The organism is Corynebacterium appendicis CIP 107643, assembly GCF_030408415.1.
Lineage (GTDB): Bacteria > Actinomycetota > Actinomycetes > Mycobacteriales > Mycobacteriaceae > Corynebacterium > Corynebacterium appendicis.
On the sequence record NZ_CP046976.1, the window covers coordinates 2,157,421 to 2,215,091 of the forward strand.

Annotated in this window: 49 protein-coding genes, 3 rRNA genes and 3 pseudogenes (2 of these 55 only partly in view); 22 read left to right on the forward strand and 33 right to left on the reverse strand. The window is 62.3% G+C overall.

From position 1 onward, the window contains the following. The 4 genes in view from CAPP_RS10530 to CAPP_RS10545 are tightly spaced (at most 25 nt apart) and all read left to right on the forward strand, a layout consistent with a single transcriptional unit that may run on beyond the window. Positions 1–1,530 carry the 3' portion of a class I SAM-dependent DNA methyltransferase gene (locus tag CAPP_RS10530; RefSeq protein ID WP_084560604.1) on the forward strand. Its footprint begins 57 nt before the window's first position, so the window shows 1,530 of its 1,587 coding nt (coding positions 58–1,587); its start codon lies off the left edge, out of view; it ends in the stop codon at positions 1,528–1,530. After that, positions 1,530–2,666, forward strand: a complete 1,137-nt coding sequence (locus CAPP_RS10535; RefSeq protein ID WP_076599479.1) for a restriction endonuclease subunit S — start codon at positions 1,530–1,532, stop codon at positions 2,664–2,666. Before CAPP_RS10530 ends, CAPP_RS10535 begins: the two co-directional genes overlap by 1 nt. Positions 2,667–2,670: 4 nt before the next feature. After that, on the forward strand, positions 2,671–5,847 hold the full coding sequence (locus CAPP_RS10540; RefSeq protein ID WP_076599478.1) for a type I restriction endonuclease subunit R: 3,177 nt from the start codon (positions 2,671–2,673) through the stop codon (positions 5,845–5,847). 25 nt (positions 5,848–5,872) lie between these two features. Next, positions 5,873–6,721 carry a hypothetical protein gene (locus CAPP_RS10545; protein WP_143313893.1) on the forward strand — a complete coding sequence of 283 codons (849 nt, stop codon included), beginning with the start codon at positions 5,873–5,875 and terminating at the stop codon, positions 6,719–6,721. Between the two features lie 498 nt (positions 6,722–7,219). On the opposite strand, the gene glf is transcribed toward CAPP_RS10545, so the two are convergent. Next, on the reverse strand, positions 7,220–8,407 hold the full coding sequence (glf, locus tag CAPP_RS10550; RefSeq protein WP_076599477.1) for a UDP-galactopyranose mutase: 1,188 nt from the start codon (positions 8,405–8,407) through the stop codon (positions 7,220–7,222). A 141-nt stretch (positions 8,408–8,548) separates the two neighbouring features. Here glf and CAPP_RS10555 point away from each other — a divergent pair, with 141 nt between their 5' ends. Next, positions 8,549–10,684, forward strand: coding sequence for an N-acetylmuramoyl-L-alanine amidase (locus tag CAPP_RS10555; RefSeq protein WP_234958893.1), 2,136 nt, complete (start codon positions 8,549–8,551; stop codon positions 10,682–10,684). On the opposite strand, the gene glpK is transcribed toward CAPP_RS10555, so the two are convergent. From glpK to serS, 5 genes are read right to left on the reverse strand one after another with little or no spacing between them, the layout of a single operon-like run. Next, on the reverse strand, positions 10,685–12,205 hold the full coding sequence (gene glpK, locus CAPP_RS10560) for a glycerol kinase GlpK (protein ID WP_076599475.1): 1,521 nt from the start codon (positions 12,203–12,205) through the stop codon (positions 10,685–10,687). It lies immediately after the preceding gene. 21 nt (positions 12,206–12,226) lie between these two features. Then, positions 12,227–13,048: an HAD family hydrolase gene (locus CAPP_RS10565; protein ID WP_076599474.1), complete on the reverse strand. Its 822-nt coding sequence runs from the start codon at positions 13,046–13,048 to the stop codon at positions 12,227–12,229. Between the two features lie 6 nt (positions 13,049–13,054). After that, positions 13,055–13,789: a lysophospholipid acyltransferase family protein gene (locus tag CAPP_RS10570; RefSeq protein WP_076599473.1), complete on the reverse strand. Its 735-nt coding sequence runs from the start codon at positions 13,787–13,789 to the stop codon at positions 13,055–13,057. After that, a complete protein-coding gene (locus CAPP_RS10575; protein ID WP_076599472.1) occupies positions 13,789–14,649 on the reverse strand; it encodes a lysophospholipid acyltransferase family protein in 861 nt (286 codons plus the stop codon). Before CAPP_RS10575 ends, CAPP_RS10570 begins: the two co-directional genes overlap by 1 nt. Before the next feature lie 7 nt (positions 14,650–14,656). Then, positions 14,657–15,919: a serine--tRNA ligase gene (gene serS, locus CAPP_RS10580; protein WP_076599471.1), complete on the reverse strand. Its 1,263-nt coding sequence runs from the start codon at positions 15,917–15,919 to the stop codon at positions 14,657–14,659. Between the two features lie 60 nt (positions 15,920–15,979). Here serS and CAPP_RS10585 point away from each other — a divergent pair, with 60 nt between their 5' ends. After that, a complete protein-coding gene (locus CAPP_RS10585) occupies positions 15,980–17,056 on the forward strand; it encodes a septum formation family protein (protein WP_076599470.1) in 1,077 nt (358 codons plus the stop codon). After that, positions 17,056–17,403, forward strand: a complete 348-nt coding sequence (locus tag CAPP_RS10590) for a metallopeptidase family protein (protein ID WP_076599518.1) — start codon at positions 17,056–17,058, stop codon at positions 17,401–17,403. Before CAPP_RS10585 ends, CAPP_RS10590 begins: the two co-directional genes overlap by 1 nt. Here the strand turns inward: CAPP_RS10590 and CAPP_RS10595 are convergent. Together CAPP_RS10595 and pheA are read right to left on the reverse strand one after the other, a co-directional pair. Further along, positions 17,400–18,038: a histidine phosphatase family protein gene (locus CAPP_RS10595; RefSeq protein ID WP_076599469.1), complete on the reverse strand. Its 639-nt coding sequence runs from the start codon at positions 18,036–18,038 to the stop codon at positions 17,400–17,402. The two genes, CAPP_RS10590 and CAPP_RS10595, sit on opposite strands and share 4 nt — an antisense overlap. Further along, positions 18,032–18,958, reverse strand: coding sequence for a prephenate dehydratase (gene pheA / locus CAPP_RS10600; RefSeq protein ID WP_076599468.1), 927 nt, complete (start codon positions 18,956–18,958; stop codon positions 18,032–18,034). The genes CAPP_RS10595 and pheA overlap by 7 nt, the downstream gene beginning before the upstream one ends. A gap of 24 nt (positions 18,959–18,982) precedes the next feature. Here pheA and CAPP_RS10605 point away from each other — a divergent pair, with 24 nt between their 5' ends. Both CAPP_RS10605 and CAPP_RS10610 read left to right on the forward strand, forming a co-directional pair. Then, the gene (locus CAPP_RS10605; RefSeq protein ID WP_076599467.1) at positions 18,983–19,693 is read left to right on the forward strand and encodes a CPBP family intramembrane glutamic endopeptidase; all 711 of its coding nucleotides are present in this window, start codon (positions 18,983–18,985) and stop codon (positions 19,691–19,693) included. Positions 19,694–20,196: 503 nt separating this feature from the next. Then, entirely contained in the window at positions 20,197–21,558 is a 1,362-nt protein-coding gene (locus CAPP_RS10610; protein ID WP_076599466.1) for an LCP family protein, read from the forward strand. 12 nt (positions 21,559–21,570) lie between these two features. Here CAPP_RS10610 and CAPP_RS10615 read toward each other — a convergent pair whose 3' ends face one another. The 3 genes from CAPP_RS10615 to CAPP_RS10625 are packed head-to-tail and all read right to left on the reverse strand — an operon-like array spanning position 21,571 to position 24,716. Then, positions 21,571–22,968, reverse strand: a complete 1,398-nt coding sequence (locus CAPP_RS10615; protein WP_076599465.1) for an amino acid permease — start codon at positions 22,966–22,968, stop codon at positions 21,571–21,573. Positions 22,969–22,985: 17 nt separating this feature from the next. Further along, positions 22,986–23,900, reverse strand: coding sequence for a DUF5926 family protein (locus tag CAPP_RS10620; RefSeq protein ID WP_076599464.1), 915 nt, complete (start codon positions 23,898–23,900; stop codon positions 22,986–22,988). Positions 23,901–23,924: 24 nt separating this feature from the next. Continuing rightward, positions 23,925–24,716: a glycerophosphodiester phosphodiesterase family protein gene (locus CAPP_RS10625; protein WP_076599463.1), complete on the reverse strand. Its 792-nt coding sequence runs from the start codon at positions 24,714–24,716 to the stop codon at positions 23,925–23,927. 185 nt (positions 24,717–24,901) lie between these two features. Here CAPP_RS10625 and CAPP_RS10630 point away from each other — a divergent pair, with 185 nt between their 5' ends. Continuing rightward, positions 24,902–26,836, forward strand: coding sequence for an alpha/beta-hydrolase family protein (locus tag CAPP_RS10630; protein ID WP_234958889.1), 1,935 nt, complete (start codon positions 24,902–24,904; stop codon positions 26,834–26,836). On the opposite strand, the gene msrA is transcribed toward CAPP_RS10630, so the two are convergent. After that, complete coding sequence (gene msrA / locus CAPP_RS10635; RefSeq protein ID WP_200803288.1) at positions 26,833–27,474, reverse strand: peptide-methionine (S)-S-oxide reductase MsrA; 642 nt, start codon at positions 27,472–27,474, stop codon at positions 26,833–26,835. The genes CAPP_RS10630 and msrA overlap by 4 nt on opposite strands. A gap of 129 nt (positions 27,475–27,603) precedes the next feature. Between msrA and CAPP_RS10640 the strand changes: the two genes are divergently transcribed. Continuing rightward, a complete protein-coding gene (locus CAPP_RS10640) occupies positions 27,604–28,206 on the forward strand; it encodes a superoxide dismutase (RefSeq protein WP_076599460.1) in 603 nt (200 codons plus the stop codon). A 229-nt stretch (positions 28,207–28,435) separates the two neighbouring features. Beyond that, the gene (locus CAPP_RS10645) at positions 28,436–29,659 is read left to right on the forward strand and encodes an MFS transporter (RefSeq protein WP_076599459.1); all 1,224 of its coding nucleotides are present in this window, start codon (positions 28,436–28,438) and stop codon (positions 29,657–29,659) included. On the opposite strand, the gene CAPP_RS10650 is transcribed toward CAPP_RS10645, so the two are convergent. Continuing rightward, entirely contained in the window at positions 29,616–31,133 is a 1,518-nt protein-coding gene (locus CAPP_RS10650) for a TM0106 family RecB-like putative nuclease (RefSeq protein WP_076599458.1), read from the reverse strand. The genes CAPP_RS10645 and CAPP_RS10650 overlap by 44 nt on opposite strands. 92 nt (positions 31,134–31,225) lie before the next feature. Here CAPP_RS10650 and CAPP_RS10655 point away from each other — a divergent pair, with 92 nt between their 5' ends. Both CAPP_RS10655 and CAPP_RS10660 read left to right on the forward strand, forming a co-directional pair. Further along, a complete protein-coding gene (locus CAPP_RS10655; RefSeq protein ID WP_076599457.1) occupies positions 31,226–31,864 on the forward strand; it encodes a DUF6474 family protein in 639 nt (212 codons plus the stop codon). A 192-nt stretch (positions 31,865–32,056) separates the two neighbouring features. Next, the gene (locus CAPP_RS10660; RefSeq protein ID WP_076599456.1) at positions 32,057–32,371 is read left to right on the forward strand and encodes a histone-like nucleoid-structuring protein Lsr2; all 315 of its coding nucleotides are present in this window, start codon (positions 32,057–32,059) and stop codon (positions 32,369–32,371) included. Positions 32,372–32,383: 12 nt separating this feature from the next. Here CAPP_RS10660 and CAPP_RS10665 read toward each other — a convergent pair whose 3' ends face one another. Together CAPP_RS10665 and CAPP_RS10670 are read right to left on the reverse strand one after the other, a co-directional pair. Then, the gene (locus CAPP_RS10665; protein WP_076599455.1) at positions 32,384–33,022 is read right to left on the reverse strand and encodes a LuxR C-terminal-related transcriptional regulator; all 639 of its coding nucleotides are present in this window, start codon (positions 33,020–33,022) and stop codon (positions 32,384–32,386) included. Then, on the reverse strand, positions 33,019–34,305 hold the full coding sequence (locus CAPP_RS10670) for a sensor histidine kinase (RefSeq protein WP_076599454.1): 1,287 nt from the start codon (positions 34,303–34,305) through the stop codon (positions 33,019–33,021). Before CAPP_RS10670 ends, CAPP_RS10665 begins: the two co-directional genes overlap by 4 nt. Here CAPP_RS10670 and CAPP_RS10675 point away from each other — a divergent pair. Beyond that, positions 34,304–34,900 carry a DUF2020 domain-containing protein gene (locus CAPP_RS10675; protein ID WP_076599517.1) on the forward strand — a complete coding sequence of 199 codons (597 nt, stop codon included), beginning with the start codon at positions 34,304–34,306 and terminating at the stop codon, positions 34,898–34,900. The genes CAPP_RS10670 and CAPP_RS10675 overlap by 2 nt on opposite strands. A 10-nt stretch (positions 34,901–34,910) precedes the next feature. Continuing rightward, the gene (locus CAPP_RS10680) at positions 34,911–36,062 is read left to right on the forward strand and encodes an SGNH/GDSL hydrolase family protein (protein WP_076599453.1); all 1,152 of its coding nucleotides are present in this window, start codon (positions 34,911–34,913) and stop codon (positions 36,060–36,062) included. Between the two features lie 2 nt (positions 36,063–36,064). On the opposite strand, the gene CAPP_RS10685 is transcribed toward CAPP_RS10680, so the two are convergent. Next, positions 36,065–36,217, reverse strand: coding sequence for a hypothetical protein (locus CAPP_RS10685; protein ID WP_200803286.1), 153 nt, complete (start codon positions 36,215–36,217; stop codon positions 36,065–36,067). A 3-nt stretch (positions 36,218–36,220) separates the two neighbouring features. Continuing rightward, entirely contained in the window at positions 36,221–36,820 is a 600-nt protein-coding gene (locus CAPP_RS10690; protein ID WP_076599452.1) for a class E sortase, read from the reverse strand. Positions 36,821–36,956: 136 nt separating this feature from the next. Between CAPP_RS10690 and yidC the strand changes: the two genes are divergently transcribed. Further along, positions 36,957–38,165 carry a membrane protein insertase YidC gene (gene yidC / locus CAPP_RS10695; RefSeq protein WP_076599451.1) on the forward strand — a complete coding sequence of 403 codons (1,209 nt, stop codon included), beginning with the start codon at positions 36,957–36,959 and terminating at the stop codon, positions 38,163–38,165. On the opposite strand, the gene CAPP_RS10700 is transcribed toward yidC, so the two are convergent. The 4 genes from CAPP_RS10700 to CAPP_RS10715 all read right to left on the reverse strand — a co-directional run bounded on the left by CAPP_RS10700 (position 38,153) and on the right by CAPP_RS10715 (position 40,561). After that, complete coding sequence (locus CAPP_RS10700; protein WP_076599516.1) at positions 38,153–38,791, reverse strand: TetR/AcrR family transcriptional regulator; 639 nt, start codon at positions 38,789–38,791, stop codon at positions 38,153–38,155. The two genes, yidC and CAPP_RS10700, sit on opposite strands and share 13 nt — an antisense overlap. A 171-nt stretch (positions 38,792–38,962) precedes the next feature. Next, on the reverse strand, positions 38,963–39,232 hold the full coding sequence (locus CAPP_RS10705; RefSeq protein ID WP_076599450.1) for a GlsB/YeaQ/YmgE family stress response membrane protein: 270 nt from the start codon (positions 39,230–39,232) through the stop codon (positions 38,963–38,965). 179 nt (positions 39,233–39,411) lie between these two features. Further along, a complete protein-coding gene (locus CAPP_RS10710) occupies positions 39,412–40,314 on the reverse strand; it encodes a universal stress protein (protein WP_076599449.1) in 903 nt (300 codons plus the stop codon). A 100-nt stretch (positions 40,315–40,414) separates the two neighbouring features. Beyond that, positions 40,415–40,561, reverse strand: coding sequence for a hypothetical protein (locus CAPP_RS10715; RefSeq protein ID WP_200803285.1), 147 nt, complete (start codon positions 40,559–40,561; stop codon positions 40,415–40,417). Here CAPP_RS10715 and CAPP_RS10720 point away from each other — a divergent pair. Continuing rightward, positions 40,497–41,540 carry a pseudouridine synthase gene (locus CAPP_RS10720; protein WP_234958909.1) on the forward strand — a complete coding sequence of 348 codons (1,044 nt, stop codon included), beginning with the start codon at positions 40,497–40,499 and terminating at the stop codon, positions 41,538–41,540. The genes CAPP_RS10715 and CAPP_RS10720 overlap by 65 nt on opposite strands. 95 nt (positions 41,541–41,635) lie before the next feature. Here CAPP_RS10720 and rrf read toward each other — a convergent pair. The 7 genes from rrf to CAPP_RS10755 form a co-directional block, all read right to left on the reverse strand. After that, positions 41,636–41,753, reverse strand: a 5S ribosomal RNA gene (gene rrf / locus CAPP_RS10725). A 171-nt stretch (positions 41,754–41,924) separates the two neighbouring features. After that, a 23S ribosomal RNA gene (locus tag CAPP_RS10730) occupies positions 41,925–45,001 on the reverse strand. A 404-nt stretch (positions 45,002–45,405) separates the two neighbouring features. After that, a 16S ribosomal RNA gene (locus tag CAPP_RS10735) occupies positions 45,406–46,922 on the reverse strand. Together the 16S, 23S and 5S rRNA genes form the textbook arrangement of a ribosomal RNA operon. A 590-nt stretch (positions 46,923–47,512) precedes the next feature. Continuing rightward, entirely contained in the window at positions 47,513–48,274 is a 762-nt protein-coding gene (locus tag CAPP_RS10740; protein WP_143313810.1) for a hypothetical protein, read from the reverse strand. Further along, a complete protein-coding gene (locus tag CAPP_RS10745) occupies positions 48,229–48,522 on the reverse strand; it encodes a hypothetical protein (protein ID WP_076598323.1) in 294 nt (97 codons plus the stop codon). The genes CAPP_RS10740 and CAPP_RS10745 overlap by 46 nt, the downstream gene beginning before the upstream one ends. Further along, positions 48,523–49,281 (reverse strand): ATP-binding cassette domain-containing protein, encoded by a 759-nt coding sequence (locus tag CAPP_RS10750; RefSeq protein WP_076598322.1) that lies wholly within the window; start codon positions 49,279–49,281, stop codon positions 48,523–48,525. After that, positions 49,278–49,652, reverse strand: coding sequence for a GntR family transcriptional regulator (locus CAPP_RS10755; RefSeq protein WP_076598321.1), 375 nt, complete (start codon positions 49,650–49,652; stop codon positions 49,278–49,280). The genes CAPP_RS10750 and CAPP_RS10755 overlap by 4 nt, the downstream gene beginning before the upstream one ends. Positions 49,653–49,865: 213 nt before the next feature. Between CAPP_RS10755 and CAPP_RS10760 the strand changes: the two genes are divergently transcribed. Then, positions 49,866–51,188 carry an NYN domain-containing protein gene (locus CAPP_RS10760; RefSeq protein ID WP_076598320.1) on the forward strand — a complete coding sequence of 441 codons (1,323 nt, stop codon included), beginning with the start codon at positions 49,866–49,868 and terminating at the stop codon, positions 51,186–51,188. A gap of 3 nt (positions 51,189–51,191) precedes the next feature. On the opposite strand, the gene CAPP_RS10765 is transcribed toward CAPP_RS10760, so the two are convergent. Together CAPP_RS10765 and trxA are read right to left on the reverse strand one after the other, a co-directional pair. Then, positions 51,192–52,091, reverse strand: a complete 900-nt coding sequence (locus CAPP_RS10765; RefSeq protein WP_076598319.1) for a PspA/IM30 family protein — start codon at positions 52,089–52,091, stop codon at positions 51,192–51,194. A gap of 161 nt (positions 52,092–52,252) precedes the next feature. Next, on the reverse strand, positions 52,253–52,618 hold the full coding sequence (trxA, locus tag CAPP_RS10770; RefSeq protein ID WP_076598318.1) for a thioredoxin: 366 nt from the start codon (positions 52,616–52,618) through the stop codon (positions 52,253–52,255). 134 nt (positions 52,619–52,752) lie between these two features. Here trxA and CAPP_RS10775 point away from each other — a divergent pair, with 134 nt between their 5' ends. Both CAPP_RS10775 and CAPP_RS10780 read left to right on the forward strand, forming a co-directional pair. Next, a complete protein-coding gene (locus CAPP_RS10775; RefSeq protein ID WP_076598317.1) occupies positions 52,753–52,956 on the forward strand; it encodes a hypothetical protein in 204 nt (67 codons plus the stop codon). 105 nt (positions 52,957–53,061) lie between these two features. Beyond that, positions 53,062–53,318: pseudogene (locus tag CAPP_RS10780) on the forward strand (IS6 family transposase); the annotation flags it as partial. A 40-nt stretch (positions 53,319–53,358) separates the two neighbouring features. On the opposite strand, the pseudogene CAPP_RS10785 reads toward CAPP_RS10780, so the two are convergent. From CAPP_RS10785 to CAPP_RS10795, 3 genes and pseudogenes are all read right to left on the reverse strand, one after another. Further along, positions 53,359–54,076, reverse strand: a pseudogene (locus tag CAPP_RS10785) (IS6 family transposase). A gap of 8 nt (positions 54,077–54,084) precedes the next feature. Next, positions 54,085–54,312, reverse strand: a complete 228-nt coding sequence (locus tag CAPP_RS10790; protein WP_159437721.1) for a TetR/AcrR family transcriptional regulator — start codon at positions 54,310–54,312, stop codon at positions 54,085–54,087. A gap of 327 nt (positions 54,313–54,639) precedes the next feature. Continuing rightward, a complete protein-coding gene (locus CAPP_RS10795) occupies positions 54,640–56,343 on the reverse strand; it encodes an acetolactate synthase large subunit (protein ID WP_353959215.1) in 1,704 nt (567 codons plus the stop codon). On the opposite strand from CAPP_RS10795, the pseudogene CAPP_RS10800 reads away from it, so the two are divergent. Further along, positions 56,234–57,671: pseudogene (locus tag CAPP_RS10800) on the forward strand (heavy metal translocating P-type ATPase); its annotated part runs 233 nt beyond the window's last position; the annotation flags it as partial. The gene CAPP_RS10795 and the pseudogene CAPP_RS10800 sit on opposite strands and share 110 nt — an antisense overlap.

Consider the following 57,671-nt stretch of genomic DNA (forward strand, 5'->3'; position numbering starts at 1 on the left):
CTGCGAGGCTCCATGGACGCATCCCAGTACAAGGACATCGTCCTTGGTCTGGTGTTCCTCAAGTACGTCACCGACGCCTTCGATGCGCGTCGCCAGGAGCTTCGAGCCGAACTCGAAGAGGAAGGCGCTACCGAGGAGGAGACCCTCGAGGAGCTGGAGGACCGTGACGCCTATTTGGAAAAGAACGTGTTCTGGGTCGCACCAAAAGCCCGCTGGGATTATCTGCAGCGCCACTCCAAAGGCAAGACCAGCGATGCTGGCGGCGAGTTCAAGGCGATCGGCAAGCTTATCGACGAAGCCGCAGAAACCCTCATGGCCGACAACCCCTCCCTTGAGGGCACGCTGCCGCACAACTACAACAGCGAAAGTGTGGACCAGCGTCGCCTCGGCGAGCTCGTCGACCTCTTCAGTACCACCCGCTTCACCACCGAAGGCCCGGAGCGTGCTCGCGACCTGCTCGGCGAAGTGTACGAGTACTTCCTTGCCCGTTTTGCCTCCGCTGAAGGCAAGCGCGGTGGAGAGTTCTACACCCCGCGCCCGGTGGTTCGCACGCTCGTGGAGATCCTCGAGCCGACGGAGGGCCGCGTCTACGACCCCTGTTGTGGTTCCGGAGGCATGTTCGTTCAGGCGGAGAAGTTCCTGGACGCGCATGACAAAGATCCGTCCGCAATTGCGATCTACGGCCAGGAGCTCAACGAGCGCACGTGGCGCATGGCCCGCATGAACCTCGCCATCCACGCTCTAAGCGCCAAAGGTCTCGGCGAGCGTTGGGGCGACACCTTCGCCCGCGACATCCACCCCGGCGTGGAGATGGATTACGTGCTGGCCAACCCGCCGTTCAACATCAAGGACTGGGTCCGCAACACCGACGACAAACGTTGGATCTACGGGGTACCGCCGGAAAAGAATGCGAACTTCGGTTGGATGCAGCACATCATCTCCAAACTCAGCCCCCAGGGCGAAGCGGGCGTAGTGATGGCCAACGGCACAATGACCACGAGTACAAAGGAAGAGTTCGAGATTCGCAAGAACATGCTCGAGGACGACGTTGTCTCCTGCGTGATCACCCTGCCCGCTCAGCTTTTCCGGGCTACAGGCATTCCGGTATGCGTCTGGTTCTTTGCCAAGGACAAGAGCGCAGGGGTGAAGGGCTCCACCGATCGTCGCAGCCAGTTCTTGCTTATCGACGCCCGCTCGCTCGGCCACATGGTCGACCGCAAAGAGCGAACGTTCTCCGACGAGGACATCCAGAAAATCGCGAACACGTTCCGCACCTGGAGGGGACGTTCGTCAGCCGAAGGCGAATACGAAGACTTCCCCGGGTTCTGCAAGTCGGTTTCGCTTGAAGAGATCCGCGAGGCGAACTATGCCCTCACCCCGGGCCGTTACGTCGGCTTCGCCGAGACCGAGGAGGACGACGAACCGATCGACGAGAAGATCGCGAGACTCACTGCTGATCTCAATGCGGCGCTGGACGAATCGGCCCGCCTCGACGCCGTGCTCCGCGAGCAGCTGGGGAGGTTGGGGTAGTGAATTGGGTCACAAAGAACCTTGGCGACATCGTGGCACTTCAGCGTGGTTTTGATCTGGCAAAGTCAAAACGAACTCCGGGCCCCTATCCAATCCTGTCGGCAGGTAGGCAGGAAGGAACCCATGTGAACGCAAAGATAGAGGGCCCCGGTTTTGTCATCGGACGAGCTACCAATCTGGGGAAGCCCCAATGGTCTGAGAGTGACTACTGGCCGCTCAATACCACTCTTTTCGCGAAGGATTTTAAAGGCAACAACCCCCGTTGGCTTTTCCACCTGTTCGAAGTTCTTGATCTGACTGGTTACGATTCCGGCTCCGTCCAGCCGATGCTCAATCGAAACTACATCGAGAAAGTCCCAGTTCGAGTGCCACCGCGAGATGTACAGGACTCGATCGTTGAGGTGCTCGGTTCCCTCGACGACAAGATCGCGGCGAATCAAACGACAATTCGCAATGGCGACGCTCTGTTGCTTGCGCATTACAAAGCAACCCCGAAATGCTCTACGAAACCTTTTGAGCAGATTTGCGACGTGTACGGAGGATCCACTCCGTACACGAAACGAAAAGAGTTTTGGGGGGGTGGAATTCAGTGGGCGACTCCCACAGATCTGACAGCGCTAAGAGGCCCCTGGCTCACAGGAACAGAACGCACCATTACGGACGCGGGTCTCCAATCAATGTCCTCCGCCCTTCACCCCGAAGGGTCTATCTTGATGACGTCCCGCGCGACCATTGGAAGTGTGGCCCTCGCGGCTGAACCAGTTGCGACCAACCAGGGATTCATCGTTGTTCGTGCGAGTGAGGAACTGACACCATGGATCTTCTGCCAATTACAAGACAGGGTTCGTGAGTTCGAAGCTTGGTCGAACGGCGCTACGTTTCTAGAGCTTTCACGAGGCAATTTCAAGAAGCTGCCGTTTCACTGCACCGGCCCCAAAGCACTTGAGTCTTTCAACCAGAAAGCTTGGCCAATTCTACAAATGTGTAAGGCTAAGCAGACCGAGAACGTCTCGCTAGCAAAAACTCGCGATGAGCTGCTTCCGCTACTCATGAGTGGAAAGATCACTGTGAGAGAAGCGGAGCAGGAAGCCACCGCTGCTGGCGCGGACATTGCGAGTGAGGAGAACGAGGCGTAGCACCATGGTCTACAGCGAGGCAGCATTCGAAGTCGACGCGCTGGATTTGCTTGGCGAGCTCGAGTGGAAACCAGTCAACGGCAAACAACTCGCTCCCGGGAGCGGCGAGCGGGACAATTGGCACGACATCGTGCTTCGTGGTCGTCTCCTTAACGCCCTGTGCAATCTCAACCCCGACGTACCGGACGAGTATTTGCAGCAGGCGGTGGCTGAGGTGCTTACTGCACAATCGCAAAGCGCGATCACGGAAAACCGCCGCCTGCACGAGATTTTGGTCGAAGGCTACCGCGGCATCGAGTACTACGACGCCAACGGGAAGCGCCAGAACCCCACTATCACCTTCTTCTCACGCGACCCGTCCAAGAACGACTACATCGCAGCGAACCAGATCACCATCCGGAACCTGGACAAGGAGCGGCGGTTCGACGTCGTGCTGTACGTCAACGGGATGCCGCTGGGCATCATCGAGTTGAAGCAATCCGGTTCCACAGCAACCGTCGAGAATGCGTTCAACCAGCTACGAACCTACGTGGAAGAGTTTCCCATAGCGTTCCGCTTCGCAAACATTGTGGTCGCTACCGATGGCATTGGTGCCATCTACGGCACGCCGTTCACCCCGCGCGAGCACATGAGCACATGGCGCGTCGACGACGACGGCGAACCGTTTAAACAAGGTCCCATAGTGGACGTCGCCGGTGAGCAGATGACCGAATTCGACATGCTCATGTGGGGCCTGTTCAACGTAGAGCGTTTCGGCCAGATTTTCGTGGATTTCACCGCGTTCGATGAGATCGACGGCGAGCTGCGCATGCGTGTGGCGAAGCCCCACCAGTACTTCGCCGTAACGAAAGCCGCTGGCAGAACTATCCAAGCTGCCCGAAGCGACAAGAAGGCAGGCGTAGTGTGGCACACCACGGGTTCAGGCAAGTCCATGGAAATGGAGATGTACACCGCGAAGATCATGCGCGATGCACGCCTGGATTCGCCGACCGTTGTTGTGCTGAATGACCGCAACGAGCTGGACAAGCAGCTCTTCGACACGTTCTCGGTCTCTACCTTGCTGCCCGAGGACCCCATTCACATTTCTAGCCGAGAAGACCTGCGCGAACAGCTGAGTCAGCGCCAGTCCGGTGGAATCTACTTTGCCACCTTGCAGAAGTTCGGTCTTCAAGGCGCGAAGGAAGAGCGCGAGCTGGAACACCCAGTACTCTCGGTGCGGCACAACATTGTGGTGATCTCGGACGAGGCGCACCGTTCCCACTATGGATTCGGTGACATAAATGCTGACGGCTATGCGCACCACCTTCGCACTGCGTTGCCGAATGCCACCATGATTGCGTTTACAGGTACCCCGATTGATGAGTGGGACCGAAACACTCGCGAGGTTTTCGGCGGCGAGATCGATGTCTACGATATGAACCGCGCGGTCGCAGACGGTGCCGTGGTTCCGGTCTACTTCGAGCCGCGGTTGATCCCGCTCGAACGCATCCAAGGGGTCACAGATGACGACATCGACGAAGCGGCTGCGGAGATTCTCGCGAACATCGACGACGAAGATCGAGAGAAAGCGCAGCGCTCCGTCGCGGTGCTGAATACTGTCTATGGGTCGGACCAGCGCCTGAGCACTCTGGCACAGGACTTCGTACGCCATTGGGAGGACCGCCGGGAAAACATGCGGCAGTTCATCGGTGGACCCGGTAAAGCGATGATCGTGGTGCAAACCCGAGATATCGCGGCCAACCTGTACGAGAGAATTATCGAGCTGCGCCCAGCCTGGCACGACGATGACGACCTCAAGGGCAAGCTCAAGGTCATTTACTCTGGTTCCGCCTCGGACCCATCACACCTACAAAAACACATCCGCAATCAGAGCCGTATGGATGCGGTCAAGGACCGAATGAAAGATGCCGACGACGAACTCGAGATCGTGATCGTCCAAGGGATGATGCTCACTGGCTTCGATGCTCCCCCTCTGCACACGCTCTACCTGGACCGCCCTCTCAAGAGTGCGTTGTTGATGCAGACGCTTGCCCGCGTAAATCGCAAGTTCAGACAGAAAGAAAGCGGCTTGCTCGTCGCCTATGCGCCGCTCGTCGACAATCTCCAGGCAGCCATTGCCGAATTCACTAAGAGCTCGTCCGAAGAGGATGAAAAGGTGATCGGTCAGGATATTGAGGAAGCTGTGTCGATCGTTCGCAGCTTCGTCAACAAGCTGAACGCTCTCGCTGGCAAAGAATGGCGCGAGCTAGAAGCAATCGGCGAACAGCGTAAAGCCCGCCTCCAGCTCTTGGCAAAGCTTCGCGATCCGCAGACGGTTGATGAGAACGGGCGTTACCCGCTTGCGAAGCAGTTCAACGAAACTGCTGGCAAGCTCGCTAGGGCATGGTCACTGGCCTCCGGTAGTCCGAACGCCGTGGAATACCGCAGCGACGTTCGCTTCTACTCGGACGTGCGCAACCAGCTGATCAAGATGGAAGCTGCAGACCGCCGTGCCAATGGCGAGCCACTCAGCGAAGAGATCATCACCCTACTGAGCCAGCTCGTTGTCGAATCCACAGCATCGTCTGAAGTCATCGATGTTTACGGTGAGATCGATCGTGAGTTACCCAATCTGCAGGACTTGAACATCGAGGCGCTGGAGCTTGAGCACAAGACTGGCTCGGAAACAGCCTTGCTTATCGACGCCCTCAGACGCGGCCTTCTTCAAGAATCCCGCGCCGCCACGGACAACAATGAAGTACGTGCGAAGCAGTTCTCCGAGCGCATCCGCGAGCTGATGAACCGGTACACCAACCAGCAGCTCACCTCCGCTGAGGTGATCGCCGAACTCATCGAATTGTCCAGGGAAATCGTCGCCGAGAATAAACGTGGAGAATCCTTCACTCCTCCACTGAGCAATGATGAGCTCGCGTTCTACGATGTGATGGCAGCCAACGGTTCCGCAGATAAGGTTCTGGAAGATGAGATCCTGGCCCAGATCGCAAGAGACTTAGTGGCTACGCTGCGCCGCGACGCGAAGACTGACTGGACGGTGCGCGACGACGTTCGAGCGAAGTTAAGGCGCTCCATCAAAACTCTTCTGCGCAAACACGGCTACCCAGCAGAGAAACGAAGCGAAGCAGTCGTTCTGGTGTTGGAGCAAATGGAGCGCTTCTCGCCGCGCTGGTCAGAAGCAGCTTAAGACTGAAAGGAACTAAGGGCGAGCTATGGTGAAACCCCGGCATCCCTCCGTAGATATAGAGAATCGTATTGTCGCTTTACAAACTCAGGCTTTGCTGCGTGTACTCCGAACTTTCAATTTACGCGTCGAAACCTTAGCCAAAGAAGCTGATTCAGCTAACTATCAAGTGTTCTTGGAACGAGAGTTGAGGACATTTGAGACGCAAATCAGCGAGATTCTGCGCGGTACTAAGCAAGCTGAGTTCCGGCAACGCATCGAGTCTGAGATCGAAAAGGAAAAACTTGAAGCGGCGGAACTAGGAAACGATTTCTGTACCGAATCTGATCCTAATCCGCCGACAATAATCGATTCGAAGCGTGAAGATCCCTACGCACTCGCCCAGATAATTGTTGACTCGGAAGCAGTGGAAGCTCGTCAAAAATACGAGCACGACCGAGAGATCCTTTTAAACCAGCTAAAAGAAATTCGCGACGGACAAAGACCCGATTCAGAGAAGACTTCTATTACGTCTGGGCTCGACGACGTAGAACGAAACTATTCTCGGGTTTGGCGGCACCTAGAATCGGGCAAACGAGGGGCCGAGATACTCAGAAAGCTTGAGACTGAATCCTCGAGAAAAGGCCGCGGCTTAAGCCGGAAGAACCGAGGACAACCTAAAGCACCGAAAACTCGTATAAAACAGCGATCTTCTCGGACCGACTTCGAGAAAGCGATTCAAAATCTGCGCGCAGCGGAACGCGCGATGGAAAGACAGATCCGGCACGATCGTTCTATACAGTCTCTCTTTTACTCTTACCCAAGTAAGACCAATAGCACATCGGACGACCGGATATACATGTCTTCTGGGATGCCGAACCCAAGAGGAAAGAAGTAAAACTCCCGCTCCGACGAAGGAGAGAATAGATGTTGCGAGATGAGACGCAAGACAGCAAAGAAACAAGCCAAGAAGTTAAGCTACGAGGAAAGACATCCCGATAGAGCTGCCGCACGACGAGCTCGCTTTTACGTCCCACTCACCGAGGAGGAAAGAAGGGAACTCTTAACAGGGGCACAATCGAAAAAGAAGTCCAAAAACACCAAAAGTCGGTCCGGTAAGAGCTCAAGCGTTTGGACCATCTCCGGAGGTCTGCCAGGACAAGGAAAACGACGGTAGCGGGAACATGCATCCACCGCACTCTGAATTCATTCCGGAAAAGTGAGCGCCTCTGGATGTGCTGGATGTGCGCGAGGTAGAGCCCGCGAGTTGCTATCGGTCTGTCCCGTTTGAAACTTTCGAGGCAGTCTCAGCATCGGATCGAGACACCCCTCTAAGGATGTCTTGAAGAACGTGGGGCCACTCCACAACCTAGCCGTTGCCCGTGTGTCTTGGACGCTAGTGCCCGCGCGGCTGGTCGATGGGCTTGCCGTCCTCGAAGTAGGTGCGGACGTGGTTGTCGAAGACGGACAGGGCGGCGCCGATGGCCATGTGCATGTCCAGGTACTGGTAGGTGCCCAGACGGCCACCGAAGAGGACCTTGTTGTCGCGGGATTCGGCGGCGGCGAGACGTCGATAAGCTTCTAGCTTCGAGCGGTCCTCGGGCGTGTTGATCGGGTAGTAGACCTCGTCGTCGTCCTCGGCGAAACGGGAGTACTCCTTGACGATGACGGTCTTGTCGTCGCCGTAGTCGCGTTCCGGGTGGAAGTGGCGGAACTCGTGGATGCGGGTGTAGGGGACATCGGCGTCGTTGTAGTTCATCACCGGGGTGCCCTGGAAATCGCCGGTGTCGAGGACTTCTTTCTCGAAGTCGAGGGTGCGCCAGCCGAGGCGGCCTTCAGAATAGTCGAAGTAGCGGTCGAGCGGGCCGGTGTAGACCACCGGGGCATCCGGGGACTCGGCGCGGATTTGGTCGCGGACGTCAAACCAGTCGGTGTCGAGCTTGACGTCGATGAGCTCGGAGGAAGCCATCTTCTCCAGCCAGGCGGCGTAGCCGTCGACGGGCAGGCCCTCGTACTTGTCGTTGAAGTAGCGGTTGTTGAAGGTGTAGCGCACTGGCAGGCGGGAGATGATCTCCGGCGGCAGGTCGGTCGGGTCGGTCTGCCACTGCTTGGCGGTGTAGTGCTTGACGAATGCCTCGTAGAGCGGCTTGCCGATGAGAGCGATGCCACGCTCCTCCAGGTTGGTGGCCTCGGCCGGGTCCTTGCCTTCGCGCTGCTCCTCGATGAGCGCCTTCGCCTCGTCAGGGCTGTAGTAGCGGCCGAAGAACTGGTTGATCAGGCCCAGGCCCATCGGGAACTGGTATGCCGTGCCGTCGTGCATGGCGAACACGCGATGCTGGTAATCCGTGAAATCGGTGAAACGGTTGACGTACTCCCACACGCGGTCGTTGGAGGTGTGGAAGAGGTGGGCGCCGTACTTGTGGACCTCAATGCCGGTCTCAGGATCGGCTTCGGAGTACGCGTTGCCGCCTAAGTGGGCACGCTTTTCGACGACAAGAACGCGCTTGCCCAATTCACTCGCTGCTTGCTCGGCAATGGTGAGGCCGAAGAACCCGGATCCGACGACGATGAGGTCATAAGTCATAGGCCCAAGGCTAGCGGGGCCGGCAGTCGGGGATAGGCGCACACGCGACACGCCGACAATCACATTGCTAACAATTTTAACATCCGTACCTTACGATCTAGATTAGTCACAGCTGTAACTATCGAATCAGGAGCGATCACCGTGAAACAACGACGTCGGCTGAATCCGGCTTCTGCCCGGAAAACCCCGGTCCTCGCGGCCGTCACCTCCGTCGCGCTCGTCGCCGCAGGCGCGTTCGGCGGCAACGAGATCCTCAAGACCCAGGACGTGGGCGGCGGCGAGGTGAATGTCACCAGCTCGTCCGCCTCCTTCGGCGACGGCGAAAACGTCGTGGTCGATGACGCGGCCATCGCGACGCAGGGCGAGGGCGATGAACCGCGCACCGTGAAGGAATTCACTCGCGACGAGGAATTCTCCATCTTCGGCCTCACGTGGACCGGCGACCGCGATATCGCGGCCTACGTCCGCGCGCAGCGTGCCGACGGCTCGTGGTCGGAGTGGTACCACATGCAGCCGGAACCCGGCCCGGAGGGATCGGAGATCCAGGGCACCGAGCCGATCTACGTCGAGCCGTCGAAGAAGATCCAGGTGTCCACCGCTAACGTCGACCTGGGCGACACGAACATCGATACAGCCACAACCGTCACCGACCAGGACGAGATCCCGGACGTGCCGGGGGAGCCGGAACAGCCGGAACAGCCGGCGCTTGACGACGAATCGCTGCCGAGCCCGGACGTCGTCGACCTTCCGACCGTGCCGGAGCATGGCGCGGCGGCCGCCATGGGCGACCTGCCGCGCGCCCTGCCGTCCAACCTGGGCGACATCGCGCCGGTCGCGGACGTCGAAGAACTCGGCGACGAAGCGCCAGCTGAGGCACCGGCAGACGCTCCGGCCGAAGCTCCCGGCCCGGTCACCAATGCCGGCGACCTCGAAGCCGTGTTCATCGACGGCGGCGAGGGCACGGTGGACGGCGACATCGCTCCCGCGCAGTCCAACGCCAATGGCATGCCGCGCGTCGTGTCCCGCTCCTCCTGGGGCGCGGGCCGAAGCAGCAACCCGACCTACACCGAGCCTGTGAAGGCCGCGACTGTGCACCACACCGCGGGCTCGAACAACTACTCGGCAGCGCAGGCACCGGGCGTCATGCGAGGCATCTGGCAGTACCACGCCGTCACCCGCGGCTGGGGCGACATCGGCTACAACGCGCTGGTGGACAAGTACGGCAACATCTACGAGGGCCGCGCCGGTGGCCTGGACCGCGCTGTCGAGGGCGCGCACGTCGGCGCCTTCAACAAGCACACCTTCGGCGTGTCCATGATGGGCGACTACAGCACCGCCACCCCGACGCAGGAAGCGCTCAAGGCGATGGGCGAGATCATCGGCTGGAAGGCGTCCGTGGCCAAGTTCGACCCGACCGGCAAGTCCTACCTGCAGGCGAACTTCAACTTCGGCGGCTCCAAGTACAGCGCGGGCCAGGGCGCGACGTTCCCCAACATCAACGCCCACCGCGACTTCCACTACAACGACTGCCCGGGCGACAACCTGTACGCGCAGATGGACACCATCCGCCGCTACGCCAAGGACAAGTACAACCAGGTCAACAGCGGCAACACCTCCCCGTGGCAGCCGTCCACACCGAACACGGGCAACTCGAACAACGACTCGAGCGGTAATTCCGGCAACACCGGTAACGTCTCGAACGGCGACGGCTCCGCCACCACGATCAATAACCTGGCCAACACCTCGAGCCAGATCTCCTTCGAGAAGGTGCTCTCCGGTGACCCGGAAGCCATCGCCGCTGCTGCGGGCACGGTCGCGGGCGCGCTCCTGCTGGCGGCGGCGGCGAACGATATGCTGCCGAGCCAGGTCGAGCAGATCGCGAACTTCGAGGTCCTGCCCGGCATGACCTTGAGCAGTATGCGCCCGCTGGTCGGCCAGGTCGTCGACCTCGTCGGCAGCGACGAGGCGAAGGCCACCTGGGGCAGGCTCGAGCCGGTGCTGGGCCAGCTCGACGGCATCATCCAGGGCGTGGGCGGCGACGAGTACGCCTTCTTCGAAAGGGGCATCGCGATCCTCAGCAGCGGTGGCGAAGAGATCGTCATGTCGGAGAAGATCGCCAACGCGTGGCTGAAGCAAGGTTTGGATCTCGGCCCGCTGGGTCGCCCGGTCAAGAGCGACGACGCAGCGAATAACGGTGACGTCCGCGTCGAATTCGAGCGCGGCAACATCACCTACACGGCGAACACGGGCAACGTGGACGTGAACGTCGAGAGGTAATTAGGCGAGATCGAGGGAGCGGGCGACCGCTTCCTCCCACAGAGAAATGAGCCGGTCCCGGTCGGGGCCGGCCATTTCGCTTTCCCAGGTGGTTTCGCCGCCAAGACTGAGCGGCTTCTGCGCGAAACCGGCGCCGACGCAGGCGGCGCCGGCAGCACCCATGACTGTGGTCTCCATATTGTCTGGGCGCACCACATTCGCTCCGAGGGCATTGGCCTGCATTTGCATGAGCAGGTCGTTGCCGGTCATGCCGCCGTCGACACGCAAGCTATCCACCGTGATGCCGGAATCTGCCTCCATGGCGCGCACGACCTCGACGGTCTGCAAGCAGGTCGCGTCGAGCGCGGCGCGGGCGATGTGGCGGCGGTCGGTGAACCGCGTGATGCCGGTGATCACGCCGCGGGCGTCGGGGCGCCAACGCGGGGCGAACAGGCCGGAGAAGGCGGGGACGATCACCACACCGGCGGAATCCTCGACCTGGGAAGCGAGCTCCTCCGATTCAGCGGCGGACGCCAGGATGCCAAGCTGGTCACGCAACCACTGGATCAGCGAGCCGCCGACCGCGACAGAACCCTCCAGCGCGTAGACCGGCGGCTTGCCCGCCTGCTGGTAAGCGACGGTGGTGAGCAGGCCGTGGTCGGAGAACTGCGCCTCGTCGCCGGTGTTGAGCAGCATGAACAGGCCGGTGCCGTAGGTCATTTTGGCCTCGCCTTCTTTGAGGCAGCCCTGGCCGAACAGCGCGGCCTGCTGGTCGCCGAGTACGCCCGTGATCGGCACATCGCGGTTGCCCTTCTTGCGGCGCATCGCGCCGAACGAGCCGAAACTGGGGCGGATCTCCGGCAGGATCGCGCGCGGCACGCCGATCTCCTCGCACAGGTCCTCGTCCCACTCGAGGGTCTCCAAATCCATCAGCAACGTGCGCGATGCGTTGGTCACGTCGGTGACGTGCTGAACGCGGCTTCGGGTGGTGAACAGGTCGAACATGCCTCCCTTCTTCCCGCGGTGCGCGCCGCCAGTGAGATTCCAGATCAGCCACGTGTCCACGGTGCCGGCGAGCAGCTCGCCTTTCTCCGCACGCTCGCGCGCACCCTCGACGTTGTCCAGGATCCACGCCCACTTCGGTCCCGCCGGGTACGAGTTGGCCAGCAGGCCCGTTTTGCGCATGTAGCGGTCCTTCGGGGCACCCTCCGGACCGAATTCCTCGGTGCGGGTGTCCTGCCAGCAGATCGCGTTATATATCGGCCGGCCTGTCTTCTTGTCCCAGATCACAGCGGTTTCACGCTGGTTGGTCAGGCCGACGGCGTCGACGTCTTCGAGCTCCAGGTCGGCGTCGACAAGCGCCTCGGACAGTGCGCGGCGCGTGTTGCGCCAGATCTGCCGCGGGTCGTGCTCGACCCAGCCTTCTCGCGGCATGATCTGATCGTGCTCGAATTGCGCGGTACCCACCACGTCGCCGTCGACGGTGGTGATGTAGCAGCGGGTGGACGTGGTGCCTTGGTCGATGGCGGCGATGAACGGCATGGGGCTATTTAACCGTACGGACTAGAACCATTGCTCGATGACGCGTGCGAGCCCGAAGTCGTCGTTCGACGCGGTGGTCGCATCGGCGGCGTCGTGCACGATCGGTGCGGCGTTGCCCATGGCCACGCCCGTGCCGGCCCAGGCGAGCATCTCGATGTCGTTGGGCATGTCGCCGAACGCGATGACGTCCCGCGGGTCGATGCCCAGCTCAGCGGCCACGATGGACACGCCGGCGGCCTTGTTGATGCCCGGCGCGCTGACTTCGAGCAGCCCGTCGTTCATCGAGTACGTCACGTGCGCGCGCTGCGGGTCGACGGCGGGGGCAACGAGGTCGAAAAGTTCGGCAGAGGTCATCGCCTTATGCCGCACAAGGATTTTCGCCGCGGGCACGGATACGAGTTCGCCGACGTCGACGACGCCGTAGCCGATATCCCACAGATCCGTACTATAACCAGGGGTGATAAGAAAGCACTGGTCTTCCGGGTCGAAGGCCGAGTCGCCGACGCGCTCCACACCGAAACCGTACTCGCCGCGACCTGCCAACACATCAGCGGCCGTGCGCGCGATCTCGCCGAGGGTCTCCGGGTGGAGCTCGTGGCGGTGGAGCACGTCGTCGTGCGAGGGATCGTAGACAACAGCGCCGTTCGCGCAAACGCACATCGGGGTGAACGGCAGCTGGTCGAGCACCGGCGCCAGCCACCTGTGCGGCCGGCCCGTGGCCAGCGCGACCTTCGTCCCGGCGCGCACAGCACGGGTGAGCGCATCGCGCAGACGCGGGCTCACTCGGCCGTTGCTGTCCAGCAGCGTGCCGTCGATGTCGCTCACAATCAGCTTCGGCGCCACCACGTTCTACCTCCCAGTTTCCAGCTCGGCATACAGCTCGCGCGCTTCAATGAGCAGCTTATCGACGGCCCCTTTCAGCCTCTCCGTCGCCTCCTCTGCCGTGCCCGAGACATCCACCGGTTCACCGATGACCGTGACCACCGGCAGGTGCGCGCGCCCCATTTCCTTGGGGCCGCTTCTGACCCAGAATTTCTGCGTGCCCCAGGTAGCGATGGGAATCAGGGGTGCGCCGGAGGCCTGCGCGATGCGGGCCGCACCGGTCTTGAAGCGGCCCAATTCCAGCGATTCGGACAGGGTTCCTTCGGGGTAGATGCCGATGAGCTCGCCCTCCCCCAACCGGCGCACCGCTTCGTCGACGCTGCCGGCGCCCAGCGACCGGTCGACCTCCACGTGGCCGACGGCGCGGGAGACGGGCCCCATGAGCCAGTGGTCGAACAGCTCTTTTTTGACCATGTACCGCGTCGGGCGGCGACCGCGCAGCAGGCCGGGCAGCGCCCCGGAAATGAAGTCGTAGTAACCGATGTGGTTTCCCGCCACGATCGTCGGCCCTTCAGCGGGCACGTTCTCCAGGCCGTGGACATAGAACTTCGCGTCTTGAAGACGCAGAAGAGGAACGACGGTCGCCCTGATCAGCCGGTACATGTATTCGCGACGCCACCCGGGCTGCACCGGCGTGACCGGGGCGTCCTCGGGAACCAAGAAGACGTGGCTGTCGGCGCGGTAGCCCTGGGGCACACTCATCAGGAGCCGCCTTTGGCCTGTTTCGCCTGCTTGACTTCTTTCGCCTTGCGCTTCTCCTCGCGCTCGCGGGCGAGAATCTCATTCGCTTCCTCGAGCGTGGGGGCAGACCCGCCGCGGGAGACCGGCATCCAGTCCAGACCGTCCGGGAACGGGCCGAAACGGTGCTCGTACTCGTCCCGGTTGGCGTTGAGAAGCTCCTGCATTGCGTCCTTGACGCGCTGCGTGTCGCTCTCCGGGTCGCCGGTGGCGGTGACAGGCTCGCCGTAGGAGACGATGATCGGCGTCTTCGAACGCCCGAGGTTTTTCTTCAGATCCTTTGTGAGCAGGCGCTGGGAACCCCAGATCACCGTCGGGATCATCGGCACGCCGGCCTCGTGGGCGATGCGCGCCACACCCGTTTTGAAGTCGGCCAACTCAAAGGAGCGGGAGATCGTCGATTCCGGGAAGATGCCCACAAAACCACCGCTGCGCAGCCACTTCACTGCTTCCGTGATGGACGCCGCACCGGCCGCGCGATCGACCGGGACGTGCTTCATGCCGCGCATGAGCGCGCCGACGACCTTCATATCGAAGACTTCTTTTTTCGCCATGAACCGCACCAGGCGGTTGCCGCGCAGGTGCGGGCCGATGCCGGCGATGATGAAGTCGTAGTAGCCCGTGTGGTTGATCACGAACAGAGCGCCGTCCTCGGTGGGGACGTTCTCCGCGCCGTTCACGTAGAACTGCAGACCCTGGGCCTGCATGATCTTCTTGAAGCCGCCGATGATGCCCTGGTAGAAACGCTCTTTCGATTCCACCGGGTGCGGCGCGGGACGCTCGAAGTCGTCCGGGACATTGAACAAGCCGTGGAACCTGCGCATGGTGTGTTTACCCCTTCTTCGGCGTCAGGACGTCTTTGCCCACCCACGGGCGGAGTGCTTCGGGGACGGCCACGGAGCCGTCGGCACGCTGGTTATTCTCCAGGATGGCGACGAGCCAGCGCGTGGTCGCCAGCGTGCCGTTGAGCGTCGCCGCGGTCTGCGTCTTGCCGTCGCCGTCGCGGTAGCGGGTGCCCAAGCGGCGGGCCTGGAAGGTCGTGCAGTTCGAAGTCGAAGTCAGCTCGCGGTAGGTGCCCTGCGATGGGACCCACGCCTCGGTGTCGTACTTGCGGGCGGCAGAGGAGCCGAGGTCGCCAGCCGCGACGTCGATGATGCGGTACGGCACCTCGACGGCGGCGAGCATCTCGCGCTCGAGCCCGAGGAGCTTCTGGTGCATCTCCTCCGCGTCCTCGGGTTTGCAGTAGGCGAACATCTCGAGCTTGTCGAACTGGTGGACGCGCAGGATGCCCTTCGTGTCCTTGCCGTACGAGCCCGCCTCGCGGCGGAAGCAGGAGGACCAGCCGGCGTACAGCAGTGGGCCGTCGGACAGGTCGATGATCTCGTCGCGGTGGTAGCCCGCCAGCGCCACCTCGGAGGTGCCCACCAGGTACATGTCGTCGCGCTCGAGGTAGTAGATTTCCTCGTCGTGCGCGTCGAGGAAACCGGTGCCCGCCATGATCTCGGGGCGCACCAGCACTGGCGGAACCATGACCTTGAAGCCGGCCTCGCGCGCCTTCTGCGCGGCCAGCATCAGCATGCCCAGCTGCATCCACGCGCCGTCGTCGACGAGGTAGTAGAAGCGCGCGCCGCCGACCTTCGTGCCGCGCTTCATGTCGATGATCCCCAGCGCTTCGCCCAGATCCAGGTGGTCTTTGACCTCGAAATCGAATTCCGGCACCTCGCCGACATGCTCGAGCACGACGAAGTCTTCCTCGCCGCCGGCAGGGGCATCTTCCACGATGTTCGCAATGCGGTATTGCAGCTTTTCGACGTCCGCTTCCGCCGCCTTCTGCTCCTCTTCTGCCGCCTTGACCTTCTCCTTCAGCTCATTGGAGCCCTCCAGGAGTGCGGGGCGGTCTTCGGGAGCGGCCTGGCCGATCTTCTTGCCGAATGCCTTCTGCTCGGAGCGCAGCTCATCCGCTTTCTGGATGCTGGCGCGGCGCTTCTCGTCGGCGGCCAGGAGCTGGTCCACCAGCGCCGGGTCTTCGCCGCGGGCCTGCTGGGACGCGCGGGCAACGTCGGGGTTTTCACGCAGAAACTTCAGATCGATCACGGATACCAACCCTACCCCGTGGGATTAACGCGTGGCCCCACATAAGGCATGATGTAAACCATGGCTGCACAGAAATCTTCTCTGAGCACATCCGGCCTGCGCACCATTGTGGTGGCGATGCTGGCCGGAGCTCTCGGCGTGGGCACCTACGCCGCAGCGACGGACTATGCCGTCAGCGACGAAGCGGGCGAGGCCCCCGTCGGACCAGCGCAGCAGACGGCGATGGTCGACGAAGAGCCCACCCCTTCCTTCACCGCCGCAGACCGTGGCGCGTGCCTGACCTGGGATGTCGGCCCGGACGGGACGGTCACGGGGTTCACGGAGACGGACTGCAATAACGAGCACCGCTTCGAGGTGTCCTCGCGCGAGGACCTGAACACGTATCCGACGGCGGAATTCGGCCCGAATTCAGAGGCCCCGAACCCGACTCGCCAGGCGCAGCTGCGCGAGGAGCTGTGCCAGACCGCCTCCATCAGGTACCTGAACGGCCGCTACGACCCGTCCGGCCGCTACTCAATCGCCCCGATCCTGCCCCCGGCAGAGGCCTGGGCGAAAGGAGACCGCACCATGCTCTGCGGTCTGCAGGAGACAGATACCGACGGCACCCCGATCCTCACCACGGGGCACGCCGCCGAACAGGACCAGGCCCGCGTGGCCGAGCCGGGCACCTGCGAAGTCACCGACGAGGCGAATAACCTGCGCGCCGTGGACTGCGCCGAACCGCACCACATCGAGGTGACCGAGATCGTCGACCTCGCCCCCGTCTTCGCCGACCGCACCCCCTCCCCGGAGGACCAGGACAAGCACCTCGACGGTGTCTGCGCCAAGGCCGCCGAGAACTACCTGGGCAATGAGGAGAACCTGTACCAGTCCACCCTGCAGGTGTACTGGGGCACCATCTCCACCCAGGCGTGGGACGGCGGCAGCCGGTCTGTGAATTGCGGCCTAGTCGCGCCGAAGGACGGCAAGTTCGCCCCGATCACCGGGACCGCCAAGGACGGACGCGAGGCGCTCAAGGTCGACGGCCAGACCCCGAAGGCCCCGCCGGCGCGCCGCCCGCTGCGCGAGGAGCAGAAGAAGCAGCAGGAAGCGGAAAATAACGCCCCCGCGGGCGCCAGCCCGGCCGCCGCACCATGATAGTGCCGGTCAGCGACGAGGTTTTCGAGGGCATGATCAACGACGCCCTCGACGAGATCCCCGAGGATTTCGCACGCCACATGACCAATATGGTCGTGCTGGCGCGGCCCTACAACGAGGACAATCCCGAGCTACTCGGCCTTTTCGAGGGCGTTCCCCTGACCGAGCAGCGCTCCAACCACACCGGGTTCCTGCCCGATGCGGTGTTCATCTACAAAGACGCCCTCGAGGATCTCTGCTCCGACGAAGAGGAGCTACGCCACGAGGTGAAGGTGACCGTCTTCCACGAGGTCGGCCACTATTTCGGGCTCGAGGAGCACGAACTCCACCACCTGGGCTGGGGCTAGCTCGACTCTCCAGGCAGCGGGTACTCCGCCCAGCGGACCACGCGCCACTGGCCGAAATCCTCCACCGGATCGCCGGTCGGGCCCGCCGCCGGGTCGATGACCAGGTACTGGCAGTTCGGCAGGTAGCTCGCCTCCGCGAAGCCCGGGTCGATCTCGCAGGCGTTCGCGGCGAACGCACGGATCGCGCCGCCGTGGGACACGGCCACGGTCGTTCCCTCCTGCGCGGCGTACGGGAGAAGACCGCCCTTGTAGCGGGAAAGGAAGAGGTCGAGGGTGTCGCCTCCGTCGATAAGCGCCTCAAGCTCGCGGCGGTAGAAACGGCGGAATGCGGTCAAGTACTGTTCGTGCGCCTCGCGCGAATTGCGCATCTCCCACCGTCCCGCGTGGACTTCCTGGATGCCCTCGACGGCGGGAATGTCGGAAAAGCGCCCGCCGAATCCGATCTGCGCCGTCTGCTTCGCGCGCGTGGCCAGAGACGAAATCACGCGGTCGACCTCGTAGGCGCCCAGGATCTCCTCGCCCGCGGCCTTGGCTTGCTCGCGGCCGAGCTCCGTCAGCTCGGCACCGGGGAGAAGCGTGTCCAGCTTGTGGTCCACGTTCGACGTGGTTTGTCCGTGGCGCAGCAAGATCAGCATGAGGTTCCTTCCCGGGCCGCGCGGACCCATTGTTCTGCCTGTTCGAGTCGTTGCGGGTCGACGATGCGGTCCTCGCCACCGCCGTCGAAGCGCGGCCAAGAGCCCAGGAACGCGATGGTGGACGCGCGCAGCCACAGGGAGCGCAGCGCCTCTGCGACGGGGACATCGTCGATGTGGCCCACGAGGTCGACGTAGAAGTTGTAGGTGTTCGCCGCCTCACGTGTCGGGCGGGACTCGATGCGGGTGAGATCCACGCCGCGGTAGGCGAATTCCTGCAGCGCGCCGACTAGCGTGCCCGGCTCGTTGGGCAGCTGGAACACCACCGACGTGCGGTCGTTGCCCGTGCGCTTCGTGGGCACACCGACGGGCCCGGCCAGCACGAAACGGGTGCGCGCCTCGCGCAAGTCCGCGATGCCTTCCGCGTGGACGTCCAGCCCGAACAGGTCCGCGGCCCGGCGCGGGGCGGCTGCCACATCAGCCTCGCCCTCAGCAACGGCTTTCGCGGCGGCGGCATTCGACGACGCGGCGGAAAACGGCACGCCGGGCAGGTTCTCCTCCAGCCAGCGGCGGACTTGGCGGTGGGCGACCGGGTGCGTCGAAAAGCGTTGTGCGTCGCTCAACGAAAAGCCCGGACGCGTCATGACAGCGAAGCTGATGGGCAGCTCCACCTCGCGGTAGATCATCACCCCGCCGCCCTCGACGAAAGCGTCGGACGTGCTGGTCACCGCGCCGTCGACAGAATTCTCGATGGCCACCACGGCGTACTGCGCGCGGCCTTCGCGCACCGCGTTCAGCGCCTCCGACGGCGAATCGACGGGCAGCGGCTCAATTTCGCCTGAAATGTGGTCGCGGAACAGCCACAACGCTTCCTCAGTGAACGTCCCGGCTGGCCCCAGGTACGCAACGCTCGTCGTGCTCATGCTTCCACAGCCTACAGTTGACCCATGACCACCGACCGGCGCCGCCTCACGCTCGAGGTTCTCCTCGTCCTCACCGTCACTTTCGGCATGTCCGGCGTGCGCGCGGGGCTCAAGCTTATCGACGCCACACTGTCCCCCACCCCTCTCAACCACCAGCGCACGGTGCTCAACGACTCCGCCTCCTCACTTTCCTGGCTCGACGTCGCCCTGCAGCTCGCCTCAGCCGCGACGTTGCTGGCCTGGGGTGGTTTAGCGTTATTCCTCCTCGGTGTCTCCCTGCCCCGCCCCCGCTGGCGCGACTGGGCGTGGGGTGCCGGCCTGGCCGCTCTCATCGGCATCCCCGGCCTGGCCCTGTACGTCGTGTCCCTGCACATGGGCTGGACGAAAGAGATCGTCCCCGCCACCGACACCGCCAAAGTCCCCCTCCTGCTCCTCTGGTCCGCCGCCAACGCATTCGCCGAGGAGACCGTCGTGGTGATGTGGCTGCTCACCCGTCTCAAGCAGCTGCGCGCCCCCGTCGCCGGCGCGATCGCCGCCTCCGCTGTCTTGCGCGGGACGTACCACCTCTACCAAGGGTTTTCCGCCGGAATCGGCAATATCGCCATGGGCGTCATCTTCGCCTACTTTTACCACCGCACCGGCAAAATCTGGCCCCTCATCCTCGCCCATTTCCTCATCGACGCCGTCGCTTACCTCGGCTACCTCTTCCTCGACCTGGGATGGCTGGGGGTGTGACTGTGCAGCTTTCTGGGCTGCCGCAAAACCCCAGGAACTATGCAACGCATAGCTGCACAGTGGTCGGCCGTGGTGTGTGCGGTCCAAACGCTTGTCCGCCTACCGGCCTGTCCGCCTGCCGCCCGGCCGCCGCATCGGCACACGCATGAACTGCCGTGCATGAACCGACCCACATGAGTATTTCTGCATGAACCGAGAAGAAGACCGAAAATCCAGCGGAACTGCCCCGCCGACACTCGATTCATGCGGATCCACACATGCAAGTCAGTTGAGGCTGACCGAATACAGCTTTGGCAAAGCCTGCAAAGGACCGCCGCCGCAAAACCAGGGACTATGCAGGGCATAGCTGTAGACGAAGATTCGGCAGACCGCGGCGACTATGCAGCGCATAGTCCCTCGCTACGAAACCCCAGGAACTATGCAGCGCATAGTCCGGTAGAGTTCCCTGCTGTTACGGCCGTTAAATACTGGGACTCGTGGTGCCGAGGTTTAAGATGTACCCCATGTCGACGACCCCGCACTCCAACGACCCCCGGGACAACCCGGGGGACTTTCTCGTGGGCAAAGACGGGAAGCCGCTGATCGATAGGTACGGCCGGCCGATCCGGAAACGGTCAGCGAGCCAGCCGCCAGCAGCTGAGCGGCCGGAGCGCACGGTGCGACCCGAGCGAACCGTACGACCCAAACGCACAGTGCGACCTGAGAGAGGCGAGCGCCCTGTACGGGAGACTCTCCAGCCGAGGCAACCGCAGCCGAGGTCCTCGCAGCCCCGCCAGTACATGCCGCGGGAGACCTCCTACGAGCCCAGGCGCACGCCGTTGGTTAGCGAGCAGCAACGAAGGGCGGCCAGGTCGCGCCAGCGCGAGCAGCGCCGGGAGCCGCAGTTGGAGCTGTCGCCGGAACGGCGCGTGCGGCCAGAGCGGCCGGCGCCGCAGCCGAAGCGGAAGCCGCGGCCGAAGCTGCGTGTTCCGCGCCCGCGCGCAGGGTGCATCCCGACGCTTTTGTCGCTGCTGATCGTCTTCGTCATCGCTGGCGGCCTATTTGTGGACGCGCGGCTGACGCGCGTGGACGCGTTCCCGGACAACCCAGTTCCCAATACCGCGGGCACGAACTGGCTCATCGTCGGTTCGGACTCGCGTGAAGGTCTCAGCGAGAAAGACGTGGAGCGGTTGGGCACTGGGGGCGATATCGGCACCGGACGCACGGACACCATCATGATCATGCACATCCCCAACGGCGGGAAAGCGACGCTGGTGTCGATCCCGCGCGACTCCTACGTCGAGATTCCCGGGTACGGCATGGACAAGATCAACGCGGCATTCGCGTTCGGCGGGCCGAAGCTTCTAGCCGAAACGGTTGAAAACGCGACGCACCTGCGCATCGACCACTACGCAGAGATCGGCATGGGCGGTCTCGCCGGCATCACCGATGCGGTCGGAGGCGTGGAGCTGTGCCCGACGGAGCCGATCAACGACCCGCTGGCGCAGCTCAATATCCAGGCAGGCTGCCAGACGATGGACGGCCCCACGGCGCTGGGCTACGTGCGCACCCGCGCGACAGCAATGGGCGACCTCGACCGCGTGCAGCGGCAGCGTGAATTCGTCGGCGCGCTCATGAAGAAGACTATGTCGCCGACGGTGCTGCTCAATCCGTTCCGCCTTGTGCCCGTAGCGCTGCGAGGCAGCAGCATGTTCATCGTCGGCGACGGCGACCACGTCTGGCACCTCGCGCGCATGGCATTCGCGCTGCGCGGAGGGGTGAACACGGAAACGGTGCCGTTCGGAAACTTCATCGACACCGACGTGGGCAGCGTCCTCGTGTGGGACGACGCGGCCGCGGAGCAGCTCTTCGCCGGGTTGCGCTAGACGCACGAAGAGCTAATCGACGCGCTGTGCAGGCGTCTCCTGCACGACGCCCACCGGCTCCTCCGGCAATTTGTGGCGGCCGGTGAGGTAGTACATCGCCACGCACAGCACGCTGAACGCGAGGCCGACGAAGAATGCGCCGCGGAACTCGGGCAGCCAGACCATGATCCCAAAGGTGAACAGGATGAAGAAAACGGCGAAGTACTGGCCGTACGGGAACAGCGGGGTCTTGTAGTCGAGGGCTGCGACCTCTTCGGCGGTCAAGGACCGGCGGGAGGCGAGGTGCGCGAGCAGGATCATCAGCCACACGAAGATGGTGGCGAAGGTGGCCAGAGAGGCGATGACGCTGAAGATGCGTTCCGGCATCAGTGTGTTGGCGATGACACCGATGACCATCACGAGCATCAGGATCACCGTTGTCATGACAGGCACGTCGCGGACGGTCCGTGCCATGACGCGGGGCGCGAGGTTCTGCTTCGCTAGGCCAGTGAGCACGCGGCCAGCGCCGAAGAGGTCCGCGTTGATGGCGGACAGCGCGGCGGTGATGACCACGAAGTTCAGCAGGCCGGCGGCCCAGTTCACCCCGAGGGTGGAGAAGATCTGCACGAAGGGGGATTCATCGCCGGTGATCGTGCGCCACGGGTTGATCATGAGGATGACCAGGATGGACAGCACGTAGAAGAGCAGGATGCGCACCGGCACAGTGTTGACCGCTTTCGGCACAGCTGTCTTGGGGTCGGTCGCCTCGCTACCGGCCACGCCGATGATCTCTGTGCCGCCGAAGGCGAAGAGCACGAGGATGAACGATGCGACCATGCCGGTGAAACCGTTGGGGAAGAATCCGCCGTCGTTGACCAAGTTCACCGGACCGGTGGTCTCGGCGGTGGACAGGCCGAAGATGAGCACGGCCGCACCCGCGAGAATCATGGCGACCACTGCCCCGACCTTGACCACCGTAAACCAGAATTCCAGTTCACCGAAGGCCTTAGCGCTGGCCACATTGGCGGCACCGACGATGAGCAGGGCCGCGACGATCCACACCCAACGCGAGACATCCGGGAACCAGAAGCCCATGTAGATGCCGATGGCGGTGAGGTCCGCCAAGGCCACGATGACCATCTCGAAAGCGAACATCCAACCGGTCAGGTAACCGGCTGCGCCGCCCAGGTAGGCGCGGGTGTACTCCGCAAAAGACCCGCGGACCGGGTGGCGGACGGACATCTCGCCGAGAGCGCGGAGCAGGAAGTACACCACCGCGCCGCCGAGCAGGTAGACCAGCAGGACCGACGGGCCCGCCGCCTGGATCGCACCGGCAGAGCCATAGAACAGGCCGGTGCCGATAGCGGATCCGAGCGCGATGAAATTGAGGTGGCGCGTGCTCAAACCGGCGCGCCCTGACTGCGAAGCCATGACTGACCCCCGGGGCTTTAAATGGTGACCTGACGCGACTTGATGTTCTCCAGCTGCTTGCGCTCATCAGCAGTGAGCTGGGCATCGTTGTCGTATTCAGCCGCGATCGCGTCGTTGACCTTCTTCAGTGCGTCGCCGTAGGCGTCGGCGGCGACAGACGGGTCGAGATCGAAGACCGGAACGAGCAGGCCGTGTGTGCGGAAGGCACCGGCGAATTTGGTGCCCTCACCGAGGTTGAGCTCGCCGCGTGCGGCGATGCGAGCCAGGGCGACGAGCATCTTGCGCTCGTCTTCCTCCGGGCGGACCCAGCGGATGTGGGCCTTGCCGCCGCCCGGGTTGACCCACCAGATAGAGCCCGGCAGGTCAGTCTTGATCTCCTCGGACGGCAGCACGGCGTCGTTGGCGCGCGCGAGCGCCTGCGCCACCTGCGGGTTGCCGGCGGCGGAGTCGGTGAACCACCAGTTGAAATCGTCGTGGGAGGTAATGGACAGCTCGGCGGACTCGTCGAGCAGGGTGGTGAGCTCTGGCTGGTTGCCGTCGGCGGCGGTGGATCCCAGGGTCGCGCCCGGTTCGGCCTCGAGCACCCAGTTCAGGGCGTAAGCGAGGTCGCGGTTCGGGTTCTGGGAGTGCGACTGCACCTGGAGGGCGACGAAACGCTCGCCGCCGTCCTCCTCCGGGCGGCGCAGGGCAGCGCCGGCGCCGGGCAGCACGGTGACTATATTGACCTCGGTGCCTTTGACATCCACCGTCGCCACTGCGGAGGGGACGAATTCCTGCAGGGCGACTAGGTCGGTCTCGGCTTTGAGGCCCTTGTACGGGCGGGGGTCCTTCTGGAGTGCTTCGCGTTCTGCGGCGCGGGCCGCTAGCTTCGCCTGGCGGCGGCTCATGCCCTCAGGCAGAACTTCCTTCTTCTTGCGGTTCTTCTTGGCCATGCCGACAAATCTACCGTGGTCAGGTCACTTCCCCGTGTCCGGGGTGCTGTCTGCCGCGCGGAAAGTATCCACCGCGATGTGCGGGTGGTCGGTGGCGAACACATTGACGCCGTGTTCCCTGCACCAGCGCATGTGGTCGGGCTCGTTGACGGTCCACGTGTACGTCTTCAGACCGCGGTAGCCGAGCAGCTTCGGCTTCCCGCGCAGGTGGGCGAGAGCCGGGCCGACGCCGTAGGGGCGGGACAGCATCGTGTTGGCGGGGTTCCACTTCTTCTCGCGGAGGCGGAAGAGGTAGAAGGTCTCCAGCTCTGGTACGACGTGGGTGAAATAGCGCATCGCTGAGTGGGAGAAAGAGATGAGGTGCACGCGCGGGTCTTCCTTCATTCCGCGGTGCCAGAGGGTCCGCACGGTCTGCTCGTCCACTTCGGGGCCGAACCGGGTGGGGTGCTTGGTCTCGATGTAGATGTGCTTGTCGGGGTAATCCTGGAGGAGGTCCAACAGATCGTCGAGAAGCAAGAGCTCCTGCGGGTCGTCCTCGGTGCCGAAATTGAATTGGCGCAGCTCGGCGAGGTCCATCTTGGCGATGCGCCCGGTGCCGTCGGAAGTGCGGTTGATCAGCGCATCGTGGTGGACAACGAGACGGCCGTCGCGCGTGAGGCGCACATCGCATTCGATGCCGTGCACGCCGTCCATCTTCAGCGCTTCGTCGAATGCGCGGAGGGTGGATTCTGGGTGGAGGCCCGATGCGCCGCGGTGAGCGACGATGAGCGGGGTCGTGCTGGGTGCCGAAACCTGGGCGGAGGTGGCGATGGTCATGCCTGCGGTGTCTCCCCAAATACGCGTGCGATTTCCTTCCGACCATAGGCACGGAACTTCGCGCCCAAAAGCCCAGACGGCCCTGGTAACGGAAGTATCACGCGAAAATAACGCGCCGTTCACCTCGAGTTGGTTTAAGGCGCAACTACCGGTGCGCACAAGCGATTTTTGCCACAATAGGGCGCATGAAAATCACGCCCTTAGACGCGTCGTTCCGCTCATTCCGCACCCGTCTCGGGAACTGGGCGGAGGATGCGACAGATTCCGTAAAGCGCCTGTGGCCGCGCCGCACCCACGCGGTCCGCGCGCCGCTGTACGCGGTCGAATTGCTGGCGGATCTCACCCCCGTCGTGCGTATGTCGGGCTTGCGTAGGTTGCCCGATGATTTCGCGGCGGGCATCTTGGGCGCGGAGGTCGCGACGTGGAGCGCGATCTCACCGTCGCTGCTGCCCCACCCATGGTGGGTGACCACCGCCAATATCGCGATTTGCCAGGCGGCGGGCCACTCGGTCGGCGTCGGCGCATCGAATCTCGCTTCCTCGATCGCTACCTCGCTGAACTGGACGTATCCGCGCAAGCTGCGCCGCAAGACGGCGATGCCCGTCCAGATCGCGATGGGCACAATCACCGTCGCGGCGTACCTTTCAGCAGCTTTACGACGTTCCGAGCACGAGCGCCTCGTTGAAGACCCCACCCGCTTGGGGCCGCTGCGGACCCTCGCCGGAATTGGGCTGGGCTCCATCGGGTACGGCGCGCTTCTGCTGGCCGGCGAGGGAATCCAGGTCACGGCCGACCGTTTCAACACGGAACTGCGCCGCTGGATGCCGCCGGCCGTGTCGTGGCCGTTGGCGATCCTGGGGCTTGGCGCGCTCGGCGTCGTGCTTACTGACAAGGTGGTTGTGCGCCAGATCCTCAACTCCGCCTACCGCAACGCCGACGAGTTGAACCGCGAATTCCTGCCCGGCGCGACGAAGCCGCGGGAGCCCGAGCGCTCCGGCTCCCCGGATTCGCTCGAACGCTGGAAGTACCTGGGGCGCCAGGGGCGAGCCGTCGTCGCGGGCGGGCCACGCAAAGCGGACATCCAGAAGGTGCTCGGCAGCGAGGCCGAGGAGCCGATCCGCGTGTTCATCGGGCTCAAGGACCGCAGTCCGGAAGAGCAGGCTCAGATGGCGCTGAAGGAAATGGACCGCACGGACGCCTGGTCGCGCAAAGCCATCGCGGTGTTGTCCTCGGCGGGCACGGGGTGGATCAACGACTTCCACACTTCCGGCTTCGAGTTCTTGAACCGGGGCGACTGCGCGATTGTGGCGCAGCAGTACTCGTTCATGCCGTCAGCGTATTCGTACGCTTCCGACCGCGAAGTGCCCGTGCGCAGTTCGGAGGTGCTCATAGGGGCAATTCGGGAACGCCTCGCTGAGATGCCGGAAGAGGAACGGCCTCGCCTCTACGTCGGTGGCGAGTCCCTCGGCGCCTACGGTGTCGCGGATTCTTTCGACAGCGTCGACGCTCTGCTGGACCGCGTCGACGGCGGCGTGTTCACCGGCACACCGGGCTTCACCGCGCGCCACATCCAGCTGACCCAGAACCGCGACCACGGCAGCCCGGAGCGCCTGCCGGTCGTCGACGGGGGCCGGAATGTGCGCTTTACTGCCCACCCGGACCACCTGGAGCACACCTACGACGGCAGCAACTACGAGCAGGAATGGGAATTCCCCCGCGCCGTTTTCGCGCAGCACGCCTCCGACCCTGTGGTGTGGTGGGATTGGTGGCTGTTCATCCGCAAGCCGGACTGGCTGCGCGAGCCGGGCTCACGCGGTGTGAAGGCACCGGAAGCGCAGCACGTCGATGTTCTGCAGAATATGCGGTGGGTGCCGTTCATCACCGGCTGGCAGGTCGGCGTCGACCAGTTGACCTCCCAGCAGCAGCCGGGCGGGCACGGCCACCAGTACCACGACGAGACGGTCGCCTACTGGAATGCGGTTCTGGACGCCGGTGCCGACGAGGACCAGATCGCGAAAATCTCGGAGTGGATCCACAAGGACTCCACCCGCATCCGCGCCACCGCGGCATCCGCGGCGAAAGAATCGGCGCAGAACACGTTCAGCCGCTCCGACTCCTAGATTCCGCAGGCGACCCCGGTCGAGTGGTGGGGGCAGTAGCCGTGGGGCACCTTGTGCAGGTACTGCTGGTGCTCGTCTTCGGCCAAGTAGTAGTCCACCCCTGATTGCGCTTCGGTGGTGATGGGGCCAAAGCCGGCGTCGATAAGCGATTGCCCGTACTCCGCGACCCACCCGCGGATGAGCTCGGCTTCGTCGTCCGTGTCGGTGTAGAACGCGGAGCGGTACTGCGTGCCCACGTCGTTGCCCTGGCGGAAGCCTTGCGTGGGATCGTGCGCTTCGAGTGCGGCCCGGACGATTTCCTTGAGGCTGATTTCATTCGGGTCGTAGATGACTTCGACGAGCTCGACGTGGTTCGTCTGCCCGGAACACACCTCGCGGTAGGTGGGATTGGGCGTGACACCTCCGCCGTAGCCGACGGATGTGGACTCCACCCCGTCGATGTTCCAATACATTTTCTCCGCACCCCAAAAGCAGCCGATGCCCACGAGCAGGCGTTTTTGTCCTTCGCGCCACGGGCCCGTGATGGGGGTGCCCAAGACTGCGTGCGGATGCGGATGCGGCAGAACCGGCTCGCTGCGGCCAGGCAGCGCGCGGTCGGGGTCAACGAGTTGCGGGGTGCGTCCGAAGAAGAATTCCATGTACTCCATAACTACTGCGCATGCGCGGCAATTCCTAGGGCCTCGGACGCGATTTTCAAATTTGCCTATCATGGGACGCGTACGGCGCTTCGACCAAGCGCGAACGAATTAGAAGAAAGGACACAGATCATGGCTGTTTACGAGCTTCCCGACCTGCCTTACGCATACGACGCACTCGAGCCGCACATTTCCGCGGAGATTATGGAGCTGCACCACGACAAGCACCACGCGACCTACGTCAAGGGCGCGAACGCTGCTTTGGAGGCACTCGAGGCCGAGCGCAACGGCGAGGCTAACCCGGACAAGCTGCGTGCGCTGTCCAAGAACCTGGCATTCAATCTAGGTGGCCACACCAACCACTCCATCTTCTGGAAGAACATGAGCCCGAACGGCGGCGGCGAGCCGGCAGGCGAGCTGGCTGAGGCTATTAACCGCGACTTCGGCTCCTTCGAGGGCTTCCAGAAGCAGTTCGAGGGTGTCGCCACCTCCCTGCAGGGTTCCGGCTGGGCTGTCTTGGGCTACGACCACATCGCTGGTCGCCTGATCATCCAGCAGCTGACCGACCAGCAGGGCAACGTCTCGGTGGACTTCACCCCAGTCCTGATGCTGGATATGTGGGAGCACGCTTACTACCTGCAGTACAAGAACGTGAAGGCTGACTACGCCAAGGCGTTCTGGAACGTCGTCAACTGGGACGACGTCGCCGAGCGCCTCGCTAAGGCATCCGCCTAAGCGCTTCGCGCAACTAGAGAACGAGGACCGCGCACTGACCCAGAAAACAGTGCGCGGTCCTCTTTGTGCTGTCCGGGGCTGGAAGAGCCCGGATGACACCACCTGATTTTCGTTGCTGAGATGCGGGTTTAATTCCGACCCCAAAAGTGAGTATAGGTTAGGCTACCCTTATCGCACAAGGCGGTGCCGTTGTGGCTCGCGTCACGGGCGCATGCTTGGATAGATAGACATGGAGCCACACGCACGAGAAGGGATCCGGAAAGGCACCGCCGAGTACAAGCGGGCCAGTATCGCACTTCTTTTCGCTGGTCTGGCTATCTTCAATTCGCTGTACGCCACCCAAGCGCTTCTGCCCACCCTCACCGACGAGCTGGGCATGACCGAGGGCGAAGCCGCCCTGACGGTGTCCGCCACCACCGGCGGGCTTGCGCTGTGCGTGGTACCGGCATCAATCCTGTCGGAGCGCTTCGGGCGCGGCCGCGTGCTGGTCATCTCCGCGCTGCTGGCCACCACCCTGGGCCTGTGCCTTCCACTGGCGGCGACGGGCGAGCAACTCATCGCCATGCGCTTCATCCAGGGCTGCCTGATCGCCGGCACTCCGGCGGTGGCGATGACGTGGATCTCCGAGGAAATCGAATCTAACGATGCCGCAGGCGCCATGGGCCTGTACATCGCCGGCAACAGCATCGGCGGACTCATTGGGCGCCTCATCCCGGCATTCATTCTCGAGGTGGCCAGCTGGCGGTGGGCACTTCTCGGCGGAGCAGTAACCGCGCTCACTTTCGCGCTGATCATGTGGGCGCTGCTGCCGTCGCAAAAGCGCTTCGAGCCGAAGGCGCTCAAGCCGGGCCACGAATTGTCCGCGATGCTCCGCCACCTCTCCGACTGGCGGCTCGCCGGCCTTTACGCCACCGCATTTTTGGGCATGGGCATGTTCGTGTCTGTATACAACATGTTCGGTTTCCGGGCCATCGACCACTTCGGCCTCCCGCCGGCGCTCGCCGGTCTGGTGTACCTGATGTACCTGTCGGGCACGTGGTCATCGGCGCGCGCCGGCGTCTACGTCAAGCAGGCGGGACGCGGCCGCGTGATGGTGGTCGCCGCCGGCATCATGCTGCTCGGTGCGGTCACCTTGGTCAGCGGCAACCTGTGGCTCACGCTGGCGGGCCTACTGCTGTTCACCGCCAGCTTCTTCGCCATGCACTCCGTCGCCTCAGGCTGGGTGGGCCAGGTAGCCACCCGCGACCGCGCGGAGGCGTCGAGCACCTACGTGTTCTTCTACTACATCGGTTCGTCGGCCTTGGGCGCGCTGACCGGCTGGCTGTTCCCCTTCACCGGCTGGGGCGGCTTCATCGGCGTCGTCGCCGGCGTGCTCGTCCTGCTCGTGTGCATCGCGGCGTGGCTGGCGCTCACAGTGAAGAAAGGCGCGGGACCCCGGGAGCCCCAGCACTAAGGAAGTGGCGCACCGCGGCAGTGGCGCGGCAGTCGTCGCCGTTGTAGCGGACGAGCATCTCACGCGCCTCCGCACTGCCCATCCGCGCCTCTCGGCGCAGAGCCACGGAGCGCTCGCCGTCCACATCGTCGTCGTCCCAGGTGAAGCCGGCCACCGGTGCCACCACTTTCAAGCCCAGCCCCTCGGTGCCCACAAGGTGGCGTCGGACATGGGTGAACACGTCCACCCACTCGTCGGAGGCGATGAAGGCGCGGACCTCCGCCTCGTCGACGGAATCGAAGCGCCGCGCCGATGCCGTGAGCCAGTGGTTCTCCCCTCCCGCGGCGTAGCAGTAGGCGCGGAAAGATTTTCCTCCCGCATGCGCTGCGGCACGTTTCGACTGCAGCCACGTCCAGAAAGCGAGGAAATTCTCCTCCTCGGCGTCCGTGTCCGCGCCGCCCACTTCATCCCAAGTAGCGAACGCGCGGTAGTCGGTGCCGTCGAACGCGCCCCACAGATACGCGCCCTGGTCGAGGTAGGCCTCCATGTCCACGTCGATCTCGACGTCGGCGCGCAGCTCAGGCGCAGGCTCGACACCTGTGCGGGCCAGCACCGGGATCCCCTCGCGCCAGGCGCGGGCAATCCGGCTGGTCTCGCCCAGGTCCGCGGCGATGGTCTCCTCCACCGTCGTGATCCCGCGCTCGCGCAGCGGGCGGGCTTTCTGCCCCGGGAAGACGAGCGAAATATCGTCCATTTTCTTCAGCTCCGGGTCGCACAACGCCCAGTACCGGCAGCTCGCGCACTGCTTCAGACGCAGCGGGCGGTGCGGGGTCGGCTTAGCCAGCGCTTCGCGCAACGCTTCGACATAGCGCGCAGCATCGCCCAGGTAGGCGCGCTCGCGGTCTTGGCCGACCACGGCACCGAGCGGGGAGGCCAGCCCGGCATCGGACAGCAGCAGGTATGCCAGCGCCACGCGGTAGCCGTCCACCGTGTGGTGGCGCGCTTTCGCGGCGGTCTCCAGCGGTTTCCCCAATCCCAGCCGGTGGGTGGGAATGAACTGCATCGTCGCGGTCTGGCTCGGCCGGGCCACGCGGTGGTTGGACACGATCACGGGCAAATACCTCCCGTCGTCCTGCCGGACCAGGATGTCTATCTCCGCCAGTACGGCAATGCCGTCGACAACACCAGACAGAGCACCGTCGATGATCAAGGTGGTGCGGTCTTTGATCGCCTTGCGGGTTCTGGCCTCGCGCTCAGCCACCCGCAGCGCCGGGTCGAGGGTGAGGCGGGAGAAGGCTTTGCGGCGGCCGTCGCCAAGCGCCCTGCGCTCGGGCAGCAACCCGAAGACTGCCGCACGCCCCGCGTCGACCTGCGGCTGGCGCTCCACTGCTTCGGGCAGCGGCGGGATCTCGGGGTGCGCCAATCGCTGGCGGAGGCGGTACCTGCACCCCACCAGGTCGCCCGCCCGCACCAGCGAGACATCATCGCTTGCCATTTCTTTCACCGAGCCCAAGCCTATCGGCTCAAGATAGGTAAAGTTGAACGAGACAAACTGCGAGAAAATTGAGTTATCCAGGAGTACCGACCATGGGACTGTTCGAATCCATCCGCGCTTCCCGCGCAAAGACCAAGGCTGAGATCAAGGCCGCCGAGGCCCGCGCGCGCCAGCTGGCCAAGGATGAGGCTAAGCAGGACAAGCGCACCGCGAAGCTCCTCGACAAGGCGGAGAAGCGCCTGCTCAAGGAAGAGAAGAAGGGCCTGAAGAGCCGCCAGAAGCACGAGAAGCAGCTGGCCAAGACCGAGCTGAAGAAGATCCAGGAATCCGGCTTCACCACGAAGAAGGCCAAGCAGTGGGTCGGCGCTTCCCGCATTCTGCTCCCCATTCTGATCCCGCTGGTGTACCGCGCGCTGACCACGTACCAAGAAAAGCAGGTCAACGACCGCGCCCGCGCCGCTGGCCTGACCGCCACGGAGATGTCCCGCTACTCCAGCCAGGGCGCCGAGCTCAAGGGCCGCGTGCAGACCATCCGACGTCAGGTCGAGGACAACGACGCGTTGGATGACAAGTTCCGCCGCGACGCGCAGGTGCGTCTCAACGAGCTGGATACTGCCGTGAACAACGTCGAGCAAATGAACGACGCACAGCGCCGCCTCGCCCACGAGACGATCGACCGCGACATCAATACGCTCAGCGCCGAGATCCAGGAGAGGACCTTCCGCAACTAGCCCGCGGGCGACCAGCTAACCCCGCACACACCCCCGTCACACCCTGTGCCTTTTGCGCGATTGTTTGTGTGGCGGGGATTTTCCATTTAGATCAGTCGTTTCATGACCGATTGGAAGCCGACACTTTCGACGAGCTAGTATGTTTATACAAATAAGTACCTTCTGAAAATTGTTTCGCGAAAGGGGCTGGCTATGGCGCGGCGCGAAGTCACTCAGTTCTACGATGACCTCGATGGATCGGCGCTCGCCGACTCCGACCATCAAGCAGTCCACTTCAGCTTCAACGGCACCGAGTACGTCCTGGATCTCTCAACAGAGAATGTGAAGAAATTCCACGAGGCGCTCATGCCGTACATCGCGGCCGCCCGCGAGGTCCCGGCGGACCCGCGCACGCGCGTCGACGCTTCACAGATCCGTGCATGGGCGCGCAAGAAGGGCATGAAGGTCGCCAAGCGGGGCAAAATCCCGTTCGAGATCATCGACGCCTACCGCCGCGCGAACGCGTAGTTTCCGCGTCTTTTAAAGTACTCCCTGCTCGCGCGCGGACGCGACGGCAGATGTGCGGGAGCGCACGCCGAGCTTGTCGTAAATGTGCACAAGGTGCGATTTCACGGTCGCCTCGGACAACATGAGCTGCTGACCGATCTCACGGTTGGAGGAGCCTCCGGCGACGAGCTGGAGCACCTCGAGCTCACGCGGGGTGAGCGAGGAACGGGGGCTACGGTCGCGGGTCTGCAGACGGTTGCGCACCACCGGCGACATCGCCTGGTCGCCTTTCGCGGTTGAGCGCACAGCTGCGAGAAGCTCGCTCGGCGGGGCATCTTTGAGCAGGTAGCCGACAGCGCCGGCCTCGATCGCGCCGAGAATATCCGCGTCGGTGTCGTAATTGGTCACCACCAACACCTTCGGCGGATTGGCCATGGTGGAGCGAATCTCCGCAGTCGCCTCTGCTCCGGTGGTCACGCGGGCACCCTGGCCGCCCGCGCCGAAACGGAGGTCCATGAGGATCACATCGATTCCGCCTGCCCGGGCAGTCGCAATGGCACCTTCGGCAGTAGCCACTTCACCGACGACAATGATGTCGTCGGCGGCCTCCAGCACTGAGCGAAGGCCGAGGCGGACGATCTCGTGATCGTCTGCAAGCAAGACGCGAATCATTCTTCCTCCTCAATCTTTCGGTTGATCCTACCCCCGGGCTCTCTGTCGCCGTCAACCGAGTCCTCCACGCACTCGTCCACAGGCACTGCGACCGACACAGCAGTGGGGCCGCCCGGCTCGGATTCGACGACGAGTTCACCGCCGAGCTCGGCCGCGCGCGTCCGCATCGCGTCCAATCCGAGGTGGCCGAGGCCGACCGGCTTTCCGGGCAGCGCAGCGACATCGAAACCGTCGCCGTTGTCCACGACGTCCAGCCGCACTTCGCCCGGCGCGAATGTCACCGTCATGCGGGCACGGGTCGCGCCAGAATGCTTGACGACGTTCCCGACTGCCCCCTGCGCGATCCTCAGCAGCCCGGCTTCGACCCGCATCGGCAGCTGCTGCGGCTCCCCGTCAACCTCGGCATCGATGGCGATCTCGCCAGCGTGGGCGAACGACGCCGCGATCCGCTCGAGCGCTTCCGGCAGAGACGTCTCGGACAGCGGGGCTGGCGTGAGCGCTGCGATCATTGCGCGCGTCTCCGACAGGTTGTCCGAGGCCGAGCGGCGGGCCGTCTCGAGTCTGCCCAACGGAACCTTCAACTGCTCCTCGCTCAGCCCGGTGGCGCGCAGATCCCGCTCCGCCGCGTGCAGCAGCATCTGGATGCTGGACAGCGACTGCGCCACCGTGTCGTGGATCTCGTGGGCGAGACGCTGCCGCTCTTGCACGATTCCGGCCTCGCGCTCCGTGGCGGCGAGGCGGTCCTGGGTGCTCACCAGTTCGTCGATCAGCGCCTGCCGCTCCGCGCTCACCTTCACGATCACTTTGAATGCGTAGGTGATCATCACCACCACCAGCGCGGAGACCGCCGGGCCCATCACACCGCCGAGCGTCAGCCCGTGCGGGGTCTGCATGAGCACCGCGATGGCTAACACGACACCCACACCGACGATGCCGATCCAGTTATCGGCCGAGCGCATGAACAGGAAGAACAGCGTGAACACCCAGTAGACCGCAACCGGCGTGAACATCATGGCCACGATCCACACGCCCGTGAGCCCCAGCAGCCACACCAGACGGCCGACGGTGTTCCAGCGCGGCATATTCAACGCGCCGAAGGTGTACATGAAGCCGAAGACGACGATCAGGATCACCAGGAACGCCGCCTGCTCGAGGCTGGCGCCGACGACTCCGCCGAAGGAGACCAGCAGCAGGGAGAAGGTCAGCAGCGCGATACCGACGTCGAGACCCCGCGTGCCGGGCGCGTCTACCCCGTTTCCCCCGCTCGGTAGCATGGCTGTCATGCGAATGAGCGTACCTCCTGCCCGCACCACCGCCGCCATCAGTTGCGCGGCCGCAATGGCACTAAGCGCCTGCTCGCCCGGCGCGGAGGTCGAGCAGGCGACTGCAGCGGCCCCTGCGCCAGAGGAAACAAGCGAGCAGGTAACCCACGATTCCGGCCTACCCTCCGACGCCGTCCCCGAGGTCTCCCGGGACAGCGCTGTCGACTGCCCATATTTGGAGATCCAATTCGTGGCGGAGACCAACGGACAGAAAGTCACTGGTAGCGGCATCGACGAGCGCTTCGACACTCCCGCGTGCGTGTTCTGGTCGTACCCGGAGGAGCCGCAGCTTGAAGTCCTCGTCCGCCACACCGGCAGCGCCCAAGAAGCGCGCGATGTGGTCGACCACTTCGCGCCCGTCGACATCACCGATCTGGCTGAAGAGCCCGCCGGATGGAGCGGAGGACGCGCCGGCGGCGAGGCCATCGACGGCCGCGAGGGCGCCGTGTACGCCGTGGCAAAAGACTCAGTTGCCGTCGTGGTGCTGACCAACCAGAAGGAGTCGGTGAAAGCGCAGCTCATCGCGGAGCAAGCGTTAACCAACCTGTCGCTTTAGTATGTGAGGCATGAACCGCCTCCGCCCCCGCAACCGGCGCACCCGTCTCCGCGCCGCCGCCGTTCCCGCTGTCGCGACGTCGATGCTGATCGCGCTCACCGGCTGCGGATCGGAAGGCGAGTCCGAACGGGTCACCGTCGAGGTCCCCACGACCGTGACAGTCACCGCCGATCCGAAGGACTTGCCCGATTCCTTCGATTTGTACGTCGCGCTCGGCGATTCTTACGCGGCGATGGGCTCTGCCGACGGCCCCTTCAAAGGCCCGGAATTCTGCGCGCGAAGCGAAGACAATTACCCGCACATGCTGGCAGACCTCTACCCCGGCATCAATGAGAAGCGCGGCTTCATCGACGCGACCTGCCAGGGCGCCACCACCGAGCACATTTTCAACGAGCGCGACATCAGCGACGCCCTCGACGCCGAGGAAGCAGAAGCAGCTGAGGACGCCGAGGAAACCAGCGCGAGCGCTGCGCCGTCCAGCACTGCTCCGTCCAGTTCCCAACAGACCTCCGCCACAGCGCCGACAAGCACGGGAAGCATAAGCACAGCGACCAGTACGGAGCCGTCGGCAAGTAAAAAAAACGGCTCCGAGGAGAACCCGGGCGTGCTCGCCGCGCAGATTGATGCCCTCGAACCAGACACGGACCTGATCACGCTATCGATCGGCGGCAACGACATCAGCTTCGGGCCATGGAGCCGCTGCATCACGGGCATGCTCGAGAACCGCGGCGAGGACGATTGCGACGACGGGCTCTACGACGAATCAGCCCGCGCGTTGCTCGACCTGCCGAGCCGCCTCGACGATATCTACCGCCGCATCCACGAAAAGGCCCCCGAGGCTACGATCATCACCACCGGGTACATGCCCATCGCGTCGCTGCAGGACGAGTGCGAGGCCACCGCTGACCTGCCCAGCGGCACGCTGAACTGGGCAGCGGGCCTCACCGTGACCATGAACGCGATGGTGCGCGATGCCGCCGCGCGCAACGGCGCGCTCTACGTCCTACCCGCCAACGCCGATTTCCACTCCATGTGCGCGCCTGCCAACGAACGCTGGACGGACCCCACCGGCAAGGAGACGAATTCCTTCCCCGCGCACCCCACGCCCGCCGGACAGAAGGCGATGGCGGAGGCGATCGCGGACGTGCTGAAGAAGCTCTAGGTCTACACCGCCACGTCGTTGTACGGCATCAGCGGCGACAGCCACGGGAAGACGACGTTCATCAGCAGGAAGAACACCGCGACAAGCAGCGCGATCACGATGAGCACTTTCACCGGCGTCGGCCCGGGAAGTGCGCGCCATAAGGCTCGGTACATGGTCTACGCGTTCGCACCGCCGCCGCCAGGCACGGGCTCGAGCACCGAGGTGTCGTTCGGCAGCGTGATGTGGCGGCCGAGCACATGCGCATAGCGCCCGTCAGCGACCTCGCGCGCCACAGCGTCAGGCAAACAGCTTGACGACGCCGCCGTGCGCGCTTCCTTCCCCTCCTCCATCGGGAGGACCCGGTAGGTGAACCACTGGGACCGCGTTTCCACGACGATGGCGTCGCACGTGTTCAGGTGGCCCAAGTCGTTGAACGGAGCACCCTTGCCGACGCGGTGCCCGGCCAGCGCGAAATTCCCGGCCTCGTCAGGCATCTGCGTGTCTGAATAGTGCCCCGGTCCGGCCAGCAGTGTGTCGTCGTCGGTGCCTTCCAGCACCGCGTAGTGGTAATCCGAACCGAAGGCGGGGATGTACAACTGCGCAAACGCCTCGCCCATCGCGGGGATGTGGTTGCCGCGGGGATTACGCCATTCGTCGTCAAGCTGTTGCTGCGCTTCATTCTGCATTTCGCCGGACCTGATATTGGTCCAAAATGCTTCGTAAAATGCGAAAAGCAGAAGGATAACGCCGACGGTGAGGAAGATCTCGCCGATCACTTAGCGCACCGTGATGCGCCGGCGCGCGGGAATTTCCACCGTTGACGACATGGGCCTAACATTAATCCACAGCCCGCCACAGTCGCACCTGTCCGCGGCCACCTAGCTCAACGACCGAGAGGAGATCACCGCACCCATGCTTCTCGAAGCATTCGTCTGGCCCGTCTCCGCGGTGATGAAGATGTGGCAATGGTTGCTCGCGCAAGTCTTGGGCGTCTCCCCCGACACCGCGTGGGTGCTGTCGATTGTGCTGCTCGTGATCACGGTGCGCGCAATCCTCGTCCCCTTCAATTGGTCGACGTACCGCTCCACCCGCATGATGCTGATGATGCGGCCGGAGCAAGAGAGACTCGAGAAACGCTACGGCGACTCCACCGACCCGGAGGATGTCGCCGCGCACGACGAGGCGCTCAAAGAGCTGAACAAAGATTACGGCTACAACCCGATGACCGGGTGTATTCCGCCACTGGTGCAGATCCCGTTCATCCTGGGTCTCTACCGCCTGTTGATGTGGATGTCCGTGCCGGAAAATGGACGCACCGATTCCAATATCGGGCTGCTCACGCCCGAGGACACGGCCAGCTTCCTCGATGCCTCGTTCATGGGAGTTCCGCTTCCGGCGTATGTGTCGATGTCGGCCGAGCAATTCTCCGCGCTGGGCACTACAAGCGAGGACGTGCGCGTCGTGGCGATCCCGCTGCTCATCTTCGCACTCGCGTTCACCACCGTGAACACCTTCGTCAGCCAGCTGCGCAGCCGCACCCACCTGGACTGGAACGCCACCGTTTCACGCAATGTGTACACGTGGATGTGGTCGATGCTGGTCATCATCCCCGTCGTGCTCGGCTTCGTCGGCATGACCGGTCTCATCCCGGTCGCCCTGCTCCTCTACTGGTTCCTGGGCAACCTGTGGACACTGTCCCAGTCTGTGATCATCTGGTACATGCTGGTGAAAAAATACCCGCTGCGCGAGGAGCACAAAGAACAGATCCACACCTCCCGCACCAAGGTGCTCGGCGAAAAGCGCGAAGAAAAGCGGGCCAAAATGAACGCGACGCACTCCTGGCGCCGCCGTAGACTCTCCGCCCTAGTCCGCCCGGCGACCATCCCCCAGGTAAGCCGTGACATCAAGGCCGAAAAAGAGGCCATGAAGGCCGAGCGAAAGAACGCCAAGGCCGAGCAGAAATCCCTCAAGAAAGCCCGCGACAAAGTCCGCTCCGACAACCGCAAAGCCGAGATGGAGAAGCGCCGCGACGAGCGGAAGAGGCAAAAGGAAGGGAGCTCAGCCGGTTTGGATAGCTCGGAGAACGCCGAAAGTCCCGAAAACCACGATCAGATGGAGTAGTCCGCCGGCGGAGCGGACAGCATCTGGCGTGCCAGATCTTTCGCAGTGACGAGCGGCCCGTCGTCTCGGCTGATGCGCGCACCGGTCATGCCGCCGTCGAGGAAGATCAGCAACTGGCTGGCCTGCGTGGCTGACGGGTACCCGTTCTTCTTGTCCAAAAGCTCCGTCATCGTCGCGTGCATCCAATCGCGGTGCTCCACACAGGCGGCGACGATATTGCGCTCCGAGTCGGTCTCCGGGCGCGGGTATTCGGTGGCGGCGTTCACAAAAGGAGAACCGCGGAAGCCCTTCGCCGGCTCCTCGTCGATAGCCATCTCGAAGAAAGCCAGAATCTTGGAATCAGCATCCGTCATCGATGCGGTGCGTTCAACCCACCGGCCCCGGTATTCGTCATCGAGGTTCTGCAGATACGCGATGACGAGGTTGTCCTTCGAACCCAATAGGGAGTACAGGGACGCTTTTGCCACGTCAGCTTCGCGGAGGATGCGGTCGATGCCAATGACGCGGATTCCCTCCTCCGTGAAGAGCTTCGTCGCCGCGTCCAATAGGCGCTGACGCGGGGCCGGCCGGTTGCGTCGGCGCGATGCCGACTTTTTCCTCGCGGTGGTGGCGCTGTCCTGGGTCACCACATCTCTCCTTCCAGCTCAACGATCTTCAGCACATAATAGACAAACCGGTACGTTCATTCAACGCGTGAGGCGCCATGCAGGTCCCGGCCTGCTCGCGAGCGCATGAAAAAGCCCCCGCCCTCGCACTGCGAGAAACGGGAGCTGATTCAGGGAGTTACGTGGCTGCCTTTAGCGGCGACCGGCTGTGACTTTGTTGACGATCCAAAGTACGATCACTGCACCCAAGATGGATGTCAGGAAGCTGAAGAACCAACCCTTGGACTCGACGTCGATGAAGAAGCTAAGAAGGAAGCCACCGAGCAGACCGCCGACGACACCGCAAGCGATGTTGGCGAGGATGCCCATAGACGCGTCGCGGTTCATAATCATCGAGGCAATCCAGCCAGCAATGCCGCCGAGAACGATCCAGCCCAGGAAGCCCAAAGAAATAGTAGACATAGTTATTTTCCTCTCAGTCTGAATGAAGTACGATAACCATTATGCCTTGTTAATACGTTCTGCGAGCTACAAAAGCCCCACGGTTAGATCACATTTCGCCAACATTGGGGCCTGTTTTCCCTGCTAGCACGCACTAACGGGTGGGCTTCCTGTGAATTTCACAACGAACCCGGTTTCGGCTATTCCGGCAGGCGCTCCGGTCGCACGACCATCATCGGGCACGGCGCGGCCTGCAACAGGGCGCGGGACGTGGAACCGAGCAGCATGCCCTTGAAGCCGCCACGGCCGTGGGAGCCCGTGATGAGCAGCTGGGCGTCCTTCGCGTGGTCGACCAAGGCGCGCACCGGGCGGTCCTGAGTGACCACCTTAGTCGCCTTCACGTCTGGGAACTTCGCCTCGAGCGGTGCGAGCTCTTGCTCCAGCTTCTCGCGGCGCTCCTGCTCGAAACGCTCCCAGCCCTTCTCACCGAGGATCGCGCCGGCGACAGGCTCGTGCACGTGGTTCTCCAGGTAGGTATGCACGGCAATCAGCTCAGCACCGCGTGCCTGCGCCTCTTCGAAGGCGACCTCCGTTGCCTTGACCGAGACATCCGAGCCGTCCACACCGACCACGACCGGGCCGTACTTGGTCCGATCCGTTACCGCATTGTCCTCGCGGACCACGACGACCGGGCACGACGCGTGCGCGACCACAGCGGCGGAAACCGATCCCAGCACCATGCCGGACAGACCGCCGAGACCGCGGGAGCCCATGACGATCATGGTCGCATCTTTCGACAGATTCAGCAGCATGTCGATCGGGGAACCTTCAGCGACGGTGTGGCCGATCTCAAGATCCGGCGCAACTTCCTTCGCGATCGCGCGGGCCGCCTCGATCTTGTTCATGCATTCGTTTTGCAGATCGTCGAAAAGCTCCTGCGGCGGGACCATGCCCTCCGCGTAGAGGAACTGCGGCATGGTGTACGACGAAGCGAGCTGCAGGGGGACACCGCGCTTCAGCGCCGTGTTCGCGGCCCAACGGACCGCGTTATTCGAGGGCTCCCCGCCGTCGACAGCGACGATGACCAAATCCTGGTGGCTCATGAGAACGTGCCTTTCCGTGAACTACGACGTGACGCGCCTAGAGGCGGTGATCACCTGACACCTTCATTGTAACCGTGATGACACGGGGTACGGGCACCGCTTATTTCGGGATCTCGATCGGGAAAGCAGCTTCTGCGTTTGCGGGGAACAGCGCGGTGTAGATCGCCCACAGAACGTCGGCGATAGTCTTGCCAATTCCCTGGCTGAAGAAGTCGGTGAGTTGCGAAACAATTGCATCAAGGTTCATGTCACCTAAGTTAATACATGTGGGTCGATCCGGGAAACGAAAGCGCCAACCACCGCTACCCCCGAGGGGCGGGCTCGGCGCCACGAGAGCACGGGTGCCTGAGGCCGATCCGATCAGGGCGTGGGACCTCATCTGGCACCTCGTAGCCACGCAGCGCCACAGGCACCCGGAGGACAACGAGAGCGCCGTCAACGAACGGTTTGCGCGGAACGAGGTAGTGCTTATCGACGGCACCCCTGTCGCACCTGACACCGTGCTCGCACCAGGGACCGATGTCTTCTTCTATCGCCGCCCCGCCCCGGAGGTGCGTGTTCCGTACGAGATCACCACAGTATTCGAAGACGACCACATATTGGTCGTGAACAAGCCGCCGTTCTTGACCACGATGCCGCGCGGATCGCACATCACGGAGAGTGTCACTGTGCGGCTCAGGCGCGCAACCGGCAACGAAGATCTCACGCCGGCACACCGCCTCGACCGCGCAACATCCGGGCTGATCCTCCTAACCAAGCGGGCCGAACTGCGTGGCGCCTACCAAGAACTTTTCGCCCGCCGACACGTCAACAAAATCTACGAAGCAGTGGCCGATGATATTGGGCTCACCGCGCCCCAAACGTGGGAGCACCACATTGAAAAGAATGAAGGCGAACTCGCTGCGCGTATTCTCGCCGGCCGCGAGCCCAACGCCCTGACGGACGTCTCAGATGTCACACCGATCCTCGATCCACCCGGCGCAGCACGATATCTTCTTCACCCAGTGACAGGACGCACCCACCAACTCCGAGTGCAGATGCTGGACGCCGGCGTCCCGATTCATGGCGATCCAATCTATCCCAAGCTCCAGCCACTCGACGAGGAGGACTTTGCCGAACCAATGTTGCTGAGCTCGGTGGGGATCAGCTTCGCCGATCCCCTGAGCGGTGAACAACGCAGCTTCTCCACGACCGGTTTCTCTGGACTTTCAGTTCCGGAACCGTAGACTGCGTTGAATTCGCCCGAAAGATATAGGTACGAAAAAGACCGGCTACCACGCCCATCGTTGGGCTGGTAGCCGGTCACAATTGTGAAGTTTTTGGTCGGCGGTAACTTACTCTCCCACACCCTCCCGAGTGCAGTACCATCAGCGCGGGTGGGCTTAGCTTCCGGGTTCGGAATGGGTCCGGGCGTTTCCCCACCGCTATCAACCACCGACACACCTATAAGGGTCTGTCATGGTCGCAACGTGGTGTTGCGGGTTATGGAGTTATGTATCTGTGTGGCCACACCATGGGTTGGTGTGGTGTGTCAGATACTGCATAGTGGACGCGGCAGAAGTTGTTGTCTGCGTTTTTGGTGTTTCGCCCGCGTGYTGGGGTGTTGAAACATGGTTTGTTGGTTGGTGTATTAGTACCAGTCACCTTCGCACATCACGGTGCTTCCAGATCTGGCCTATCAACCCAGTAGTCTTCTGGGAACCTATGAAACCTCATCTTGAAACAGGCTTCCCGCTTAGATGCTTTCAGCGGTTATCCCTTCCGTACGTAGCCAACCAGCGGTGCTCCTGGCGGAACAACTGGCACACCAGAGGTACGTCCGTCCCGGTCCTCTCGTACTGGGGACAGCCTTTCTCAAGTTTCTGCGCGCGCGGCGGATAGAGACCGAACTGTCTCACGACGTTCTGAACCCAGCTCGCGTGCCGCTTTAATGGGCGAACAGCCCAACCCTTGGGACCTACTCCAGCCCCAGGATGCGACGAGCCGACATCGAGGTGCCAAACCATCCCGTCGATATGGACTCTTGGGGAAGATCAGCCTGTTATCCCCGGGGTACCTTTTATCCGTTGAGCGACACCACATCCACAAGTAGGTGCCGGATCACTAGTCCCGACTTTCGTCCCTGCTCGACGTGTTGGTCTCGCAGTCAAGCTCCCTTGTGCACTTACACTCTAAACACCTGATTGCCAACCAGGCTGAGGGAACCTTTGGGCGCCTCCGTTACTCTTTGGGAGGCAACCGCCCCAGTTAAACTACCCACCAGGCACTGTCCCCAACCCAGATCATGGGCCAAGGTTGAGACATCCACTACGGTCAGAGTGGTATTTCACGTGACGACTCCACACCCACTAGCGTGAGCGCTTCATAGTCTCCCACCTATGCTACACAAACCGTAGTAAACACCAATACCAAGCTATAGTGAAGGTCCCGGGGTCTTTTCGTCCTGCCGCGCGAAACGAGCATCTTTACTCGTAGTGCAATTTCACCGGGCCTGTGGTTGAGACAGCAGGGAAGTCGTTACGCCATTCGTGCAGGTCGGAACTTACCCGACAAGGAATTTCGCTACCTTAGGATGGTTATAGTTACCACCGCCGTTTACTGGGGCTTAAATTCTCCGCTTCGACCCCACAGGGTCTAACAGGTCCTCTTAACCTTCCAGCACCGGGCAGGCGTCAGTCCGTATACATCAACTTAACCGTCTTCGCACGGACCTGTGTTTTTGATAAACAGTCGCTTCCCTCTCTTTTCTGCGACCCCAACCAGCTCACCAACGCATGTTTGGATCACCGGTTGTGGCCCCCCTTCTCCCGAAGTTACGGGGGCAATTTGCCGAGTTCCTTAACCACAGTTCACCCGACCGCCTGAGTATGTTCTACTTGACTACCTGTGTCGGTTTCGGGTACGGGCCGTACACACACATCGCTAGAGGCTTTTCTCGACAGCACAGGATCACTACCATCACCCCGTTGGGGTTACGCATCACGCCTCACACATATGGCACCCGCATTTCACTAGGTGCCGTGCCGCACGCTTGCACCACAATCCACTAAGTGGCGTAGCTACCACACTGTGTCACCCCATCACTTGACTACTACAGATCAGGCCCCACGCATCACACCCACCTGATGATCAAAGATCATCGTGGCAGGTGGTCAGGGTGGTTAGTATCACCGGTTCATCATTGGGCGCATGTATACGGGTACGGGAATATCAACCCGTTGACCATCGACTACGCCTGTCGGCCTCGCCTTAGGACCCGACTCACCCTGGGAAGACGAACTTGACCCAGGAACCCTTAGTCATTCGGCGGATACGATTCTCACGTATCATTCGTTACTCATGCCTGCATTCTCACTCGCGTACAGTCCACACACCCTTACGATCATGCTTCACCCCATACGCGACGCTCCCCTACCCAGTAAAAAAATTACTGCCGCGGCTTCGGCGGTGTACTTGAGCCCCACTGAATTGTCGGCGCGCAACCACTCGACCAGTGAGCTATTACGCACTCTTTCAAGGGTGGCTGCTTCTAAGCCAACCTCCTGGCTGTCTTCGCGATTACACATCCTTTTCCACTTAGTACACCCTTAGGGGCCTTAACCGGCGATCTGGGCTGTTTCCCTCTCGACTATGAAGCTTATCCCCCACAGTCTCACTGCCACGCAAAAATGTAAGCCGGCATTCGGAGTTTGGCTGACATTGCTAAGATGATAGTCCCGCTCAACCAACCAGTAGCTCTACCTCCGGCACACCTACGCGACGCTGCACCTAAATGCATTTCGGGGAGAACCAGCTATCACGGAGTTTGATTGGCCTTTCACCCCTACCCACAGCTCATCCCCGCAGTTTTCAACCTACGTGGGTTCGCGCCTCCACAACCTCTTACAGCTGCTTCACACTGGCCATGGGTAGATCACCCCGCTTCGGGTCCAGGACATGCCACTCAACACACAATTAGCATTCGCTTTCGCTACGACTACCCCACACGGGTTAACCTCGCGACATGCCGCTGACTCGCAGGCTCATTCTTCAAAAGGCACGCCATCACACACAAAGAGGTGCTCTGACGGATTGTAGGCACACAGTTTCAGGAACTCTTTCACTCCCCTCCCGGGGTACTTTTCACCATTCCCTCACGGTACTTATCCACTATCGGTCACACTGAGTATTTAGGCTTACCGGGTGGTCCCGGCAGATTCACAGCAGATTCCACGAGCCCGCTGCTACTCGGGGAAAATATGGCCACCACACATGCACATGCATTCGCGTACAGGACTCTCACCTACTCCGGTAGGCCATCCCAGACCACTTCCGCTTACACACACACCATGTGGACGTATCTGGCAGAACACGACCAGCCACACCCCACAACACCGCACACGCAACCCCTGCCAGGTATCACACGCACACGGTTTAGCCTCATCCACGTTCGCTCGCCGCTACTAGCAGAATCATTCTTATTTTCTTCTCCTACCGGTACTGAGATGTTTCACTTCCCGGCGTCACCCCCTGAACAGCTATGCATTCACTGACAGGTAACCGCACATAACCACGGCCAGGTTTCCCCATTCGGACACCCTCGGATCAACGCTTTGTTGACAACTCCCCGAGGCATAACGCAGTCTCACACGTCCTTCATCGGCTCAGCATGCCAAGGCATCCACCATGCGCCCTAAAACAACAAACACACACGAATAACCCAACACACAAACAAAACACACACAAACAAAAAACAAGATGCTCGCGTCCACTATACAGTTCTCACACACCACACCCACCACCACCAACCAGCCCACACGACCAGCCAGCAAATAATGAGCCACAAAAGGAACAACCACCCACACACAAACACGCGCGCAGGCACCATGTGCTGCCCCAGACACCCAACAGTGCACCAATGACCAACCACAACAAAGGTCGAAAAAGTTCAGTTCCTACCGGTTCATGCACCCCGTGCCCACACCACCCAGCATCCTTGAGCCGGGGTGGTACGTGTCCACCTGGAATTTCACAAACAAACGTCGGCAGCACCACGATCGTGTACTCAACCAACAAACACCCACAACTGTGGGYCACAAAAAAGCTCCTTAGAAAGGAGGTGATCCAGCCGCACCTTCCGGTACGGCTACCTTGTTACGACTTCGTCCCAATCGCCGATCCCACCTTCGACAGCTCCCTAACACGTTTGGGCCACTGGCTTCGGGTGTTACCAACTTTCATGACGTGACGGGCGGTGTGTACAAGGCCCGGGAACGTATTCACCGCAGCGTTGCTGATCTGCGATTACTAGCGACTCCGACTTCATGGGGTCGAGTTGCAGACCCCAATCCGAACTAAGGCCGGCTTTAGGCGATTAGCTCCACCTCACAGTATCGCTGCGCGTTGTACCGACCATTGTAGCATGTGTGAAGCCCTGGACATAAGGGGCATGATGATTTGACGTCATCCCCACCTTCCTCCGAGTTAACCCCGGCAGTCTCTCATGAGTCCCCAACCAAATGCTGGCAACATAAGACAAGGGTTGCGCTCGTTGCGGGACTTAACCCAACATCTCACGACACGAGCTGACGACAACCATGCACCACCTGTACACCAGCCACAAGGGAAAGACCATCTCTGGCCCGGTCCGGTGTATGTCAAGCCCAGGTAAGGTTCTTCGCGTTGCATCGAATTAATCCACATGCTCCGCCGCTTGTGCGGGCCCCCGTCAATTCCTTTGAGTTTTAGCCTTGCGGCCGTACTCCCCAGGCGGGGCGCTTAATGCGTTAGCTACGGCACGAACCCCGTGGAAGGGACTCACACCTAGCGCCCACCGTTTACGGCATGGACTACCAGGGTATCTAATCCTGTTCGCTACCCATGCTTTCGCTCCTCAGCGTCAGTTACTGCCCAGAGACCTGCCTTCGCCATCGGTGTTCCTCCTGATATCTGCGCATTCCACCGCTACACCAGGAATTCCAGTCTCCCCTACAGCACTCAAGTTATGCCCGTATCGCCTGCAACCCCGCAGTTAAGCTGCGGTATTCCACAAACGACGCGACAAACCACCTACGAGCTCTTTACGCCCAGTAATTCCGGACAACGCTCGCACCCTACGTATTACCGCGGCTGCTGGCACGTAGTTAGCCGGTGCTTCTTATCCAGGTACCGTCACTTTCGCTTCGTCCCTGACGAAAGGAGTTTACAACCCGAAGGCCGTCATCCCCCACGCGGCGTCGCTGCATCAGGCTTGCGCCCATTGTGCAATATTCCCCACTGCTGCCTCCCGTAGGAGTCTGGGCCGTATCTCAGTCCCAATGTGGCCGTACACCCTCTCAGGCCGGCTACCCGTCGACGCCTTGGTAGGCCATTACCCCACCAACAAGCTGATAGGCCGCGAGCTCATCCCACACCGAAAAAACTTTCCACAATGGCATCCAAACCATCGTCCTATCCGGTATTAGACCCAGTTTCCCAGGCTTATCCCGAAGTGCAGGGCAGATCACCCACGTGTTACTCACCCGTTCGCCACTCGAGTACCCCTGCAAGCAGAGGCCTTTCCGTTCGACTTGCATGTGTTAAGCACGCCGCCAGCGTTCATCCTGAGCCAGGATCAAACTCTCCACAAAAACACCCACAAAAAAGCGAGCATCAATCAGTAAAAGATTACTTAAGCCGTGAAAAGCCCAAAACCCAACCAAAACAAACCACACCACACACAAACAATGTGCATGGCCTGGCAATCCAAAAATTACTAAACAAACCAAAAAGGTTCATCACACATTGCTGCCCCTCCGACGAGGAAAAAAGACAACAACAAAAATCCAATCAGTCATGCGACCAACCAGACGAACAACACCCCATCAATGGTTCAGGCATCATCCGACCAGCACACACCACAAAACGATGCAAACACAGTCACACAAACCAACCAAACAAAATCATTGGCACACTATCGAGTTCTCACACAACACACGCACACCCAAACACACCCCACTTCCCGGGGCCTGCTCAAAGCGGCTTGTCCGACCCTACACACACCCACACAACAAACAAAATCGCCTGCCATGCGAATCAAAAGTAAGGATCTACCAGCGCTCGTTTTCCTACCGCCATCTCACCAGAACCACTGCCCGGCGGGGCGTTGTCGGTCACGCTGACTCATATAAAGCTACACACACCCAACCAACAACACAAATCAGCAGGTTAACTTGGCTTTCTACACCTTTTCTTTGGCATGGTTAGGGTTGATCAATCCCATGAGATACCCGGCCTGAATGACAATGCCAACAAACGCGAGGATCCCTGCTGTCACCAGCGCGAGAATGACTGCGCCGTCGAGGAAGCCTTGGGTATCCGATGCTCCGTTAGCGATGAAGAACATCAGGTAGCCGGGGATCATGCCCATTTCCGTGCGCCAGATCTTCACTGCGGCACCAATGACGGCGCTGGCAATTCCGCCGGCACCGATGGTGATCACTGCAGCCCAGGAGAATTCGGACGGCGATGCTAGACCAGCCACGCCGATATACGTCGCGGCGGAGGCCACCGCAGCCGCCCATGACAAGGCCAGCCAGCGCTGGCGCGGCACACCGTAGCTCGCGCCCGCTGCCGGACCGGGGATGCCGAGCCCTTGCAAGCAGTAGGCGGAGTACCAAACGATGATAGGTAGACCGCCGAAGAACTGGCGAAAGGTGTCATCACCGATGAAGTCCGACAGATACAGGAAGATGCAGTGCGCAATGGCCACACCGAACGCCCACAGCAGCTGCGGTTTGAAGATCAATTCGAATACGAAGCTGCCGCTTCCAAGATGCGAACCCGCCTTCCGGTCACTAGCCACTCCATCGCCGGCTATGTATTGCCCGCCGAAGAGCAGCCCCGACACCAGAGCCACGAGTGCGCCCGCGATGCCAACCCAATCCGGGCGCGCGACTAACGCAATGCCCGCGCTGAACACCACAGAGGGAACAACCGCCATGGCAGTGAGTTTTTTGGCCCGGGACTTGGCAACCCGTACGCCGTGTAGGCGGTGTCCTCCAACGACAGCGCACCAATCATGAACACCGTCAGCATCATTGGGCCGAAGATGACACCGACGGCTGAATCACGAACGACGTAAAGCAGTCCGAATGCGAGCATCGCAAGTATCGGGATCATCCAGATCAGGCGCGTCAGCGGCGCCGCGAAGAATTGGTGGCGGAAATATCCGAGCAGGCTTGCGTTCATCTAGGACACCTCCAAGTAGTGCTCGATGAGGTCGTCGAAAGTAGCGGCGCGGGCATGACGCGGGGCGTCACTGATCGGCACAAGTTCCGGGCCCGCGACAGCGAATTCATCGGCATCCTCAGGGGCACATTGCTTGAGCACGATCCCATCGCGCCCCAGAATCACCGCATCATCCAGGACTTTTGCAGCGTCGTCGATATGGTGCGTGGCCATGACGATCGTGCGCCCGGAATCCGCTTGGGCCAACAGGTGGCGGTAGAACACCCCAGTGTTGTGGGTATCCAGGCCGACATAGGGTTCGTCGAGAAGCAAAAGCTCTGTGCCCGATGCGAGCCCGATAATGATGGCGACCATGGCGCGCTGTCCGCGGGAGAGCTTGTCGTAACGCGCGTTCAGGGCATCGCCCATCTCGAAATCGGCGATGAGCTCATCGGCAAGCGCTTGATTCCAGGTGCGGTAGCGCAGCTGCGCACCTTTGATCACATCAGTGCCGGACCACGAGCCCGGATACGCGGTATCCGCGCCGGTCAGGCAGGTGTTGTCCATGACGCGGGCGTTGTCGAAGGGGCGCTGCCCGAAGACCTCGACCGTGCCGGCGTCGGGCTTTAGCTGGCCGCCGATGATCTTCAACAGCGTGGATTTGCCCACACCATTGCGGCCGAGCAGGCCGTGGATGCCGGGGCCGAAGTCCACGTCGACTCCCTGCAGAACATCTTTCTTTCCAAAGCTGTGGGCCAGGCCGGATACGTGAATTGTCATTGGTACATGCCTCTACTTTCTGCGACGCGGTCGATGAGGTCGTGGAGATCGGTGCGGGAATAATCGAGGCGCAGGGCTTCGTCGATAAGCGGTGCGATGTAGTCGCCGGCGAAATCCTCGCGGCGCTTGCCCACGATGCGTTCGCGCGCGCCCTCGGTGACGAACATCCCGATGCCGCGACGTTTTTCTAAGACCCCCGCTTCGACGAGCAAGGCCAGCCCTTTGCGCGCGGTGGCAGGATTGATGCTGTGGAATGCGGCTAGCTCATTCGTCGATGGGGCGCGCTGGCCGGGCTCGAGTTCGCCGTCCATGATCTGGTCCTGGATCAAACGCGCAATTTGAAGGAATAACGGTTCTGTGTCATTGCCCACCTTTCACCTCCCCGCGGTTAGTTGGTTGTGCAACTAACCGTATAACCGGTGGAACTTTTTGGCAACGTTTCGAGTTGAACTGAGCAGAACCTGCCCCTCCGCTGCGGATTTGCGCTGGTCAACGCAAAGCTTCAGCGAGACCGACGCAAAACAGGCAGACTGGGAGGGCGACAAATTTCTTTAGCTACATGAATAGATACGGATTTAGGAGCCATGCTTGAACGCACACTCGTCTTCGTCGACACGTCATACCTGCTCGCGAGCTTTTACAACTCGTGGGAAACAGGAGCACGGTCGCAGTTAGAAATCGACTTGCCGGAGGTGGTGAACAACCTCTCGGGCATGATCACGCAGCAACTCAACCAGCCGATTCACCGCCAGTTCTGGTACGACGGCATTCCCGACTCCGGCCCGCACCGCTACCAGCGCGCGCTGCGCACATGCGACGGCGTGCAGCTGCGCACCGGCCAGCTCATCGAGTGGGGTGAGCGCCGCACGCAAAAGGGAGTGGACACCCGCTTGGTTGCCGATATCGTAGTGAACGCCATGCGCGGCCAGTGCACCGACTTCGTGCTGGTCAGCGGCGACGCCGACATGATCCCCGGCGTCGAGGAAGCAACGAACGCCGGCATCCGCGTACACCTCTACGGCTTCGGCTGGGACTCGATGTCGTCGGCCCTGCGCCACGCCTGCGACACAACCACCATCTTGGACCCGCGCGAGGACTTCGCCGAGGCGATGCAGCTCCAGGTCCTCGAAGGCCCGCTACCGCCGACCATCCGCGAACGTCCGATGAACGACGCCGGCGAGGAGCACGAAGAAGGCATGTGCGACATCCCCCGCCCCGATGGGGAGCAGCCGCTGTCTGAGTCGGCCGTGGACAGCGAAGCAGAAGCGCTTGTCGATGGCGGCGCCGCCCCCGACGAATCCGTCCCCGCACGCGAATCTGCCCCGGCGCCTGAAGTTGGAGAAGCACAGCCGCCGGCCGGGAAACACGAGGCTGGGGTGGCAGGAGCAGCCAGCACTGATGCCGGCGACAATGACTACGACGACGATGGCGTAGACGACGACCCCTTCGAGGCGGAGACCGCCGAACCGTCAGCGACAAACCGGTCCGGCAATTCCACGCAAAGCACAGTACGCCCCGACCCGCCGTCCCCGGCGCAGTTGGCGGCGGCGAGCCCACGCAATATGCCGAAACCGTCGATGATGGCGCCGCGCCGCAAGCTCCGCTCGCGCTACGTGCCGCTGCCGGAGGAAGTGTGGACCTCGTCCGGGTTCCAGACCCCGTTCGACGTGGGCCAGCAGTACGCGACCTGGTGGTACGACAACGCGGCCTCGTCCGAACAGCGCGATAAGGCGCACATGCTTTCCGGCGGCGGCCTGCCCCCGGAAATCGATCGTCCGCTACTGCAATTCGCCTGCGAGACCCTGCACGAGTACACGCTTAGCGAGCACCAGCGTGTCAACCTCCGCGACGGCTTCCACTCCGGGATCCGCGGCGTGCTGATCAATATCCGCCGGACCCAGAGCTAAGCACTAGGACTGCGGGGATTCTCCGTCGAAGCGGTCGAGGCTCTCCTCGCTCGGCTCGCCGTCTTCCGGCTGAGCCGACTGGTCAGCGGCATTTGCCTCGGCGCCCGCCGCGTTGCCCAAGGTGGCGTCGGTGTCGACGTCCTCGTTCTCACCCGTGCCGGCGGTCAGCTCGCCAGCCTTCTCCGCGTCCATCGATGCGCGGATCTCAGCGAGCTTCGAGTTGGTCGCCACATCGGTCTGGCCGGACTCGATCTCGGCCATGACGCCGTCCACGCCCGACTCGGCGAGCTCCTGCTGGCCAAGGGCCGTGGCGTAACGGCGCTCGATCTTGTCGCGCACGCCGTCCAGCGTCGGCACCGAATCGTCCTCGCGGAACTGGCCGATGGTGTCCATCGTCTGGGCGGTGTGCTCCTGCATTTTCGCCTGGTCCACCTGGGAGCGCAGGCGGTTGACCTCGTTCATCTGCTCCTGCAGGCGGGCCTCCGACTGCTTCTGCTGCTGCTCGGCCTGGGCCGCCGCCTGTTCCGCGGCGGAGTACTGCGTGGACAGATCCTGCAGCTCCTGCTCCACCGTGACCAGCTGCGCCGCGAGAGTCTCCGCGGTGGTGTTGAACTGCTGCGCCTTGGTGCTATCGCCCTCAGCCGCGGACTTGTCCGCCATCTGCAGCGCGGTGCGGGTCTTGTCCTGCAGCTCCTGCTGCTTCTCGCGCTTGCGGTTGATGGTCATCTCCAGCTGCTTCTTCGAACCGATGATCTCCGCCGCCTGACGGGTGATCTCGTTGTGCTGCTCCTTCGCCGCGTTAGCAGCCTGCTCAATCTGGACCTTCGGGTCAGCATTCTCGTCGATCTTCGAATCGAACGACTGCATGAGGTACTTCCAGCCCTTGCTGAACGGGTTAGCCATGAATGAGGGTCCTTTGCTTCCGTAGATGGTTCGTCGAACTTTTCGTTTCCCGAGTCTACGTGCGTTGCCCTAATACCGTCTGACCCCAAAATGCAGACCGATCCCCCGGCACCACACCAGGAGAGGGTGCCGGGGGATCTAGCCAGTGCAGGCCTGGAAGTCTATTTCTCACCCTGCTGAGCGATATCGCGGTGGACTTCCTCCATGTCGATGCCGCGGACCTGCTGAATGAACTCCTCGAGCCCGGCCGGCGGCAGCGCACCAGAGGTCTGGCCCAGCAGAATGCCCTCGCGGAACGCGAAGAGCGTCGGGATCGACTGGATCTGCAGGGCAGCGGAAAGTCCCTGGTTAGCTTCGGTGTCGAGCTTGGCGAAGGTGATGTCGGAGTGCTGCTCAGACGCCTTCTCAAAGGTCGGGGCGAAAGCCTTGCACGGTCCGCACCAATCCGCCCATGCGTCGACCAGGACGATGTCATTGTTCTCGATGGTCTGGGTGAACGTGTCTTCGGTTACATTGACGGTACTCACGGTTCATCTCCTATCAGTGCTTTAGTACTCTCGTACTTAGGGAGTCCCCCGTTAATGCGGGGTCTGTGTTGGTTCAACCCTATCAACGCCGTCTTCATTCCCTCCGGAGTGAGCAGTAGTTAAAAGGAGAGCACGTGACTAAGAACTACCGGTTCGAAGGCCCTACGGACGAGACATCCGTGGCGAAGTTGAAGGACGAGGTGAGTCAGGTGCTGGGGACCCAAGGCGTGAAGATCGAAGCGGACGAAGGAATCATGCGCGTCCGCGGAGAGAACTTCACCGATGAGCAGATCTCGCTCGCCGCGGAGTACGCGGGCTTTTCGCTTATCGACGAATAGCGCGCACCCCACCTACCCCCACAGAAAGGTGATGACTTATGACAGATATAGGGTGCTGTTGCAAAGTTGGGGCAGTAGGAAGAGCGACGTGAAATAATCACAGCCATGGGTATCTTCTCCGGTCGTCATTTCCCCCCGTGACATCATTCTGTGGGCAGTGCGGTGGTACTGCCGCTACGGGGTGAGCTACCGCGATCTGGAGGAAATGATGACTTCAGCGGGGCGTGCCGGTCGATCACACCACGATCTACCGCTGGGTCCAGAAATACGCCCCTGAGCTGGACAAGCAAACACGGTGGTACCGGCAGGTACCTGACTGGCAGGGGTGCTGTTGCAAAGTTGGGTGGAGAACCGCGAACACTCCTTTCTTCGTCGCCTGGCCAGCATTATGGCCCAGCCTGCTTAGATATTCTGGAAGACCCGGTTGACGATCACCGCGTCCGGGTTCGGTTGCCCGTAGGCAAACATCGTGCCTTGCCCTTTCCGCAATGAGTGCATCGCCTCCATCCCTTTCAACGTCCGATATGCAGATGTCCGGTTCTTAAACGCGCCTTTCGGCCCGAGGATCCGCTTCAGCCGACCATGGTCGCCTTCCAGGATGTTGTTGAGGTATTTCACCTGCCGGTGTTCCACTGTTGGCGGGCAGATTCCCTCTGACTTCAACTCGGCGATTGCCCTGGCTAGGGAGGGTGCTTTATCGGTGCTGATCACTCTGGGATACCCGGCTGATGCATTGGATCTGAGGGCCTTGGCCAGGAAACGCTTCGCTGCGGCCACGTTCCGCTTCGGAGAGAGGTAAAAGTCCAGGGTCTGACCACCGGCGGTGATCGCCCGATAGAGATAGCACCACCTGCCGCCGACCCGGATATAGGTCTCATCCACCCGCCAGGAACTGGCCTGCCAGTCAGGTACCTGCCGGTACCACCGTGTTTGCTTGTCCAGCTCAGGGGCGTATTTCTGGACCCAGCGGTAGATCGTGGTGTGCTCGACCGGCACGCCCCGCTGAAGTCATCATTTCCTCCAGATCGCGGTAGCTCACCCCGTAGCGGCAGTACCACCGCACTGCCCACAGAATGATGTCACGGGGGAAATGACCATGACGACCGGAGAAGATACCCATGGCTGTGATTATTTCGCGTCGCTCTTCCTACTGCCCCAACTTTGCAACGGCACCGCTGTACGTGAGGGGAAGTGACCGTAGATCGTCACCCGTCCCAGACCAGCTTCCCGGGCAATGCTGGTGACTGTGGCGTCGGGTCGGCTGCGCAGCTGCGAGATCGCCGCCGCGATGATGCGCTCGGCATTCCTCGCCGCATCCGAACGGCGACGTTGCGGGCTTGGCGTGGTGTGAAGCATCGTCTCCATCTCCGTTAGTCAGACAAATGTGTTTGACTTAGGGTATCAGAAACGCAGTCACTCGTGTATGAGTTTCACGGTCCTAGGGCCGCTGAATCAGGAAACTGAGCTACGCAGGACGGACCAAGCGTCCTTACTTCTCTCCGCCTCGCGCCCGTGGCTTGGTGTTCGCGGTGGTGCCTTACTGGGGGTCTACTCGGTGATGCTCCAGCACGCCCTCAATACCGAACAGTCGGTCAGGCATAAGCCTGGCGACGGGTGCGACCATCACGTTGATCAGGCGCGACACTGAGGGGCTAGGTGCCATCTCATCCCATGGGCACCGACCTATGGCACACGGGTTTCCGTGGTGTTCCCTGGGATAGCGGATCGGTGTTGGAGTTCCTCGATGAGGACGCGGGTGTTCTCGGAGTAGTCCACTGGGACGTGGATGAGCTGCACTCCGCCCTGAGTGAATGCGTCTTCCAGGGCGGGGCCAAGCTGCGCCGCTTCGGTGACGTGGGTGCCGGTGGCGCCGTATGCCCTTGCGTAGGCGACGAAGTCAGGGTTGCCGAAGGTCATGCCATAGTCGGGGAACCCGTCGACAGCTTGTTTCCATCGGATCATGCCATAGGCGTGGTCATCGAGGATCACCACCACAAGGTTGAGGCCGAGGCGGACCGCGGTTTCGAGCTCTTGGCTGTTCATCATGAACCCGCCGTCGCCGCAGACGGCCATGACCCGACGGCTCGGGTACAAGTGTGCGGCGGTGATCGCCGAGGGCAGGCCGGCTCCCATAGTGGCCAGGGCGTTGTCGAGCAGGAGCGTGTTCGCTGTGGTGGTGCGGTAGTTGCGGGCGAACCAGATTTTGTACATGCCGTTATCGAGGGCGACGATGCCGTCATCGGGCATGACCTGGCGAACCTGATGCACGATGCGTTGCGGGGTGAGCCGGTCCTCGGTGGCCCGGTCGGCGACCTTTGCGAGGATGCGCTCACGCAGCGGCAGCAGCGCTCCGGCGTGCGGTACGCGGCCGGCGAGTTGTTCGGTGAGGGCGTGCAGGGTGTGGTGGAGATCACCGATGACTTCCAGTTGCGGGGTGTAGACCTCTTCGACGGTGGCAGGCTGGTAGTCGAGATGCACGACCCGCGGCCCGTCGGCTCGCATGATGAACGGGGGTTTCTCGACCGTGTCATGTCCGATGGTGACGATCACATCGGCCTGCTCGATGGCCTCGTGTAGGTAGTCGCCCTCGGTCAGTGCTGCGGTGCCCAGGTAGAGGTCGGTGCATCCGGAGACGGTGCCCTTGCCCATCTGGGTGGTGAAGAACGGAATCCGCGAGCGAGAGATGAACTCGGTCAGCGCCTGGGTGCATCGCGGTCGTGCGGCGGCAGCGCCGAGCATGATCAACGGACGCTTGGCTCCCGAGATCACCTCGACGGCGGCGTTGATCGCCTCGGTGCTGGCCGTGGGCAGGACCGGGTGAGCGGGCTCGGCCAGGTCCAGGCGGGGCGTGGTGGTGGCGGCGATGTCTTCGGGTAGCTCCAGGTGCACCGGGCCGGGCCGTTCAGCTTGTGCGACGCGGAAGGCTTCACGGACCAGTGTCGGGATGGAGGCGGGCGAGACGATCTGCTGGGTCATCTTGGTCAACGGCTTCATCGCCGCGATCGTGTCCACGATCTGGAAGCGTGCCTGCGCGGCGGTGAGGATGCCTTTCTGTGCGGTGATCATGACCATCGGCATCGCCCCGAGCAGCGCATAGGCCGCGCCGGTGGACAGGTTCAGGGCACCGGGGCCCAGCGTGGTCAGGCACACCCCTGGTCGGCCGGTGAGGCGCCCGTGGGTGGCGGCCATGAAGGCGGCGGCCTGCTCGTGACGGGTCAGGACCAGTTCGATGCTGGAGCGGCGGATCGCGTCGAGCAGATCGAGGTTCTCTTCGCCGGGCAGTCCGAAGATGCGATCAACACCTTCGTTCTCCAGTCCTGCGACCAGCAGATCGGCTGCGGTGAAAGTGGTGGTCGTGATGGCGGTGGCCTCCGTGTCTCCTCGAATCGGTCAGGTCAGCTGCAGCGTGGTGAGGCAGGTAGCCTTAGCCACTCGGCACACCACACTTGTACACACCTTGAACAACACATTGCAACGAATATTTACGAACACCATCCCGGTCCCAGTCTCGCAGCTGGTCGCGGGCGACCAGTTCGTGGTGCGCCCGGGCGAGAAGATCGCCACGGACGGCCGGGTCATCTCCGGGCACTCGGCGGTGGACAACTCGATGCTCACCGGCGAATCCGTCCCTGTCGAGGTCACCGAGGGCGACACCGTCACCGGAGCAACGGTGAACCAGACTGGCCGTCTCGTTGTCGAGGCGACACGCGTCGGCGCGGAGACCACCCTGTCGCGCATGAGCGAGCTGGTGCGGCAGGCGCAGGCGGGGCAGGCGCCCGTCGAGAAGCTTGTGGACCGCATCTCGCGCGTCTTCGTCCCTACCATTATCGCGGTCGCTCTGGTAACGCTGGCCGTGCACCTTCTGCTCGGACACCCGGCCCCGCAGGCGTTCTCCGCGGCGGTGGCAGTGCTGATCATTGCGTGCCCGTGCGCGCTGGGGCTGGCGACACCGACGGCGATCCTCGTCGGCACCGGGCGCGGCGCACAAATGGGCCTGCTGATCAAGGGCCCGGAGATCCTCGAATCGACCCGGCGCGTGGACACGATCGTGCTGGACAAGACCGGCACGGTCACCACCGGCGAAATGACAGTGTCCAACGTTGAGCCTGCGAAGGGCTTCACAGCCGAGGAAGTGCTCGCGCTCGCCGCTGCTGTGGAATCCGGGTCCGAGCACCCCATCGCTCGGGCGATCGTCGCTGCGGGCGCTGACGTGCAGGTTCCGGAGGCCACCGACTTTGCAAGCACGCCAGGTCAGGGCGTCCAGGCGCTTGTCGACGGCTTCCCTGTCACCGTCTCCCGCGGCACCGGCGACCGGGCCCGGGCGCTGGAGAATGACGGTGCCACTGCGGTGTCCGTGACCGTCGACGGGGCTGATGCCGGCGTGATCGCGGTGCGCGACACCGTGAAGGAGACCTCCGCGCAGGCAATCGCGGACCTGCGCGATCTGGGGCTCACCCCGCACCTGCTCACCGGCGACAACCCCGGTGCCGCCCGAGCAGCGGCCGAGGCCGTCGGGATCGACACGGAGAATGTGACGGCGTCGGTGATGCCGGAGGAGAAGGTGGATGTCGTCGATAAGCTGCGCACTGACGGCAAAGTTGTCGCGATGGTCGGCGACGGCGTGAACGACGCTGCCGCTCTGGCCACCGCCGACCTGGGACTGGCCATGGGCTCCGGCACGGACGTCGCGATTGAAGCTGCCGACATCACCCTGA

What these genes read in the sequence shown, in the direction of transcription:
- CAPP_RS10765 (WP_076598319.1), bottom strand. Translation starts at nt 52,091, where the DNA reads ATGGCTAACCCGTTCAGCAAGGGCTGGAAGTACCTCATGCAGTCGTTC.
- msrA (WP_200803288.1), bottom strand. Translation starts at nt 27,474, where the DNA reads ATGGAATTCTTCTTCGGACGCACCCCGCAACTCGTTGACCCCGACCGC.
- CAPP_RS10640 (WP_076599460.1), top strand. Translation starts at nt 27,604, where the DNA reads ATGGCTGTTTACGAGCTTCCCGACCTGCCTTACGCATACGACGCACTC.
- CAPP_RS10790 (WP_159437721.1), bottom strand. Translation starts at nt 54,312, where the DNA reads ATGCTTCACACCACGCCAAGCCCGCAACGTCGCCGTTCGGATGCGGCG.
- CAPP_RS10605 (WP_076599467.1), top strand. Translation starts at nt 18,983, where the DNA reads ATGACCACCGACCGGCGCCGCCTCACGCTCGAGGTTCTCCTCGTCCTC.
- CAPP_RS10595 (WP_076599469.1), bottom strand. Translation starts at nt 18,038, where the DNA reads ATGCTGATCTTGCTGCGCCACGGACAAACCACGTCGAACGTGGACCAC.
- CAPP_RS10620 (WP_076599464.1), bottom strand. Translation starts at nt 23,900, where the DNA reads ATGGCCAAGAAGAACCGCAAGAAGAAGGAAGTTCTGCCTGAGGGCATG.
- yidC (WP_076599451.1), top strand. Translation starts at nt 36,957, where the DNA reads ATGCTTCTCGAAGCATTCGTCTGGCCCGTCTCCGCGGTGATGAAGATG.
- CAPP_RS10650 (WP_076599458.1), bottom strand. Translation starts at nt 31,133, where the DNA reads ATGGCAAGCGATGATGTCTCGCTGGTGCGGGCGGGCGACCTGGTGGGG.
- glf (WP_076599477.1), bottom strand. Translation starts at nt 8,407, where the DNA reads ATGACTTATGACCTCATCGTCGTCGGATCCGGGTTCTTCGGCCTCACC.
- CAPP_RS10585 (WP_076599470.1), top strand. Translation starts at nt 15,980, where the DNA reads ATGGCTGCACAGAAATCTTCTCTGAGCACATCCGGCCTGCGCACCATT.
- CAPP_RS10630 (WP_234958889.1), top strand. Translation starts at nt 24,902, where the DNA reads ATGAAAATCACGCCCTTAGACGCGTCGTTCCGCTCATTCCGCACCCGT.
- CAPP_RS10645 (WP_076599459.1), top strand. Translation starts at nt 28,436, where the DNA reads ATGGAGCCACACGCACGAGAAGGGATCCGGAAAGGCACCGCCGAGTAC.
- CAPP_RS10710 (WP_076599449.1), bottom strand. Translation starts at nt 40,314, where the DNA reads ATGAGCCACCAGGATTTGGTCATCGTCGCTGTCGACGGCGGGGAGCCC.
- CAPP_RS10540 (WP_076599478.1), top strand. Translation starts at nt 2,671, where the DNA reads ATGGTCTACAGCGAGGCAGCATTCGAAGTCGACGCGCTGGATTTGCTT.
- CAPP_RS10685 (WP_200803286.1), bottom strand. Translation starts at nt 36,217, where the DNA reads ATGTACCGAGCCTTATGGCGCGCACTTCCCGGGCCGACGCCGGTGAAA.
- CAPP_RS10610 (WP_076599466.1), top strand. Translation starts at nt 20,197, where the DNA reads ATGTCGACGACCCCGCACTCCAACGACCCCCGGGACAACCCGGGGGAC.
- CAPP_RS10660 (WP_076599456.1), top strand. Translation starts at nt 32,057, where the DNA reads ATGGCGCGGCGCGAAGTCACTCAGTTCTACGATGACCTCGATGGATCG.
- CAPP_RS10655 (WP_076599457.1), top strand. Translation starts at nt 31,226, where the DNA reads ATGGGACTGTTCGAATCCATCCGCGCTTCCCGCGCAAAGACCAAGGCT.
- CAPP_RS10740 (WP_143313810.1), bottom strand. Translation starts at nt 48,274, where the DNA reads ATGGCGGTTGTTCCCTCTGTGGTGTTCAGCGCGGGCATTGCGTTAGTC.
- CAPP_RS10670 (WP_076599454.1), bottom strand. Translation starts at nt 34,305, where the DNA reads ATGACAGCCATGCTACCGAGCGGGGGAAACGGGGTAGACGCGCCCGGC.
- CAPP_RS10665 (WP_076599455.1), bottom strand. Translation starts at nt 33,022, where the DNA reads ATGATTCGCGTCTTGCTTGCAGACGATCACGAGATCGTCCGCCTCGGC.
- CAPP_RS10575 (WP_076599472.1), bottom strand. Translation starts at nt 14,649, where the DNA reads ATGCGCAGGTTCCACGGCTTGTTCAATGTCCCGGACGACTTCGAGCGT.
- pheA (WP_076599468.1), bottom strand. Translation starts at nt 18,958, where the DNA reads ATGAGCACGACGAGCGTTGCGTACCTGGGGCCAGCCGGGACGTTCACT.
- CAPP_RS10625 (WP_076599463.1), bottom strand. Translation starts at nt 24,716, where the DNA reads ATGACCATCGCCACCTCCGCCCAGGTTTCGGCACCCAGCACGACCCCG.
- CAPP_RS10680 (WP_076599453.1), top strand. Translation starts at nt 34,911, where the DNA reads ATGAACCGCCTCCGCCCCCGCAACCGGCGCACCCGTCTCCGCGCCGCC.
- glpK (WP_076599475.1), bottom strand. Translation starts at nt 12,205, where the DNA reads ATGCCGTTCATCGCCGCCATCGACCAAGGCACCACGTCCACCCGCTGC.
- CAPP_RS10715 (WP_200803285.1), bottom strand. Translation starts at nt 40,561, where the DNA reads ATGAACCTTGATGCAATTGTTTCGCAACTCACCGACTTCTTCAGCCAG.
- CAPP_RS10760 (WP_076598320.1), top strand. Translation starts at nt 49,866, where the DNA reads ATGCTTGAACGCACACTCGTCTTCGTCGACACGTCATACCTGCTCGCG.
- CAPP_RS10615 (WP_076599465.1), bottom strand. Translation starts at nt 22,968, where the DNA reads ATGGCTTCGCAGTCAGGGCGCGCCGGTTTGAGCACGCGCCACCTCAAT.
- CAPP_RS10675 (WP_076599517.1), top strand. Translation starts at nt 34,304, where the DNA reads ATGCGAATGAGCGTACCTCCTGCCCGCACCACCGCCGCCATCAGTTGC.
- CAPP_RS10570 (WP_076599473.1), bottom strand. Translation starts at nt 13,789, where the DNA reads ATGAGTGTGCCCCAGGGCTACCGCGCCGACAGCCACGTCTTCTTGGTT.
- CAPP_RS10545 (WP_143313893.1), top strand. Translation starts at nt 5,873, where the DNA reads ATGGTGAAACCCCGGCATCCCTCCGTAGATATAGAGAATCGTATTGTC.
- CAPP_RS10750 (WP_076598322.1), bottom strand. Translation starts at nt 49,281, where the DNA reads ATGACAATTCACGTATCCGGCCTGGCCCACAGCTTTGGAAAGAAAGAT.
- CAPP_RS10745 (WP_076598323.1), bottom strand. Translation starts at nt 48,522, where the DNA reads ATGAACGCAAGCCTGCTCGGATATTTCCGCCACCAATTCTTCGCGGCG.
- CAPP_RS10705 (WP_076599450.1), bottom strand. Translation starts at nt 39,232, where the DNA reads ATGTCTACTATTTCTTTGGGCTTCCTGGGCTGGATCGTTCTCGGCGGC.